This is a genomic window from Stenotrophomonas humi, from assembly GCF_001431415.1.
GTDB classification, from domain to species: domain Bacteria; phylum Pseudomonadota; class Gammaproteobacteria; order Xanthomonadales; family Xanthomonadaceae; genus Stenotrophomonas; species Stenotrophomonas humi.
Window position 1 is genome coordinate 1 of record NZ_LDJI01000045.1, and the last position, 57,671, is coordinate 57,671.

Annotated in this window: 42 protein-coding genes and 1 pseudogene; 21 read left to right on the top strand and 22 right to left on the bottom strand. The window is 64.7% G+C overall.

Going from position 1 to position 57,671, the window contains the following annotated elements; genetic code table 11:
• From ABB26_RS18775 to dnaA, 8 genes and pseudogenes are all read right to left on the bottom strand, one after another.
• Positions 1-207: pseudogene (locus tag ABB26_RS18775) on the bottom strand (energy transducer TonB); the annotation flags it as partial.
• 146 nt (positions 208-353) lie between these two features.
• Complete coding sequence (locus ABB26_RS17365; protein ID WP_057635972.1) at positions 354-1,544, bottom strand: tetratricopeptide repeat protein; 1,191 nt, start codon at positions 1,542-1,544, stop codon at positions 354-356.
• A 130-nt stretch (positions 1,545-1,674) separates the two neighbouring features.
• Positions 1,675-2,481 (bottom strand): M48 family metallopeptidase, encoded by an 807-nt coding sequence (locus tag ABB26_RS17370; protein WP_057635973.1) that lies wholly within the window; start codon positions 2,479-2,481, stop codon positions 1,675-1,677.
• Positions 2,482-2,551: 70 nt separating this feature from the next.
• Complete coding sequence (locus ABB26_RS17375) at positions 2,552-3,400, bottom strand: CPBP family intramembrane glutamic endopeptidase (RefSeq protein ID WP_057635974.1); 849 nt, start codon at positions 3,398-3,400, stop codon at positions 2,552-2,554.
• 83 nt (positions 3,401-3,483) lie between these two features.
• On the bottom strand, positions 3,484-5,943 hold the full coding sequence (gene gyrB, locus ABB26_RS17380) for a DNA topoisomerase (ATP-hydrolyzing) subunit B (protein ID WP_057636013.1): 2,460 nt from the start codon (positions 5,941-5,943) through the stop codon (positions 3,484-3,486).
• A gap of 112 nt (positions 5,944-6,055) precedes the next feature.
• On the bottom strand, positions 6,056-7,150 hold the full coding sequence (gene recF / locus ABB26_RS17385) for a DNA replication/repair protein RecF (protein WP_057635975.1): 1,095 nt from the start codon (positions 7,148-7,150) through the stop codon (positions 6,056-6,058).
• Positions 7,151-8,321: 1,171 nt separating this feature from the next.
• Positions 8,322-9,419: a DNA polymerase III subunit beta gene (gene dnaN, locus ABB26_RS17390; RefSeq protein WP_057635976.1), complete on the bottom strand. Its 1,098-nt coding sequence runs from the start codon at positions 9,417-9,419 to the stop codon at positions 8,322-8,324.
• A 369-nt stretch (positions 9,420-9,788) separates the two neighbouring features.
• Positions 9,789-11,120 (bottom strand): chromosomal replication initiator protein DnaA, encoded by a 1,332-nt coding sequence (gene dnaA / locus ABB26_RS17395; RefSeq protein ID WP_057635977.1) that lies wholly within the window; start codon positions 11,118-11,120, stop codon positions 9,789-9,791.
• 254 nt (positions 11,121-11,374) lie between these two features.
• Between dnaA and rpmH the strand changes: the two genes are divergently transcribed.
• The 7 genes from rpmH to ABB26_RS17430 all read left to right on the top strand — a co-directional run bounded on the left by rpmH (position 11,375) and on the right by ABB26_RS17430 (position 20,880).
• The gene (rpmH, locus tag ABB26_RS17400) at positions 11,375-11,515 is read left to right on the top strand and encodes a 50S ribosomal protein L34 (RefSeq protein ID WP_006404565.1); all 141 of its coding nucleotides are present in this window, start codon (positions 11,375-11,377) and stop codon (positions 11,513-11,515) included.
• 5 nt (positions 11,516-11,520) lie between these two features.
• Entirely contained in the window at positions 11,521-12,015 is a 495-nt protein-coding gene (rnpA, locus tag ABB26_RS17405) for a ribonuclease P protein component (protein WP_152982740.1), read from the top strand.
• On the top strand, positions 12,015-13,718 hold the full coding sequence (gene yidC, locus ABB26_RS17410; protein WP_057635979.1) for a membrane protein insertase YidC: 1,704 nt from the start codon (positions 12,015-12,017) through the stop codon (positions 13,716-13,718). The genes rnpA and yidC overlap by 1 nt, the downstream gene beginning before the upstream one ends.
• Before the next feature lie 87 nt (positions 13,719-13,805).
• Positions 13,806-16,487 (top strand): polysaccharide deacetylase family protein, encoded by a 2,682-nt coding sequence (locus tag ABB26_RS17415; protein ID WP_057635980.1) that lies wholly within the window; start codon positions 13,806-13,808, stop codon positions 16,485-16,487.
• 3 nt (positions 16,488-16,490) lie between these two features.
• On the top strand, positions 16,491-17,840 hold the full coding sequence (gene mnmE, locus ABB26_RS17420) for a tRNA uridine-5-carboxymethylaminomethyl(34) synthesis GTPase MnmE (protein ID WP_057635981.1): 1,350 nt from the start codon (positions 16,491-16,493) through the stop codon (positions 17,838-17,840).
• 237 nt (positions 17,841-18,077) lie between these two features.
• Positions 18,078-19,691 (top strand): ATP-binding cassette domain-containing protein, encoded by a 1,614-nt coding sequence (locus ABB26_RS17425; RefSeq protein WP_057635982.1) that lies wholly within the window; start codon positions 18,078-18,080, stop codon positions 19,689-19,691.
• 136 nt (positions 19,692-19,827) lie between these two features.
• Positions 19,828-20,880 (top strand): glycerophosphodiester phosphodiesterase, encoded by a 1,053-nt coding sequence (locus ABB26_RS17430; RefSeq protein WP_057635983.1) that lies wholly within the window; start codon positions 19,828-19,830, stop codon positions 20,878-20,880.
• A 63-nt stretch (positions 20,881-20,943) separates the two neighbouring features.
• Here ABB26_RS17430 and ABB26_RS17435 read toward each other — a convergent pair whose 3' ends face one another.
• Together ABB26_RS17435 and ABB26_RS17440 are read right to left on the bottom strand one after the other, a co-directional pair.
• A complete protein-coding gene (locus ABB26_RS17435) occupies positions 20,944-21,723 on the bottom strand; it encodes a rhomboid family intramembrane serine protease (protein ID WP_057635984.1) in 780 nt (259 codons plus the stop codon).
• A gap of 97 nt (positions 21,724-21,820) precedes the next feature.
• Entirely contained in the window at positions 21,821-22,777 is a 957-nt protein-coding gene (locus ABB26_RS17440; RefSeq protein WP_057636014.1) for a TerC family protein, read from the bottom strand.
• A gap of 282 nt (positions 22,778-23,059) precedes the next feature.
• On the opposite strand from ABB26_RS17440, the gene ABB26_RS17445 reads away from it, so the two are divergent.
• A complete protein-coding gene (locus ABB26_RS17445) occupies positions 23,060-24,229 on the top strand; it encodes a class I SAM-dependent rRNA methyltransferase (RefSeq protein ID WP_057635985.1) in 1,170 nt (389 codons plus the stop codon).
• A 162-nt stretch (positions 24,230-24,391) separates the two neighbouring features.
• Complete coding sequence (locus tag ABB26_RS17450; protein WP_057635986.1) at positions 24,392-25,633, top strand: dipeptidase; 1,242 nt, start codon at positions 24,392-24,394, stop codon at positions 25,631-25,633.
• Positions 25,634-25,726: 93 nt separating this feature from the next.
• Here ABB26_RS17450 and ABB26_RS17455 read toward each other — a convergent pair whose 3' ends face one another.
• The 6 genes from ABB26_RS17455 to ABB26_RS17480 all read right to left on the bottom strand — a co-directional run bounded on the left by ABB26_RS17455 (position 25,727) and on the right by ABB26_RS17480 (position 33,180).
• Complete coding sequence (locus tag ABB26_RS17455) at positions 25,727-27,202, bottom strand: esterase-like activity of phytase family protein (RefSeq protein ID WP_245626264.1); 1,476 nt, start codon at positions 27,200-27,202, stop codon at positions 25,727-25,729.
• 12 nt (positions 27,203-27,214) lie between these two features.
• Positions 27,215-29,524 carry a TonB-dependent receptor gene (locus ABB26_RS17460; protein WP_057635987.1) on the bottom strand — a complete coding sequence of 770 codons (2,310 nt, stop codon included), beginning with the start codon at positions 29,522-29,524 and terminating at the stop codon, positions 27,215-27,217.
• Positions 29,525-29,791: 267 nt separating this feature from the next.
• Complete coding sequence (locus ABB26_RS17465) at positions 29,792-31,228, bottom strand: amino acid permease (protein WP_057635988.1); 1,437 nt, start codon at positions 31,226-31,228, stop codon at positions 29,792-29,794.
• A 149-nt stretch (positions 31,229-31,377) separates the two neighbouring features.
• Positions 31,378-31,737 (bottom strand): DUF488 domain-containing protein, encoded by a 360-nt coding sequence (locus ABB26_RS17470; protein ID WP_057635989.1) that lies wholly within the window; start codon positions 31,735-31,737, stop codon positions 31,378-31,380.
• 258 nt (positions 31,738-31,995) lie between these two features.
• Complete coding sequence (gene leuE, locus ABB26_RS17475) at positions 31,996-32,619, bottom strand: leucine efflux protein LeuE (protein ID WP_057635990.1); 624 nt, start codon at positions 32,617-32,619, stop codon at positions 31,996-31,998.
• Between the two features lie 15 nt (positions 32,620-32,634).
• Entirely contained in the window at positions 32,635-33,180 is a 546-nt protein-coding gene (locus tag ABB26_RS17480) for a nucleoside 2-deoxyribosyltransferase domain-containing protein (RefSeq protein ID WP_057635991.1), read from the bottom strand.
• A 79-nt stretch (positions 33,181-33,259) separates the two neighbouring features.
• On the opposite strand from ABB26_RS17480, the gene ABB26_RS17485 reads away from it, so the two are divergent.
• The 3 genes from ABB26_RS17485 (at position 33,260) to ABB26_RS17495 (ending at position 36,028) form a co-directional block, all read left to right on the top strand.
• Positions 33,260-34,807, top strand: a complete 1,548-nt coding sequence (locus ABB26_RS17485; protein WP_057635992.1) for a DNA recombination protein RmuC — start codon at positions 33,260-33,262, stop codon at positions 34,805-34,807.
• Between the two features lie 53 nt (positions 34,808-34,860).
• A complete protein-coding gene (locus ABB26_RS17490; protein ID WP_057635993.1) occupies positions 34,861-35,406 on the top strand; it encodes a glutathione peroxidase in 546 nt (181 codons plus the stop codon).
• 157 nt (positions 35,407-35,563) lie between these two features.
• Positions 35,564-36,028 carry a GNAT family N-acetyltransferase gene (locus ABB26_RS17495; RefSeq protein WP_057635994.1) on the top strand — a complete coding sequence of 155 codons (465 nt, stop codon included), beginning with the start codon at positions 35,564-35,566 and terminating at the stop codon, positions 36,026-36,028.
• Positions 36,029-36,121: 93 nt separating this feature from the next.
• Here ABB26_RS17495 and ABB26_RS17500 read toward each other — a convergent pair whose 3' ends face one another.
• From ABB26_RS17500 to ABB26_RS17525, 6 genes are all read right to left on the bottom strand, one after another.
• Positions 36,122-37,129, bottom strand: coding sequence for an MlaA family lipoprotein (locus tag ABB26_RS17500; protein WP_057635995.1), 1,008 nt, complete (start codon positions 37,127-37,129; stop codon positions 36,122-36,124).
• A 1-nt stretch (position 37,130) separates the two neighbouring features.
• Positions 37,131-37,439, bottom strand: coding sequence for an STAS domain-containing protein (locus ABB26_RS17505; RefSeq protein ID WP_057635996.1), 309 nt, complete (start codon positions 37,437-37,439; stop codon positions 37,131-37,133).
• Entirely contained in the window at positions 37,429-38,097 is a 669-nt protein-coding gene (locus tag ABB26_RS17510) for an MlaC/ttg2D family ABC transporter substrate-binding protein (protein WP_057635997.1), read from the bottom strand. The genes ABB26_RS17505 and ABB26_RS17510 overlap by 11 nt, the downstream gene beginning before the upstream one ends.
• Positions 38,094-38,621, bottom strand: coding sequence for an outer membrane lipid asymmetry maintenance protein MlaD (gene mlaD, locus ABB26_RS17515; protein ID WP_057635998.1), 528 nt, complete (start codon positions 38,619-38,621; stop codon positions 38,094-38,096). Before mlaD ends, ABB26_RS17510 begins: the two co-directional genes overlap by 4 nt.
• Before the next feature lie 94 nt (positions 38,622-38,715).
• A complete protein-coding gene (locus tag ABB26_RS17520; RefSeq protein WP_057635999.1) occupies positions 38,716-39,465 on the bottom strand; it encodes an MlaE family lipid ABC transporter permease subunit in 750 nt (249 codons plus the stop codon).
• 181 nt (positions 39,466-39,646) lie between these two features.
• A complete protein-coding gene (locus ABB26_RS17525; protein ID WP_057636000.1) occupies positions 39,647-40,444 on the bottom strand; it encodes an ABC transporter ATP-binding protein in 798 nt (265 codons plus the stop codon).
• A 231-nt stretch (positions 40,445-40,675) separates the two neighbouring features.
• Between ABB26_RS17525 and recC the strand changes: the two genes are divergently transcribed.
• The 9 genes from recC to ABB26_RS17570 all read left to right on the top strand — a co-directional run bounded on the left by recC (position 40,676) and on the right by ABB26_RS17570 (position 57,417).
• A complete protein-coding gene (gene recC, locus ABB26_RS17530) occupies positions 40,676-44,026 on the top strand; it encodes an exodeoxyribonuclease V subunit gamma (protein ID WP_057636016.1) in 3,351 nt (1,116 codons plus the stop codon).
• A complete protein-coding gene (gene recB, locus ABB26_RS17535; RefSeq protein WP_057636001.1) occupies positions 44,023-47,640 on the top strand; it encodes an exodeoxyribonuclease V subunit beta in 3,618 nt (1,205 codons plus the stop codon). Before recC ends, recB begins: the two co-directional genes overlap by 4 nt.
• Positions 47,637-49,655, top strand: coding sequence for an exodeoxyribonuclease V subunit alpha (gene recD / locus ABB26_RS17540; protein WP_057636002.1), 2,019 nt, complete (start codon positions 47,637-47,639; stop codon positions 49,653-49,655). Before recB ends, recD begins: the two co-directional genes overlap by 4 nt.
• A gap of 100 nt (positions 49,656-49,755) precedes the next feature.
• Positions 49,756-50,310, top strand: a complete 555-nt coding sequence (locus ABB26_RS17545) for a DUF3828 domain-containing protein (protein WP_161809072.1) — start codon at positions 49,756-49,758, stop codon at positions 50,308-50,310.
• Between the two features lie 119 nt (positions 50,311-50,429).
• Complete coding sequence (gene folE / locus ABB26_RS17550; protein WP_057636004.1) at positions 50,430-51,029, top strand: GTP cyclohydrolase I FolE; 600 nt, start codon at positions 50,430-50,432, stop codon at positions 51,027-51,029.
• 22 nt (positions 51,030-51,051) lie between these two features.
• On the top strand, positions 51,052-52,521 hold the full coding sequence (locus ABB26_RS17555) for a DUF3375 domain-containing protein (RefSeq protein ID WP_057636005.1): 1,470 nt from the start codon (positions 51,052-51,054) through the stop codon (positions 52,519-52,521).
• Positions 52,508-53,218 (top strand): DUF4194 domain-containing protein, encoded by a 711-nt coding sequence (locus tag ABB26_RS17560; RefSeq protein WP_057636006.1) that lies wholly within the window; start codon positions 52,508-52,510, stop codon positions 53,216-53,218. Before ABB26_RS17555 ends, ABB26_RS17560 begins: the two co-directional genes overlap by 14 nt.
• Positions 53,219-53,372: 154 nt before the next feature.
• Positions 53,373-56,849 (top strand): ATP-binding protein, encoded by a 3,477-nt coding sequence (locus tag ABB26_RS17565; RefSeq protein WP_425477275.1) that lies wholly within the window; start codon positions 53,373-53,375, stop codon positions 56,847-56,849.
• Between the two features lie 190 nt (positions 56,850-57,039).
• Complete coding sequence (locus ABB26_RS17570; protein ID WP_057636007.1) at positions 57,040-57,417, top strand: MAPEG family protein; 378 nt, start codon at positions 57,040-57,042, stop codon at positions 57,415-57,417.
• Positions 57,418-57,671 lie beyond the last annotated feature (254 nt).

Sequence of the window (57,671 nt, forward strand, 5' to 3'; positions counted from 1 at the left end):
CGGCGGCGGCGGTGCGTCGACCAGCGTCACCATGACGTTGCGTTCCTTCTCCGCTGCGGCCTTCGGGGCCACGGCAGGAATCAGGAGCATCATCAGAGCTGCCAGATGAAGTGCGATTACAAAGGCAATGCCAGCGATCCGAGGCCAGCTGAGCCCCTTTTCTTTTTCGCTGTCATACCTGCTGTGGAAGACCAGTTGTTCCGTCATGCGCCAAGAACTCGTTAGTGGGGCCGGAACGACACTGTTTTGTCGCCCCTGATTCAGCGGTGCATGACACCGCAGGAACCTCCAAGCTTATACCAATCCTGACCAGCTGCGCATCACAAATACAGCTGTTCAGGCGTTATTCCTGCTTACTTCAGGTTGATGATTTTGTCAGCATCGCCAGGGTTCTTGACACCCTTTGCCTTCGCATCACGCGCGGCCTGCTTGGCTTCGGGAATACGCCCTTCCGCATGCAGGACACGTGCCAGATTCAGATACGTCTCGCCATCCTTGGACAACGGCGCGGCGTTACGCCATGCCTCGATCGCCTGCGGCACCTGTTCGGTGTAGTAGTACGACTGTGCCAGGGCCAGGTAGGTCTGGTAATCCGGCTTGAGGATGCCCTTGGACATACCCTCGTTGATCACCGCAATGACGTCCCGTTCCTTGTTCTCGGTGTTGGCATAGATCGAATACAGCTGCTTGTATTCGCGCTCTTCGGTGAGCTGTCCAGCCGCGCGCAGTTTGTCCATCACTGCAGCGGCCTTGTCCATCTGGTCGGCCTGCATGTACATGCTGGCCAGGTTGAGCTGGGCTTTCTTGTCCGCCGGGTTCCTGGCTGCCAGGGCTTCGGCTTCCTTGACCGCTTCACCGGTCTGGCCGGCTTCGGCGTAGGCAGCCATCAGCAGCTGGTTCCAGTTGTCCTTCGGCTCGGGCGAAGCGGCGATGGCCGCCTTCAGCACCGGGATGGCCTCGGCGTACTTTTCGCTCTGGTACAGCGCCTGGCCCTTGATGATCTGCTCTTCGGGCTTGTTCGACTTGGACTCGGCGAAGTACTTGTCCAGGTTGGCCAGGCCTTCGGCGTACTGGTCGTCCTGCAGCTGCAGCTGGGCCAGCATCAGCAGGGCCTGGTAGTGGCCGTTGTTGTCCAGGGCGTTGAGGGTGATGGCCTGCTGCAGGTACTGCTTGGCAGCGGCGTTGTCTTCCAGGTTGTAGGCGGCCTGCGAAGCCAGCTGGTTGGCAACGGCCTTGTCGTATTCGTTGGCGTCGGCAGCGGCGATGATTTCATCGGCCAGCGTGCGGGTTTCCGCGTACTCGTCCTTGTTGTAGGCGTCGAACAGCTTCTTCAGCTTGCCGCCCATCTTCGAGGAAGCCTTGACCTTGGGTTCTTCACGGGTGGCTTCCGGGAACAGCACTTCGGCCTTGGCCGAACCACGATTGCCACGTTCGCTGCGCTCACTGGAACGCGACTGCGCCGAAGCGTCAGCCACCACAACACCACCAAGCGCGGTCGCGATGAGAACGGAAAGCACGGCTTGTTTAGGGCTGCGGAAGATCATGGTTCACCTCATTGAAACCGCCGGGGCGGCAAGAATTCAGACAATCGGAATGAAACCGAGCTCGCAAACGTATCAGAAAATATTTGACGGAGAAATCACTTCCGTTGGTGTACTGCAACAATCTTCCGTGTCATCCGCATTTCGGCGTCACTCCGGATTGCCGCGCCTGCCGATAAACCGGCTCCAGCGCGGGCACATCACGCTGCAATTCACGGATGCGATTGGCCGGGTCCGGGTGGGTGGACAACCACTGCGGGGAGCGGTTTCCGCTGGCGGCCATCATGTTCTGCCACAGGTTGACCGCCTGCGCTGGATCAAAGCCGGCCTGGGCCATCAACCGCTGACCAACCTCGTCAGCCTCGTTTTCCTGGGTGCGTGAGCCGGGCAGCAGCACCAGAGCCTGAGCACTCATGCCACCGAGTTGACTGACGGTGCTGGCGGCCGCATTGCCGTAGGCAGCGCCAGCAAGTGCGCTTGCCACCTGCAGCAGACCCGAGGTACCGAGCTGCTTGGTGATGCGTTCTTCGTGATGGCGCGAAATCACATGGCCGATTTCATGGCCGATCACAGCAGCCAATTGATCCTGGTTGCGCGCCACGGTGAAGATGCCGGTGTTCACCCCGACCTTGCCGCCGGGCAGGGCGAAGGCATTGGGTTCCTTGTCGACAAAGACGGCGGTTTCCCAACGTACGCCACGGTACTGTGGTGGCAGCTGCGCGACGAGTGCATTGACCACGCATTGCACATAGGCGTTCTGCCTGCCGTCGCGGTTGACGGTCTGCTTGGCCTTGGTTTCGGCAAATGCCTGGGCACCCAGCTGATCCAACTGCTGTTGGGAAACACCACCTACCACCTGACGACGGCCGGTGGGGGACGTGGTGGTCGCACAGGCGCTGAGGACCAGTGCTGCGGTAATGGCGAGGATGACGGCTTTCATGGAAGAACCCCCACATTCATGACTGCAGTGTGCGAGCCCACGGCTTAATTTTTCGTCAATCGCGGAAGAATCATTGCGCGCCGAAAAACACCAGTGCCGCCAGGGCGATGGCGTTGTTGATCGCGTGTGCGCCAATCGCGGCCCAGAGCGTGCCGGTACGGCGATACAACCAGGCAAACGCGGCGCCCATTCCGCCGTAGATCAACCACAGCTGCAGCATCGCCGGCAGGGTATTGGGGCTGGTGCCGGGGATTTCGTGGACCAGGGCGAAGGCGGCGCTGCTCAGCAGCATGCCCAGCCACGGCCGGTCCGCCGCCCACAGGCGTCCAAAGAACACGCGCCGGAACAGCAGTTCTTCGTAGGCCGGTGCCAGAAACACCGCAAAGGCCACCAGGAAAGCGGGGTACTGGGCCAGCGCCTGTTCCATCAACGGCAGGTTGGTCGGCACTGGCTCGATGCCCATTTGCTTGGCAAGCATGCCGATCAGGCTGCTGCCGGCGAACACCCCGGCAGCCACCAGCACGGTCCAGCCCCAGGTCGACGCCCGCAACGCGGCCTGTCGCGACTGCATGCGTTCGCCTGGCGTGGCACGACGGCGCCAGAAGTACAGCAGCAACGCCGCACCGCCGGTGCCGATCAGGGCGATCAGCATCTGTGCCAAGGCGCCGGGTTGGCCCATCAAGGCAGCCATGTCCGCCGCTGCCGGAGCGCCGTTGCCGTTGCGGGCCGCCGCCATGCCGACCTCGATGCCGCGCCACACGCCCCAGGCCAGGCTGCAAGCCAGGCTCAAGCCCAACAACGCACCGATGGCTATCAGCAGATCAATGCCGAAGCCTGCCACCGGTGAACCCGGACGACGAGCGACGGGTGGCAACGAGGGCGTAGGGGAAGTAACCGGAACCGTGGGAGGGAGGGACATCGCAGACCTGTGGGTAGCAGCGGACGGGCAAAAAAAAACGGGCGCCGCGAGAAGCAGGCGCCCGCTGTTACGTCTGGATTGTGTCAGATATCCAGATTCATGACCTTCAACGCATTGTCCTCGATGAAGTCACGGCGCGGCTCGACCACATCACCCATCAGGGTGCTGAAGATCTGGTCGGCTTCCACCGCGTCCTCGATGCGGACCTGCAGCAGGCGGCGCGTATCCGGATTGACCGTGGTATCCCACAACTGCTCCGGATTCATTTCACCCAGACCCTTGAATCGCTGGATCTGGCGGCCCTTCTTGGCTTCTTCCATCAGCCAGGCCTGGGCCTGGGTGAAGCCGGTCACCTCAGCACTCTTGTTGCCACGGCTGATGGTGCCGCCCTCGCGGATCAGACCGTGCAGCAGCTGCGAAGCCTGGTGCAACGGACGCAGTTCGCCGGATTCAAATGCGGACAGCGGCAGCACCTGGATATGCTCTTCGCCCATGTGACGGCGGGTAACCAGCACGGCGGCGGGGCGCTGCTCGTTCGGCTCCTGCAGCTCCAGGGTGAAACGCGGCGTGCCCAGGCTGCCCTGGTTCAAGCGCTTGGCCAGTGCATCCAGGCCTTCGCCTTCGCCCGCGCTGCTCAGGTGCTGCAGGTCCATCGGGGTGAAATCGACCAGCGCTTCCAGCACCTGACGATCGTAGCGGTGCGAATTGCGATCAATGGCGTCCTGCGCGCTGGCGTAGGTCAGCAGCAGTTTTTCCAGTGCCACACCTTCGATCGGCGGCTCGCCGCTGGCCGGTGTCAGCGCTGCGTTTTCCACCGCACTGTTGGCCAGGTAGGCATCCAGCGCCGGGTCGTCCTTGAGGTACAGCTCGGTCTTGCCCTGCTTGATCTTGTACAGCGGCGGCAGGCCGATGTAGACATAACCACGCTCGATCAACTCCGGCATCTGACGGTAGAAGAACGTCAACAGCAGCGTACGGATGTGCGCGCCGTCGACGTCGGCGTCGGTCATGATGATGATCTTGTGGTAGCGCAGCTTGTCCGGGTTGTACTCGTCGCGGCCAATGCCGGTGCCCAATGCGGTGATCAGCGTACCCACCTGGTCCGAGGCCAGCATGCGGTCGAAACGGGCACGTTCCACGTTGAGGATCTTGCCGCGCAGCGGCAGCACCGCCTGGTTCTTGCGGTTGCGGCCCTGCTTGGCCGAGCCACCTGCCGAGTCACCCTCGACGATGAACAGTTCCGACAGCGCGGGATCCTTTTCCTGGCAGTCAGCCAGCTTGCCCGGCAGGCCTGCGATATCCAGCGCGCCCTTGCGGCGGGTCAGGTCGCGGGCCTTGCGCGCAGCTTCACGGGCGCGCGCGGCATCGACGATCTTGCCGGCGATGGCCTTGGCTTCGGTCGGGTTTTCCTGCAGGAATTCTTCCAGCTTCGCGCCGAAGGCGTTTTCCACCGCCGGGCGCACATCCGAGCTGACCAGCTTTTCCTTGGTCTGGCTGGAGAAGCTCGGGTCAGGCACCTTGACCGACAACACCGCGATCATGCCTTCGCGCATGTCATCGCCGGTCAGGTTGATCTTGGCCTGCTTGGCGATGCCGTTCTGCTCGATGTAGTTGTTCAGTACACGCGTCAGCGCACCACGGAAACCGGCCAGGTGGGTGCCGCCATCCTTCTGCGGGATGTTGTTGGTGAAGCAGTACATCGTTTCCTGGTAGGAATCGGTCCACTGCAGCGCCACTTCGACGACGATGCCGTTGTGCTCGCCGGTCACCGAGATCACGTTCGGATGCAGCGGCGTCTTCACCTGCGCCAGGTGCTCCACGAAACTCTTGATGCCGCCTTCGTAATGGAAATCGTCACGGCGACCTTCGCCACGCTCGTCGATCAGAACGATCTTGACGCCGGAGTTCAGGAACGAAAGCTCGCGCAGGCGGCGCGCCAGGATTTCGTAGTGGAATTCCACGTTGTCGTGGAACGCCGTCGTCGACGGCCAGAAGCGCAGGGTGGTACCGCGCTTGGTGCTGGTTTCCAGCTGCTTGAGCGGGGTGACTGCCGCGCCGTGGCTGTATTCCTGCTGGTAGTGAAAACCGCCCTGGTAGATGTCCAGCAACAGCTTTTCCGACAAGGCGTTGACCACGCTGACACCAACGCCGTGCAGGCCGCCGGAAACCTTGTAGCTGTTGTCGTCGAACTTGCCGCCGGCATGCAGGACGGTCATCACCACTTCGGCCGCGGAAACCTCGCGGTCGAGCTTCTTGCTCATCTGCTCGTGCTTGCCGGTGGGAATACCGCGGCCGTTGTCCGAGACCGAGACCGAGTTGTCGGCGTGGATCGTGACCACGACGCTGTCGGCATGACCGGCCAAGGCTTCGTCGATGGAGTTGTCGACAACCTCGAACACCATGTGGTGTAGACCGGTGCCGTCGTGGACGTCACCGATGTACATGCCGGGTCGCTTACGAACAGCTTCCAAGCCTTCCAAAGCGGTGATGCTGTTGGCGTCGTAGTTGCCGTTATTGGCCGGGATGTTCTGTTCTTCGGTCATTGCGCTGGCCATGGGCTCCGCAGGTCACGCACCGGCCCCGGAGGGCAGATGCATGAGAGATAGGGGATTGCGTACCGATTATACCCGCCGGGCAGATTTCCGCCCTGAAGGGTCAATTGACCGCCAGAACCGTGCCATGTTCCACGTGGAACACCGTTGCCGGGCGCAGTTCAGACGCCAGCGCCGGAGGGGTTTCCGTCGCAGTGATGAATACCTGTGCCGGGGTTGCAGCCAAACGCTGCAGCACCCGCTGTTGGTGATTCCGGTCCAGTTCCGAACCCAGATCATCCAGCGCAATGACCGGCCATTCGCCACGTTGCGCCGCATAGTCGTCCGCCTGCGCCAGCAGACACGCCAGCGCCGTGAGCTTGGCCTGGCCACGTGAAAGTGCATCGCGCCCAGGAATCTGCGTGAAACCCACGGTCCAATCCGCCCGATGCGGTCCAACCGACGTGTATCCCATCACCCGGTCACGGTCCCGCGCCAATAACAGTGCATCGGCCAGCGACATTTCATTGCGACGCCAACCCGGCTGAAGTTCCATGGTCTGCAATTGCAGACTCGGCGCCAATTCGGCCGCCAGGGTGACCGCGCGTTCCTGCAGACGATCCAGATACTGCTGCCGCCGCGATGTGAGCGGCGTTCCGGCCTGCGCCAGCTCCGAGTCCCAGGCATCCAGCTGCTTTCCCGGTGCTCCGGCTTTGAGCAGGGCGTTGCGCTGCTTCAAGGCTCGCGTGTAACGGCGCCAAAGCGGAAGGAAGTCTGGTTCCACGTGGAACAAACCCCAATCAACGAAGCGCCGACGCGGTTCACTGCCGCCACTGACCAGTGCATGGCTGCCCGGCTCGAACGTCACGACCGCCAATGCGGCGCATAACGTACCCAGCTGTGGAACATCCTCGCCATCCAGTCGGCCTTTCCAGGTTTGGCCGCTGTGGCGCAACCCGGCACGGCGCAATACGCCCCCTGCATCGGTGCCTTCCTGCCATTCCACGAAAACGTCCAGGTTTTCCGCGCCTTTCTGCACAAGACCATCGCGCACGCGCCCGCGAAAGCTTCGGCCATAAGCCATCAGATGCAGGGCTTCCAGCAAGCTGGTCTTGCCCGCGCCATTGGCACCGGTGATCAGGTTGATACCAGGACGGGGGACCAGTTCCACCGAATCGAACCGGCGTACGCGGTTCAAGGCAACACGGACGATATGCATTGACGCTCAAGGAAAGTCGCGATGCCGCTACGACGCTCGTGGCTGGCAGAGGCGCAGCTTAAAGCATCCGCCCCCCGAAGGTTCTGCTATCCCAATCTGCTTGAACGACTCCACGTGGAACAGGCGAGATTTCTTCAAATCTGGCAGACGGCGGCAGTACAACCTTTGCAGATTTCACAGAATCTTGCCCCAAAAGCAGGAAAGGACAGCTCTGGGGGCAAGCCCTGTGTATAAGTAGGTCAACCTGTGGATAAAAAGAGGCCTTGATACCCCGCACCAGCTTATCCACAGCTATCCACAGGCTGGAAGGGCAGTTTTACAGGGGGTTTCATACCCAATTATATTATTAATAACAACAACTTAGACTACTTCTACATAAAATCTGGCTCTACCATCACCACCATGCTTTAGATTTATTCTCAGATTTAAAGCATAGAGCTACGGGAAACCGTTCCCGGAAGCAGGGCAAAAGCAGGGCTTTGTTTCTTTGAATTCTGGGGTGTCCACTCCAGCTGCGTCGCTCGGAATTCACGAAATAGAGGGTCGGTTTGAAAACTGCTTCTTTCCTCCTTTTGCCGCGATAGCGAATCTCGTCCTTTCTGGCTCTCTCGCTGGCCACGGTGCTTCTGAAATTGAGCATTTCTTGGTTCTGAAGAGCCTGGAATAGGTCACTCCGGACCAGTGAGACCAACGTGGCTCCAGACGTGACCGTTTCAGGGAAGAAATCAGGGTCTGGATGCGAACCTTGCCGACAACCACAGCAAAAGGAACGTCAGCAGAGTTCTCCAGAACAAGCGTCTTTCTGGGCTGTCCATGAAACGCAGGTTTTCGGACACGGATGCTTCGATCGATTGGGTTGCGAATGCTCGCAGGGCACAGGGCAGGAGGGCCTACGGCTCTATTTACCGCTGGACGACTTCACCGTCGGCGGGTTGTTATCGGTACGGCGGCAACACCGGAAACCAGGGCTCCAATCGGAGACCAATAGATTCCAAGTGCGGATGAGCTCAGAACCATTGGTTCCACGTGGAACGTAGCTTCACTGGAAACCCATTGAACATTGCCTGCAGGTTGCCGCACAAAGCACGGCACCAAGCCGGCACTTCTCGGATTCGGGGCACAAAAAACCCGGCTTTCGCCGGGTTTCTCGATGTTCCACGTGGAACGTCAGTTAGAGACGCAACGGCATCACCACGTGACGTGACTTCTCGCTGCTGGCTTCACGTACCAGCGCCGAGGAGTTGGAATCGCGCAACTGGATCACAACGTGCTCGTCGCGCAATGCCGATAGGGCATCCAGCAGGTAGTTCACGTTGAAGCCGATGGCCAGGTCGCTAACCTCGGTGTCGGCTTCGATTTCTTCCTGCGCTTCTTCCTGTTCCGGATTGTGCGCACTGAGTTTCAGCTGCCCCGGGGTCACTTCGACGCGGACGCCGCGGTACTTTTCGTTCGACAGGATCGCGGCGCGCTGCAACGAGGCCCGCAACATCTCGCGATCAACCTTCACTTCGCGATCGGCACCGATCGGAATCACGGCTTCGTAATCCGGGAAACGGCCGTCGATCAGCTTGGAGGTGAAGGTCACATCGTCGCGCTTGACGCGGATGTGGCTGCGGCCAACTTCCAACTCCACTTCGCGATCGCCGCCTTCCAGCAGGCGTTGCAGCTCGGTCACGCCCTTGCGAGGCACGATGATCTGACGCTTGCCGGTGCTGGTTTCCAGCGATGTTTCGCACAACGCCAGGCGATGGCCATCGGTGGCCACACAACGCAGGGTCTTGTCGCGCAGATCAAACAACAGGCCGTTGAGGTAATACCGGACGTCCTGCTGGGCCATCGCAAATGCGGTGCGTTCGATCAGTTCTTTCAACGCCGCTTCCGGCACGGCAACGCGCTCGGTGGCTTCGACTTCGTCAACCGACGGGAAATCATTGGCCGGCAACGTCGCCAGAGTGAAGCGGCTGCGACCGGCCTGCACGGTGATCTTGTCGCCTGTCTGCGAAACCGTGATGCGGCTGCCGTCGGGCAGGGCACGGATGATTTCGAACAACTTGCGTGCCGGAATCGTGGTTTCACCGTCCTGGGCGTCTTCGACCGCGATGCGGGAGACCATCTCCACTTCCAGGTCAGTACCGGTCAACGACAACTGACCGCCCTGCACCTGAACCAGAAAATTGGCCAGAACCGGCAGAGTCTGGCGGCGTTCAACCACGTTGACGACCTGGGCCAACGGCTTGAGAAAGGCTTCGCGCTGCAGTGTGAAACGCATGTGGTTTCGTGCCCCTATGCTCTTAAAAGATGTGGGATAAATCTAAAGCTTGGTGGTGCTGGTAGAGCCAGATTTGGCCTAAAACCAACTTAAATATTTGTTTTTAAAGGGTTTATATGCATTGAAACCCTTGTACTACTGGCCCGGAACCGGAGGGTGAAGCTGTGGATAAATTTGGCGCTGAAAAGAAACCTGATTTTATCCACAGATTCTCCCGCGTTTACCCCCGAATCATGCACCGTTTTGTGCGATGACGCCTCTGCGTCGTCGGTGCATCATTCGTCCCGCTTCCCGCCCTTACCTCCGGTGACCTGATGACTGACTCACGCAACCTGGCCATGCGCCCGTCCCCCGGTCTTCCCGAAACCGCTACTCGCTGAGTTTGCGGATGAGTTTGTCCCAGTCCTCGCGAAGCTTGCCGTCGGCTTCCATCAGCGTTCTGATCTGGCGGCAGGCGTGCAGCACGGTGGTGTGGTCGCGGCCGGCAAAGGCATCGCCGATTTCAGGCAGGCTGTGTTCGGTCAGCTCCTTGGTCAGCGCCATCGCGACCTGGCGCGGCCGGGCCAGCGAACGGGTACGGCGCTTGGAGAGCAGATCCTTGATCTGCAGCCCGTAGTAATCGGCCACGATCTTCTGGATGTTGGGAATGCTGATCGCCTGCTGCTGGGCACGCAGCAGATCGCGCAGGGTTTCCTGGGCAAATTCGGTGGTGATGGCGCGGCCGGTGAAGTTGGCGCGTGCGGTCAGCGTGTTGAGCGCACCTTCCAGATCACGCACGTTGGAGCGCATCTTCTTGGCAATCAGGAATGCCACGTCATCCGGGATTTCAGCGCCACGTTCCAGTGCTTTTGCCAGCACGATGGCGGCACGGGTTTCAAAGTCCGGCGGTTCGATGGCCACCGACAAACCCCAGGCCAGGCGCGATTTCAGGCGCGCTTCCAGGCCTTCCACTTCGCGCGGATAGCGATCGCAGGTCAGGATGATCTGCTGCTTGCCATCGAACAAAGCGTTGAAGGTGTGGAAAAACTCTTCCTGGGTGCGGTCCTTGCCGGCGAAGAACTGGATATCGTCGATCAGCAGCGCGTCCACCTGCTGGAACTGGCGCTTGAACTGGTCCATGGTCTTTTCCTGCAGCGCCCGGATCATGGCGCTGAAGAACTGTTCCGAACGCAGATAGAGCACTTTCGCCGCCGGATTGGCCTGGCGCATCGCATTGCCGGCCGCCAGCATCAGGTGGGTTTTACCCAGGCCGGTGCCGCCGTACAGCAGCAACGGATTGTGCGCGCGGTCGCCCGGCTTCTGCGCCGCCTGGAACGCCGCCGCCAGACCCAGCTGGTTGCTGCGGCCTTCGACGAAGTTGGCGAAGGTGTAATGCGAATCAAGATTGCCGTTGAACGGCACCACCGGGGCAGCAGGCGCGGCCGGGAAACCGGCCGGGATCGCGATCGGCGCCGGTTCCGGCGCACGCGGGCGGGAACCAATCTCCAGGATCACCTCGCCGAAACCGGCGAAATGGGCTAGCAGTTCGGCAATACGCGGCAGGTAGCGCTCGCGCACCTGCTCGACAATGAAGGCATTGGGCGCGTACAGCACGAGGCTGTCGGCACGTTGGTCGGCCTGTAACGGCTTCAACCAGGTGTGGACATCTTCGGGCGGGAATTCCGCCTCCAGACGTTCAAGGCAAAGAGACCATGCATCCATCAGAAATAATCTTCAAAGGCCTTGTCAGCCGGGCGCAGAAAGCCGCCGGGCCACAGGCCGGAAAGGGGGAAAGTGGATGGCGCAGACTACCACCGCCGGCCGGATGCGGGAATGCTTGTCCCCGATTTATTCACAGGATCATCCACAAGCTATGCACCGGCCTGTGAACTCCATGCGCTGAGTAGGCTTGACGAGGCAGGGGGGAGGTCTATAGAATTTCCGGTTCTTTCCGTCTCATTCATACAGGTGCCCCCATGGCCACCAAGCGCACGTTCCAACCCAGCAACCTCAAGCGCAAGCGCGATCACGGCTTCCGCGCTCGTATGAAGACCGCTGACGGCCGCAAGATTCTGTCGCGTCGCCGCGCCAAGGGTCGCAAAGTCCTCAGCGCTTGATTGCGTTGCCGCTCCCGGCGGCAAATGCAAATCCGATCGTGAGCAGTGACTTCCCGCGCAAGCGATTCCCTCGCTCTGCGCGGGTTCGTACGCGTGCCGAATATTCAACGGTCTTCAACGGTGCCCGCCGTGTGTCCGACCCGCTGATGACACTCCACTGGCTGAAGAGGGAAACCCCCGCTCGGCTGGGTATGGCTGTGTCACGGAAGGTCGATACACGTGCGGTCGGCCGTAACCGTATCAAGCGTGTGTTGCGCGATGCAACACGCCATCTTTTGCCGTGTCTGGCGCCTGGCGATTTTGTCGTCGTCGCCCGTTCCGCGGCAAAGACCGCCGACAACCAGCAGATCCGCGAGGCGTTTGAACGCCTGTTGCGCCGTGCTGGTGCATTGCCCCCTGCGGGCATGGGCGGCACAATGCCGCCGCGCGAGGGCGTCAATCCTCTTCCTTCTTTGAACGCGCCGGAAACTTCCTCCGGCGGAGCCGAGCCTGCCTGCTGATGAACCAGACCCGTGTATTCCTGATTTTTGCCTGGCTGATGGTGGCGGTGCTGCTCTGGATGGAATGGGGTCGCGAGAAGAACGCGCCGGACCCGGCCACCGTCGCCGCAGCACAGCTGGCTGTCCCGGCCGCCACCGATGCGGACCTGGCACCGCCGACCGCCGGTAACGTGCCGCAGGCCACTGTGCCGGGCCAGGCACCTGCCGCTGCTGGTGTGGAAGCGACGACCGGCGCCGCCGCGCCGCGTGTGACCGTCACCACCGACGTGCTCAAGCTGGTGCTGGATGGCCGCAGCGTGCTCGATGCCGATCTGCTGCAGTTCCCGCAGACCAAGGCCGCCGGCAGCCCGCCGGTACAGCTGCTCACCGAAGACAAGGCGCATCCGTACAGCGCCACCGCCGGTTGGGCCAGCCAGGCCAACTCGCCGGTACCCGGTGCCACCGGCTTCCAGCCGGCACAGGGTGTGACCGACGTGGTGCTGGCCGATGGCCAGGCCGAAGTGCAGGTGCCGTTCGTATGGAATGGCCCCAACGGCGTCAGCATCCACCGTACCTACACCTTCAAGCGTGGCGATTACGCCATCAGCGTGAAGGATGAAGTGGTCAATACCGGCACCACGCCGTGGCAGGGCTACGTGTTCCGCAAGCTCGACCGCGTGCCGCCGGTGATCACCAAGGGCATGACCAACCCGGATTCCTTCAGTTTCAACGGCGCGACCTGGTACAGCCCGGAAGAGGGTTACGAGCGTCGCGCATTTGCGGATTTCCTGGACGACGGCAAGCTCAACCGCACCATCACCGGTGGTTGGGCTGCAATGCTGCAGCACCACTTCTTCACCGCGTGGATTCCGCAGGCTGACCAGTCGTCGTTGTACCTGCTGGAGCAGAACGGTCCGCGTCATGTGATCGAAGCGCGCGGCCCGGGTTTCACCGTGGCCCCGGGGCAGAAGGTCAGCACCCAGGCACGCCTGTGGGTGGGCCCGAAGCTGGTCAACCAGATCGCCAAGGAAGACGTGAAGGGCCTGGACCGCGTGGTCGACTACAGCCGTTTCTCGTTGATGGCGGTGATTGGCCAGGGCCTGTTCTGGGTGTTGAACCAGGTGCACAAGCTGGTCGGCAACTGGGGCTGGGCGATTGTCGGCCTGGTGATCCTGCTGAAGATGGTGCTGTTCCCGCTGGCCAATGCGCAGTTCAAGTCGCAGGCCAAGATGCGCAAGTTCCAGCCGCGCATCGCGCAGCTGAAGGAGCGCTACGGCGACGACAAGCAGAAGTTCCAGACAGCGATGATGGAGCTGTACAAGAAGGAAAAGATCAATCCGCTGGGCGGCTGTCTGCCGCTGCTGATCCAGATGCCGATCTTCTTCGCCCTGTACTGGGTGCTGGTGGAATCGGTGGAACTGCGTCAGGCACCGTGGATGGGCTGGATCCAGGACCTGACCGCGCGTGACCCGTACTTCATCCTGCCGCTGATCAACATCGCCGTGATGTGGTTCACCCAGAAGCTGACGCCGGCCGTGGGCATGGACCCGATGCAGCAGAAGATGATGCAGTTCATGCCGCTGGTATTCGGCGTGATGATGGCCTTCATGCCGGCCGGTCTGGTGTTGTACTGGGTCGTCAACGGCAGCCTGAGCCTGCTGCAGCAGTGGTTGATGATCAAGAAGCACGGCCAGGATGTCCCGGCCAAGGTCGAAGCCAAGTAATCGTGAAAGCCCGCCGCAAGGCGGGCTTTTCGCATGCGGCGTTAGAATCGCCGGCACCTGCTTTCGCTGAAACAACCCGAGCTCGCCATGCCCCGTGTGTCGTTGTCGCCCCGCCTGCTGTTGCCCTCACTGCTGCTGACCCTGGCCATTGCCGCCTGCAGCAGGAACGAAGCAGCGCCACCGGCCTCGGAGACGGTGACCCAACCCAGCGCGCAGGCCGCCGCTGCGGCGGACCCTGCGGCGGCACCGTTGCTGACATCACTGCAGAAGCTGCTCGACGGGCATCGCCGGATCATCGTGTTGCTGGCCGATGAAGCGCAGCAGTCGGCGGCTGACCGCACGACCTCCAGCCGCGTCGGCCAGCAGTTGTTCCATGATGGCCTGGAGCAACGCCTGGCCATCGCCGCGCAGTTCGACACGCTGCTGCGCAGCGCCAGTGCACAACGTTTCGCCACGCTGGGCACGGTGCTGGATTACATCGAATCCTCGCCGGAGTTGTACGACGCCGATCGTCTGGCGTTCCGTGAAATCCTGCGCGACCTGCATGCGCGCGTGGGTGCGGATTCGTCGTTGCCGGCGGTGAAGCTGCACCAGCGCATCGGCGAGGACCTGGAAGCGCTCGATGAGATCGAGCGCAACTACAACCAGGAAATCACCCGCATCTTCAGCCGCTTCGAGCGCACCCGCGCCATCGAGTTGAAGCGCGAGAAGTGGGACGACTACATCGCACACCTGCGCACGCAATACAGCCGCGAAGCGATCCTGCGCGACTACGGCGTGATCGAGCCGTACCCGATGTCGATGAAGGACAGCGAGCGCGAGATATTCGGCCGCGACCTGCCGGCCAAGACCGTGGTGCTGACCTTCGACGATGGCCCGCACAAGGCCTACACCGATGAAGTGGTGGCCATCCTCAAGCGCTACGACGTGCCCGGTGTGTTCTTTGAAGTAGGGCGCAACCTCGGCGCGGTGCAGGCCGATGGCCAGGTGAAACTGGGGCCGATGGCGGGCATCAGCCGCAACCTGATGGAGCAGGGTTACGCAGTGGGTAATCACAGCCTCACCCATGCGCAGTTGTCGCGAACCAGCGGCGATGCGCTGCGCGAGCAGGTGCTGGCCACCGATACGCTGCTCAAGGGGGTGGATAACCGCCGCGCGCCGTTGTTCCGCTTTCCGTATGGCGCGCGCAATGCCGAAGGCCTGCAGCTGCTGAACGAGGCCGGGTTGAAATCGATCATGTGGAACATCGATTCGATGGACTGGGCCGACCCGGTGCCGGAATCGATCGTGCAGCGCGTGGTCGACCAGGTACAGAAAGAGCAGAAGGGCATCATCCTGTTCCATGACATCCACGACCGCGCGGTGAAGGCGCTGCCGCAGATCCTGGACCAGCTGATTGCCGACGGTTACCAGTTCGCCGGTTGGAACGGCCGTGATTTCAGCGTCAGCCGTGCACGCAAGGGCGCTGGCAAGGATGCCACCGTCACCACCGGCTACGAAAAATCCTGGGCGATTGTGATTGGCATCGATGACTACGCCAAATGGCCGAAGCTCGAATACGCCGGACGTGATGCGCAGTCCATCGCCGATACGCTGACCGGACAGTTCGGTTTCCCGTCCTCGCAGGTGATCGTGCTGAAGAACCAGCAAGCCACGCGCAACAACATCCTGGCCGCGTTCCATGATCGCCTGGCCGATGACCGCACCGGCAAGAACGATCGTGTGTTCGTGTTCTTTGCCGGCCACGGCGCCACCCGCCAGCTCGCGTCCGGTCGCGACCTGGGTTACATCATTCCGGTGGATTCAGACCCCAACGAGTTCGCCACCGATGCCATTGCGATGACCGACATCCAGAACATCGCCGAGAGCATGCAGGCCAAGCACGTGATGTTCGTGATGGATGCCTGCTACAGCGGACTGGGTTTGACCCGTGGCGGAGCGACGTCTTCCTCGTTCCTGCGTGAGAACGCCCGTCGCAGTGCACGGCAGATGCTGACCGCTGGCGGTGCCGATCAACAGGTGGCCGACAGCGGCCCGAATGGCCATTCGGTATTCACCTGGGTGCTGCTGCAGGCGCTGGGCGGCAAGGGTGACCTCAACGGCGATGGCCTGATCACCGGTACCGAACTGGCGGCCTATGTGGCGCCTGCCGTTTCAGCAGTGTCGCGACAGACGCCGGCCTTCGGCAGCCTGCCGGGTTCGCAGGGCGGTGAGTTCGTGTTCCAGGTGCCGGACAGCCAGGAGTTCCTCAACGCGGATACGCGCCAGCTGTCGGCCGACGCCATCGCGCTCAACAACCGTGTCGATGCAGTGCAGGAAGCCAAGGCAGAAGGCGAAACGCCGGTGACCGTGGCCGACCTGCAGGGCGGCAGCAACACGCTGGTGGTGCCGGCGGCGGCGCCGACATCGGATCGCCAGCGCGCGCAGCAGGCCAATGACCGCGGCCTGCAGTTGTATCGGGAAAAGCGCTACGACGAAGCGGTCGCGCAGTTCACCGAAGCCCTGAAGCTGCGCCCGGATTTCGCCCTGGCGGCGAACAACCTGGGGTTCGTCTACTACCGCCAGCAACGTTATGCCGAAGCGGCGCGCTGGCTGGAGAACACCTTGAAGATCGATCCATCGCGCGCGGTGGCCTATCTCAACCTCGGCGATGCCTACTTCCATGTGGGTGACAAGGCCAGGGCGAAGCAGGCGTATACCACCTACCTGGAGCTGCAGCCGCAAGGCAGCGGCGCGACGCAGGCACGTTCGCAACTGCAGAAGCTGTAAACCATGAATCATCTGTCCAGCGGCGAAACCATCGTTGCCATTGCCAGCGGCGCAGCCGCGGGCGGCGTCGGCATGTTGCGGGTGTCCGGCCCCAGTTCGTTGCGTATCGCCGTTGCACTGGGATGCCCACCGCTGAAGCCGCGGCACGCGCATTACGCGAAATTCCGCGACGCGGCCGCAGAGGTGATCGATGACGGCATCGCGCTGTACTTCCCCGGCCCGCGCAGCTTCACCGGCGAGGACGTGGTGGAACTGCAGGGCCACGGCAGCCCGGTCGTACTGCGACAACTGCTTGCCCGGTGCATCGAACTGGGCGCACGCCAGGCGCGCGCCGGCGAGTTCAGCGAACGGGCCTTCCTCAACGGCAAGCTCGACCTGGCCCAGGCCGAAGCCATCGCCGACCTGATTGCCGCCGGTGACGTGCGCGCCGCGCGCGCTGCGCGGCGTTCCCTGGATGGCGTGTTCTCGCGCCGCGTGGAAGACGTCGGCGAGCAACTCGTGCGCCTGCGCATCCATGTTGAAGCCGCCATCGATTTCGCTGACGAACCGCTGGATACGTTGGGCGGTGCGCAGGTGCGGGCTGGCGTGGAGCAGGCCCGCGCGCTGTTGGAGCAGCTGCGCATCGATGCCGAGCGTGGCCGCAAGCTGCGCGATGGTCTGCACGCGGTGTTGATCGGCCCACCCAACGCGGGCAAGAGTTCGTTGCTCAATGCGCTGGCCGGCAGTGAGCGCGCCATCGTCACCGACATCGCCGGTACTACCCGCGACACGCTGCGCGAAACCATCCGCATCGACGGACTGGAGCTGGAACTGGTCGATACCGCAGGCCTGCGTGAAGGTGGCGATGCGATCGAACGCGAAGGCATGCGCCGTGCCCGCGCCGAGATGCAGCGCGCGGATCTGGCCATCGTGGTGCTGGATGCACGCGATCCCGAGGCGGGTCGGCAGGCGGTTGGCGATGCGGCGGCACAGGCGTCCCGCCAGCTGTGGATATTCAACAAGAGCGATCTGTTGCCACAGTGGCCGCAGGATCTGGACGAAAACAGCATCGCCTTGTCGGCAGCCAATGGCGAAGGACTGGAGCAACTGCACGCGCGGCTTCGCGAAATCGCCAGCGACGGTGCGGGCGAGGGTATGCAGGGTGAGTTCTCGGCACGGCTGCGCCATGTCGAAGCCATCCTCAGCGCTGCCGAGCATCTGGAAATGGCGGCCACCCAGCTTCAATACGACCATCTGGAACTGGCGGCCGAAGAACTGCGCCTGGCACATGACGCACTGGGCGAGATCACCGGGCGGATGACCGCCGATGACCTGCTGGGGAAGATTTTCTCGAGCTTCTGCATCGGCAAGTAAGGCTCACCGATCTTGCAGTACGGCGTTGAAGCGCTCGCAGTGGCGCAGCCCTTGGCATTGCAGATCCGCCGCAAGTGACACATTCAGCCTCACCGCAGTAGCCTATCCACCGTTACGGGATCCCCCCGCCTGCGGAGCCAGTCCAATGCGCCATTGATGCCACCGTCGCAATGACGGTCCCTTTCAGTCCCTGCTGCCGTTGGCGGCTGGGTGCTTCGGGCATCGATGGAACAACGCATGACGACAACCGTATCGGTGACGCTGGACAGCGTCGCCTGGCACACGCCTGATGGGCGCTGCCTTTTTTCCGACCTCAACGCTCGGTTCGACGCACGGCCCACGGGCCTGGTCGGGCGCAACGGCGTGGGCAAAAGTGTGCTGGCGCAGCTGCTGGCAGGCCTGCGCGAGCCCAGTGCCGGGCAATGCCGGCGTATCGGCCGGGTGCATTACCTGGCCCAGCAGGTGGCCGCCCCTGCGGGGCAGCGCGTGGCTGAACTTGCGGCTGTGGATAACGTGGTGGATGCATTGCGCCGGATCGAGGCCGGCAGCACGCAACAAGCCGATTTCGACACCGTGGGCGAGCAATGGGGCTTGCGCGACAACCTGCAGCAGGCGTTGGCCGATGCCGGCCTGCAAGGCGTGGATGTTGATACGCCTGTGGACAACTTGAGCGGCGGGCAACGCATGCGCGTCGCCTTGGTGGGCGCATTGCTGCAGCCGGCGGAGTTGTTGATCCTCGACGAGCCCAGCAACCATCTCGATCTGGCCGGCCGGCAATGGCTGCAGCAACAACTGGCACAACGTGGGCAGGGCTATCTGCTGGTCAGCCACGACCGGCTGTTGCTGGATCAGGTGCAGCGCATCATCGAACTGTCGCCGCAGGGGCTAAGCAGCCATGGCGGCAACCACGAAAGTTATACACAGGCGCGTGCTGCGGAGAAGGCGGCGGCGGAAACCCTGCTGCAGCAGCGCAGGCAGGAGCGCCGCAAAGGCGAGCAGGCACTGCAGGCGCAGCGGCAACGGTTGGAGCAGCGCAGCGCACGCGGCAATCGTGACGCCGCGAACGCCAATCAGGCACCGATCCTGCTGGGATTGCAGCGGCAACGGGCCCAGGCCAGCCTGGGCAAGGCCAAACAGCAACTGCAGCAGCGGCACGAAACCCTGCATGATGCGGTACGCCAGGCACAGGCGCTGATCGACGAACCGGCGCCGGTGCTTCTGCCTCCGGTGCTGGAAAAAACCGCGCCCGAATGGGTCGCACGGCTGCAGCAGGTGCAGTTGCCCTTTGTTGCGGAATCGCTGCAGTGCCTGGAGCTGGCCTTGCGTCGTGGCGAGCGCGTCGCTGTCAGCGGCATCAATGGCGCGGGCAAATCGACGCTGCTGAAAGTGCTCGCCGGACAACTGGCACCACGCTCAGGTGAAGCGCAGCTGCTTGTGCCGGCGGCGTTGCTGGATCAACAGTTGGAGCTGTTGCCCGCCCACCTCAGCGCGCTGCAGGGCGTGCGTGCATGCAACCCGCAGATGGAGGAGGGCGAGCTGCGCAGTCGCCTGTCTTTGCTGGGGCTGGATGCAACCCAGGCGCAGCTGCCATCGGCGCAGCTCAGTGGCGGGCAGCGATTGAAAGCGGCACTGGCCTGCGCACTGTATGCCGAGCCCCCGGCGCAGCTGTTGCTGCTGGACGAGCCGGGCAATCACCTCGACCTGGATGCGCTGGCGGCACTGGAATCACTGCTGCGCCAGTACCGCGGCACCCTGGTGGTGGTATCGCATGACGAAGCGTTTCTGCAGGCCATCGGCATCAGCGCGCGGTTGCGGGCCACGGAGGAAGGTTGGCGCTGGCAACCTTCCTGAAACCGCGTCGCGCAAGTACATCCTGACGTCACATGTCGAAGGCACAATGCCGCCTCTTTCTGCAGGTCGGCGCCGTTGTGCGCGATGGAGTGAACGGGTGTCCAAGTGGCGTGGGTGGTTGCTGGTGTGCGGGGTCATGGCATTCTGCGGGGTAATGGAAACCCAAGCCGCACCACGTTATCCACAGGTATCGGTGTACGCGCACCGGGGCGCCAGCGCCTTGTTGCCGGAACACACGCTGGCTGCGTATGCACAGGCCATCTCCGACGGCGCCGACTATATCGAGCCGGATCTGGTGATGACCAAGGACGGGGTGATGGTGGCCCGTCACGAAAACGAGATCGGTTCGACCACCGATGTCGCCACGCGCGCTGAATTTGCCGACCGCCGCACCCGCAAGGTGATCGACGGGCAGGCCGAGGAAGGCTGGTTCACCGAAGACTTCACCCTGGCCGAGCTGAAGACGTTGTACGCCCGCGAGCGCCTGCCGCAGGTGCGCGGCACGGCCTTCGATGGGCAATTCCGCATCGCCTCGCTGGACGAGATCATCAGCTTCCTGGTGCAGCAGGCCGGGCGCGCCAACCGTGGCATCGGCCTGGCACCGGAGATCAAGCACGGCAGCTATTTCCGTGGCATCGGCCTGCCGATGGAAGACAAGCTGCTGGCCACGCTACGAGGCAATCCCTATACCAACGTCGCGCCGATCCTGCTGCAGTCGTTCGAGACCGACAACCTGCGTGCGCTGCGCGGAAAACTGGGCAAGGATTCCAACATCCGCCTGCTGCAGTTGGTGGGTAACCCCGCAGACAAACCGGCCGATGTCACGCTGGCCGGCGGTTCACTGACTTATGCACAGATGATGACGCCCGCCGGGCTGCGTGACGTCGCCGCCTATGCCGATGCCATCGGCGCCGAGAAGCGCGCCGTGGTGCCGATGGATGTGCAGGGCCGGTTGGGTGCGCCGACGGCATTGACCGCCGATGCGCATGCCGCCGGCCTGCAGGTGGTGGTCTACACGTTCCGGCCTGAGAATCCCTTCCTGCCGCCGGCGTTGCGCCAAGGGGCGGAGACCGCGCGCAATCCCGATGCTTCCGTGGCCGAGATGCGTGTGTTCCTGCAGGCGGGAATTGATGCCTTGTTTACCGACGATCCGGCGCTGGGGCGTCGTGCGGTGGATGGCGCTCCCTGAGGATCGGGTGGTTGGGTTGAGGGGCAGCTCCCAAGCAGCCCCAACCAACAAGCAGAAACAAACCTACTGCGGGCTGTCCGGGTCGCGTCGCCGCAGCGGCACCACGACTTCGTAGTCCCGGCCTTCGCGGGGTTGCCACAGCACCGGCACCCGGCCTGGCGCGGGTGGCTCCAGTTCGTTGTCAGCCAGCGGCTGCACGTCTTCCTCTTCTTCGTCTTCCCAGCTGTAGCGCTTGCGCGCTGCCATCGGGTCGGCACGGCGGAACATCAATGCGGCGATCAGGCCAGCGGCAGCGCCGCCCATGTGCGATTGCCACGACACGCCCGGCTCGTGCGGCAGGATGGTGATCAACATGCTGCCGTAGAACAGGAAGCCGATCATGCTGGCGGCGATGGCCTGACGGTCACGGCGCAGCAGGCCCAGTACGAAGACCAGGAACATCAGGCCGTGGGTCACGCCACTGGCGCCCAGATGGTGGCTGCCGATATCGCCCAGCAACCAGGCACCCAGGCCGGAACCTATCCACAGCAAAGGCAACGCGCGCAGCGTGGCCTGTGGATAAACACTGCCGGCCAGCGTGCCCAGGATCAGCAGGGCGACTGCGTTGGCGCCCAGGTGTTCGATGGAACCGTGCAGCAGCGGCGCGCCCAGCAGGCCGAGCAGGCCGTGGCTTTCCAAGGGCGCAACCGACCACGCCCGCCAGTCCCAGCCACTGCTCTGAACGGCGAATATCGCCACCAGCAGCAGCACGAAACCCAGGCTCAGGTTGAAGGCGCGCAGCACGCGGCTGCGGTCATTGCGGGCCGGCGCGTTGCCGGTGTCAGGCGCGATCTGCGTATCCATGACATCAGAACTTGCGGCAGCCCCCGCGATTGCAAGGGGGCCGCGTTCGGGAACAGGCGTGCCACCAGCGGGACAATCCCGCCGGTGGCACGGGGTATCAGCCGTGGTTCTGCTTCGGCGGGATCTTCAGGCTCAGGATCATGGTGGCGATCAGGATCGCGGCCACCACGCCCAGCGACACCGGCACCGGGATCTTGAAGATGTCGATCAGCAGCATCTTGGTACCAATGAACGCCAGGATCACCGCCAGGCCATACGGCAGCAGGTGGAAGCGATCCGCCATACCGGCCAGCAGGAAGAACATCGCGCGCAGGCCCAGCACCGCGAACACGTTCGAGGTCAGCACGATGAACGGATCGGTGGTGATGGCGAAGATGGCCGGGATCGAATCCACCGCGAAGATCACGTCGGTGACCGCTATCAGGATCAGCACCACGAACATCGGGGTGAACCAGCGCACGCCGTTCTTCTCGGTGACCAGGCGGTTGCCGTTGTACTCATGGCTGATGCGCAGGTGCTTGCGCATGAACTTCAGCGCCGGGTTGTTGTCCAGGCTGGGCTCCTCGCCGGCGGCGGTCCACATCTTCCAACCGGTGAACAGCAGGAACGCGCCGAACACGTACAGCAGCCAATGGAACTGGCTGACCAGCACGGTGCCGGCGAAGATCATGACTGTGCGCAGCACGATGGCACCCAGGATGCCGATGATCAACACGCGTTGGCGCTGCGTCTCGGGCACCGCGAAGTAGCCCATGATCAGCAGGAACACGAAGATGTTGTCGACCGCCAGGGCCTTCTCGATCAGGTAACCGGTCAGGAACTGCAGGCCCACTTCGTTGGCCACGGCCACGCCGGCGGTTTCATTGAGGTAGTACCAGAGGCCTGCGTTGAAGGCCAGGGCCAGCGCCACCCAGCCCAGCGACCACCACAGCGCCTCCTTGAAGGTGACCTTGTGCGGGCCGCCGTGGCGCATGAGCACCAGGTCGATCAGCAGGGCGGCAATGACGACGGCAACGAAGCCGCCCCAAAGCCAGGGATTACCAATTGTCTGAATCATGGGGATTTCCGGTCATGTGAAAGGTTCTCGGGACCACACAGGCCAAGAGCTGGACACGGAATCAGGGGAGACCGGGGACAGAGCTTCGCCAATGCGGCGAAGGTCTTGCTCACAGTCCCGGCGGTCGGAACTGCCGTTGCACCGGAGCCTTGCGGCTCGAATTGACGGCGACAACGTCTGGGAGCTACTCCCCTTCTGGGGCTGAATACTGCGGCCTATGGTCGCCACAGTCAACGAGTGCCCCTCGGGGCCGAGGCCCGGCACGGCTACAATAGCGCCATGAATACCCCACTTCCCGTCGTACGCCTGAAGAACGCGTGGCGCTCCAGCCACCCGTGGATTTTCCAGAAGCTGGTCGAAAAGCCGACCGTCAAGCCCAAGTCGGGCACCATCGTCGACGTGGTCGGCGTGGATGAGGTGTGGATCGGCCGTGGTTTCTATAACGGTCATTCGCGTATCGCCGTGCGCATTCTGGAAACCGATCCGGATGTGGCGGTGGACCAGGCCTGGTTCTCCCGCAAGATCGCCGATGCGGTGTCGCTGCGTCGTGACGTGCTCAAGCTCGACGCGATCTCCGACGCCTGGCGCGTGGTCCACAGTGAGGGTGACGGCCTGTCCGGCCTGGTCGTGGACCGTTATGCCGACCTGATCGTGGTCGAGTTCTTCGCCGCCGGCATGTTCCGCCACCGCGAGTGGATCTATGAAGCGCTGCGCGAGCAGTTCCCGGGCTGCCGCTTCCACAGCTTCGCCGACGAACACGTGCAGAAGCAGGAAAGCTTCGATTTCCACGGCAACACCACCACCGAGCCGTCGGTGATCACCGAATACGGCATCAAGTTCCGTGCCGACCCGGCCGGCGCGCACAAGACCGGTTTCTTCGCCGACCAGCGTGAGAACCGTGAGTGGTTGAGCCAGCAGGTGGAAGGCAAGACCGTGCTGGACCTGTGCTGCAACACCGGTGGCTTTGCGGTGTACGCCGCCGCGCGCGGTGCCAGTGAGGTACTGGGCGTGGACATCGACCAGGACGTGATCCAGATCGCCAAGAGCAACGCGCGTCTGAACAACGCCAAGCCCAAGTTCGTGCAGGCCGACATCTTCCCGTGGCTGCGCGATGCGGCCAACCGCGGCGAGCAGTACGACGTGGTGATCCTGGATCCGGCCAAGATGACCCGCGACCGCGACCAGGTCATCACCGCACTGAAGAAGTACCTGGACATGAACAAGCTGGCACTGGGCGTGGTCAAGCCGGGTGGTCTGTTCGCCACGTTCTCCTGCACCGGCCTGGTGGCCGAGGATCAGTTCCTGGACATGCTGCGTCGTGCCGCGTTCTATTCCAACCGCACCATCCAGATCCTGAAGGTGGCCGGCGCCGGCCCGGATCACCCGTTCATGGCGCACGTGCAGGAATCGCGTTACCTCAAGGCCGTGTTCTGCCGCGTGGTGGATTGAACGCCGCGCGCTGAATCTGCCGGTTCGCGGGATTGGCTTCCTCCCTTGCGCCACAGGCGAAGGGGAGGAGGGCTCTTGTCGCCCCACGCCCATGCCGTCCGTCACTGGCCGGTGGCGCCATCACAGCGTTAAGGTCGGCCTTTCCATCCACGGTGAGGCCTCATGACGCTGCGTCCCCTGTCCCTGTTGGTATCCCTGTCGCTGTGCTGGCCGCTTGCCGCCTCGGCGGTGGAGTTCAGCCAGGCCGAACTGGCCAAGGCCAGTGCGTTGCAGCAGCGGCTGCTCACCCTGGATACGCATCTGGATACGCCGGCCAACTTCGCCCGGCCGGATTTCAACATCATGCAGCGGCATGACCACAATGCGTTGTCGCAGGTGGATTACCCGCGCATGGTGGAAGGCGCGCTGGATGGTGGCTTCTTTGCGATCTACACCGACCAGGGCGACCGCACGCAGGCCGCGCACCGCGCCGAGCGCGACCATGGTCTGCAGCGGATGATGCAGATCCACGAAATGCTGGCGGCCAACCCGGACAAGTTCCAGCTGGCACTGACGGCCGACGATGCGGCGCGGATCAAGGCCGCCGGCAAGCGCGTGGTCTACATCAGCATGGAGAACGGCAGCCCGCTGGTGGCCGACCCGTCGCTGCTGAGCTTCTACCACGCTGCTGGCCTGCGGCTGATGTCGACGGTGCACTTCGCCAACAACGAATTCGCTGATTCGGCCACCGACCCCAAGGGCGCCGAATGGAAAGGGCTGAGCCCGACGGGCAAGGCGCTGGTCAACGAGGCGGTGAAGCTGGGCATCGTGATCGACCAGTCGCACGCCTCCGATGCGGTGTTCGACAACCTCATCGACATGATGCCGGTGCCCTTCATCCTGTCGCACAGCTCGGCCAAGGCGATCTTCAACCACGCGCGCAACCTCGACGACGCGCGTCTGCGCCAGCTCGCGGCCAAGGGTGGGGTGATCCAGGCCAATGCCTACGGCGGTTACCTGATCGACGAAACCAAGAGCCCCGAGCGCAAGCAGGCCGAGGAAGCATTGGAGAAGCGACTGGGTGGCTGGGAAAACATGACCATGGCCAAGGGCGCGGAACTGGCCAGCGCCATGGCCGAGCTGGACAAGCAGTACCCCCGGCCCAAGGCCACGCTGGATGACTTCTTCCAGCATTTCGGCCACATGCTCGACGTGGTCGGCCCGGATCATGTCGGTATCGGCATGGACTGGGACGGCGGCGGCGGCGTGACCGGCATGCAGGACGCCAGCGACCTGCCCAAGATCACCGCGTGGATGCAGCGCCGTGGCTTGAGCGAGGCGCAGATCGCCAACATCTGGAGCGGCAACGTGCTGCGGGTGATGCGCCAGGCGCAGGATTACGCCGCCAGGCAGGCTGCCCCGTAAGCAGCGTGGTCCCGGATGCGCTGACGCGTGTCCGGGTTACCTCAAGGTGCGGTGTGCAACCCGGGGAGGCGCAGCGCACCCGGGTTCGCTCACTCAGCGCGCGGCCGGCAACGTCAGCCGGTAGACCAGCACGCGGTTGTCATTGTCGAACGCCGAATCGCAGCGCTCGCCCTGCATGACGCAGTGATGGGCGATGAAGTCGTTGTCGTTGCCGACCAACAGCAGCCAGTCATCCGGACGCGCCGGGTCCAGCGCCGGCTGCAGATCCATGGCCTCCCACTTTTCCGAGAACAGCTGCGGGTCGTTGTGGCGCGCGCTGTCCAGGTGCAGGCCGACACGTGCCAGTTGACTGGGGTCGAGCAGATTCAGCAGTTCGCTCCAGCGGGCCGGGATGATGCCGGGTTTGAGCATGCTGTGCGCCGGGTCGGCGAGCAGCGAGGTGGTGCCGGTTTCATAGGCGCTGCCGGCCAGATTGCTGGCACCGTCGGTATCCACCAGCAGGATGCTCTTGAACACCGCCGGCCAGGTTTTGTCGCTGCCCAGGCCGTTGCCGTCACGGGCCAGCAGCAGGAAGCGGTGTGTGTCCAGCGCACGCAGCTCGCTCTGCGCGGCGGTGCGGTTGGCCCCAGCGCCATCGCCCTTGGCGGTGTAGGCCGGCAACTGCACCACGAAGTGCTGCAGCGGCTGCTTCGGCAACGGGTCCAGCGACACGTCGTAGACCAGCACGCGGGTATTGATGCGGCCATCGGCCCCACCGCTGCTGCTGTCCTGCACCAGCGCACTCTGCAATGCCACGAACAGGCGCGTGCCGTCCGGTGACAAGGCCATGCCTTCCACGCCCTGGTTGTTGCGGCGGCCACTGCGCGGCGGTTGCAGCGAACCGAAATCGGGCTGGCCGTCGCGCATCGGCTGCACCGCCGGCGGCGGTACCAGCACGCCCTGCAGGTGGCCATCGGGGCTGAAGTAGTACACGTTGGCCGCGTATTCGTCGCCCACGTAGAAATGGCCGTCGGTGGTGAACTGCAACGACTCGGCATCCATCGAGATCTTGCCGCCCCCGGTGCCGCTGCGCGGGACCGGTAGACGGATGCCGTGGCGGACCTGGCTGGCATTGCCGGGGTCGGCGCCAGTGAACGGTTGCCCGTCGAAATCGCGCAGCTCCAGCCCGCCATCCACCTGAAGGCTCACAACACCAGCGGTGCCGTTCTTGCCCGGCGCGATGTGCAGCTGCAGTTTCTCCAGCCGCGCCGGGTAGTCGTAGAACAGGCCGGCACCGGGATCGTTGCGGCCGCGGTCGGGCAGTGTCCACAACACGCCGCGGTAGCCGCCATCGGCATCACGCGTCCAACTGCCCGGTGCGACGGCCAGTGACGAGAACGAGCCGAAGGTATCGCCGAGGAAATCCCGCGTCGCCGCCGGCAGACTGCCGGCGGCGACCAGGCCGTGGTCGATGTACTGCTGCCCGTTGATCTGCAGGCTGCGTGGTGGCGGCTGCGTGACCAGGTGCGGGGTGGTGAAGCTGGCACCGGCCAGGCCGGCGGCGAGCAGAGCAGTGGCGAACAGTGGCATCGAAGGCTCCGCTTAGAAACGCACATCCAGCGTGCCGAATACCTGGCGCGGGGCGGAGGCATGGAACACATACAGCTTGCCGTCCGGGTCGGTGGCGGCGAACACGCTCGAATCCAGGTTGCTGGCGTAGCGCTTGTCGGTGAGGTTGCTCACGTTGAGCGAGAGCTTCACCTTCTTCAGCAGGCCGACCTGGCCGAAGTCATAGGCGGCACCGGCATCGAAGGTGGTGTAGCCGCCGAAGCCCTGGTCGTTGGTGTAGGTGTAGAAGCGCTCGCCGGTGTACTTGCCGCGCAGCTGAGCCGACCACGGACCGGCGTTCCAGCGCAGTTCGCTGGACAGCAGCAGCTTGGGCGTATCGGCCTGCGTCTTGCCCTTGGTCGGCACCACGACGCCGTTCTGCGTGTAGTCCGAGTCATAGGTCGAATCGTTGTACGAGGCCGAGCTGTACCAACTCAGGCGTTCGCTGGCGGTCCACAGTGCAGTGAGCTCGGCACCGCGGCTGGTCACGCTGCCGACGTTGTAGAAGCGGTTGCCGCACAGCGGCCCCACCGGCTGGCGCGAATCGCAGGGGTTGTACTGCAGCAGGCGGTTGTCGAAGCGCACGTCATAGGCGGCCAGCGACAGCTGCAGGCTGTTACCGATCCAGCGGTAGCCCACTTCAAAGGTGCGCGACTTCTCCGGCTCCAGCGTCGCCTGGCTGTTCCAGGTGGCCTGGCTGACAGCCTGCGGGCCGAGCTTGAAGCCGCCCTGGAACATGGCGATGTTCTTGGCGAAGCTGGCGAACAGCTCCTGGTGCGGGTCGAGCTGGAAATAGACGCCAGCGCTGGGCAGGAAGCTGTCCTTGGCCCGCAGGCTGCCGGTGGCGAACTGGTTGTTGGAGCTGGGGGAGATCGGGGTCTTGGCCACGCCCGGCAGCGCGCGCGCATCGGAGCGGGCATCGATGGTCTTGAAACCGGCCTCCAGGCGCAGGCGGTCTTCCATCAGGCTGACCGTGTCCTGCAGGTACACCTGACGGGTTTGCCAACGGGTCTCCTGGGCGAACACGCCGGTATCCGGCTGGCCCTTGGCCAGGCCGCTGAAGTCGCGTGGGCCGTCCACCGCACTCTGGTAGCGCGAAGCACTGCTGGTGTTGCTCTCGTACCAGCCGCCGGCCTGCAGGCGGTGGATCCCCATCTGCCATTCCACACCGATGGTGCCGCCGCTGCGCTCGATCGAGTACAGCGTGTTGCGGAAGATGATCGGCAGTTCCTTGGCGGTGCCCTTGTTCGACCACGCACCGCTGTTCCAGTTGTGGCCTTCGCCCTGGTCTTCGTGGTGGTAGCCGAGCACGCGCAGGGTTACGTCATCGTTGGGGAAGAACTCGGCCGAGGCGTAGTACAGGTCATCGTTGCGCAGGATCTGGCCGGCGGTGAAGGCACCGTCGGCATCGGTGTCCGGGCCGCTGCTGTCGCAACGCGCGGCCACGTAGGTGTTCTTGTTGCAGTAGGCCTTGGCCACGGCCTTGTTCCAGTTCGGCGCATAGCCGCCCCAGTCCCAGCCCAACCCGCGCGCCATGGCGTCCTTGGACAGGTAGAAGTCGTTGGCCTGCGAGGTGCGCGAAGCGTCGGCGAAGCCGGTCAGGCGCATCCACTCGTTCTCGTATACCGCCTTGGTGTTGAACTGGCGGGTGGTGGAGGTGTTGTAGGCGGTCTGGTCGTTCCACAGGTCCGAGGTGGCGTACATGCCGGACACGTACATCGAGAAGCCGTTGTGCTGGCCGCTGTCGAAGCGGGCGAAGCTGCGGCGGTTGCCATCGCTGCCGAAGCTCTGCGACACGCGACCGCCCATCTGCTGCAGTGGTGCGTTGGAGAAATAAGCGATGGCGCCGCCGAGGTTGCTGGTGGACGGCGTGGACAGGTTGCCGATGCCCTGCGCCAGCTCGGCCATGCCGAGGTTTTCGGAGATCAGCGCGCGGTTGATGCTCAGACCGTTGTAGTTGTTGTAGGCGCCATCGCCCAGCGGCACGCCGTCCAGCGTGTAGCCGAGTTTGCTGCCGGTGAAGCCCCGCAGGCTCAGGGTCATCGACTGCTCGTTGGTGCCCAGTGCATCCACCGATTGCGCGTTCACGCCCGGCAGCAGGTTCAATATTTTCTGTGGACTCGTGCCTGGTGGCAGCACGTCCAGGTTCTCCGGCGTGATGCGCTGCACCTGGCGCAGTTCACCGCTGCCGATGACAGAGACGGCATCCAGTTCGGTGGCGGAATTCGGGCCGGCGGTTTCAGCGGCATGAGCAACGGGAGCCACGGCCAATGCAATGGCCAGGGCAAGCAGGTTTCGCGTCATCGGGAGAGTTGCCTGTCATGGAGGGACAGGCCATCCCCAAATGTCGGCCCGTCCTGGATCGTGGAAGAAACCGACGAGGCGAGCGGGGCCAGCAGAATGGCGGTGAGAGGCCCCGGCGTCATCGTCGCCGGGGCAGTCTTCCAGTATCGGATGACAGCAATATTTCGAATGTAATCCTGATTGCACGAACACACCGGAGCGGACGGCACCCACAAAAAAGGCGGGCATCGTGCCCGCCTTTCCGGTTATCCACAGAGTGCCTGTGGATTACTTGCGCTGTCCCAGCACCGCGTTGCGACGGCTGTACAGCACATAGACCACCAGGCCCAGCGCGTTCCATGCCAGGAACCACAGCTGCGTGCGGGTGGGCAGGCTGAAGAACAGGTAGATGCAGCCCAGGATCGCGATCGGCCCGATGATCCATGCCAGCGGCGCGCGGAACTTGCGCTCGCGGCCAGCCTCGCGCTTGCGCAGCACCAGCAGGCACAGACCCACGGCGGTGAACGCGGCCAGCGTGCCGGCATTGGCCAGCGCGGCGATTTCATCCAGACGCGCCACGCCGGCCATCGCCGCCACCAGCACGGCGGTGAACACGGTGATGGTCACTGGCGTGCCCGTGCGCTTGTTCACCTTGGACAGGCCGCGCGGCAGCAGGCCGTCGCGTGACATCACAAAGAAGATGCGGCTCTGGCCATAGAAGAACGCCAACAGCACCGTCGGCAGCGCGATGATCGCCACGATGCCGATCACCAGCGCAGCAGTGCCGTGACCGAGCTCCCGCATGATCAGCGCCAGCGGCTCGGCGCTCTTGCCGAACACGGTGTAGCTCATCGCACCGACCGCAGCGGTCGCCACCAGCAGGTAGATGATGGTGCAGCCGATCATCGAACCGACGATGCCGATGGACAGATCACGGCCCGGATTCTTGGTCTCTTCGGCCGCTGTGGAAATGGCATCAAAGCCATAGAACGCGAAGAAGATGATTGCTGCCGCCGCCATCACGCCGCGCTCCACGCCATCGGCGCTCAGCGATTTGGGGAAGCCATAGGGCATGAACGGCTGCAGGTTTTCCGGGTTGAACGCCGGCAGTGCGACCGCCACGAACACCGCCAGCGCGATCAGCTTCAGCACCACCAGCACCGCATTGAGCGTGGCGCTTTCCTTGGTGCCGACCATCAACATGCCGGCAACCAGGAAGGTGATGACGATGGCGGGCAGGTTGATGAAACCGCCTTCCACGTGCGGGCCGGCGGCCAGTGCCTGCGGCAGCATCACATTCCAGCCGAAAGCAGTGTGCAGCCACTCCAGGAAGCCGACGAAGTAGCCTGACCAGCCCACCGCGACGGTGCTGACCACCAGCGAGTACTCCAGGATCAGGCTCCAGCCCACCACCCAGGCGACGGTCTCGCCCAGTGCGCTGTAGCTGTAGGTATAGGCGCTGCCGGCGGCCGGCATCATCGTCGACAGCTCGGCATAGGCCAGCGCCGCACAGGCGCAGATCACGCCGGCGATGATGAAGGACAGCAGCACCGCAGGGCCGGCCTTGTCCGCACCCACGCCGATCAGCGTGTAGATGCCGGTACCGACGATGGCACCGATGCCCAGCGCAACCAGATGGGGCCAACTCAGCGTGGGGATCAGCCGGCGGCCTTCCTCATGTTCGGTGAGCTGGTCGATGGACTTGCGCCGGAGCCAGGATTGCATGCGGACCTCGCGGTTCGTAGTGATTCAGGAAGTCGGCGAGTGTCGCCGAATGCAGTGCAGCAAAGCCAGAAACATGCACGGTTTTACTGAGCCTTGGCGGCTGCCCCTGCCATCGGTGACGGAACCGGCACAAAAACCGATGGCAGCCGTCAATGTGAATGGCGGGGATGGGCGCGCAGGTAGTCGCGTAGCGCCACGGCCTGGTTGCAGTGGGTATCGCGCGCCCCGTAGACCAGCGTGATCGGCCCGGCGTCGAGCGCATCACGCAGTGGCTTGAGGTGCTGTGGATAAGTGGCCAGTTCCTGCCAATAGCGCTGCTGGAATTCGTCCCAGCGTTCGGCGCGGTGGTCGAACCACTGCCGCAGCTCGGTGCTGGGCGCGACATCCTTCAGCCAGATGGCATGCAACGCCTCACGGCTGACGCCACGCGGCCACAGCCGGTCGACCAGGAAGCGCTGCCCGTCGCTGGCGCTGGCGGTCTCGTAGGCGCGTTTGCAGTGGATATCCACAGTGGGCCTCCACGAAAGCGTGGGAATGACCGGATCGTACAGGGCAGCGGCGGTGTGAGGCCCGTGCTCTAGCCCTCTCCCGCAAGCGTCTTGCGGAGGAGGGCCGATCGAAATGGGAGTGCCTGTTCGACGCAGGCGCTTCAACAATCAGCTTGAACGCGCGCTGCGCGCTTCCCCTCATCCGCCCCCCGGGCACCTTCTCCCGTGAACGGGAGAAGGGAAGAGCCAAAAGCGGAGGCCGAGACCGAAGCCCCGTCCTTACTCCATCCCCAATCGCACCCCGAACACCACCAGGCACACACCCACCGCCCGGCGCAGCCACACGCCAACGCGCGGATAGCCAGCCAGGCGACGGGCGATGAACTGGCCACCGAAGATCAGCACCGAGCACCAACCCACGCTCAGCACCGCGATCAGGAACGCCATCGTCGCCATCGTCAGCGCACCGCGCTGCGTGGCCGGGTCGATGAACAGCGGAAAGAAGGCCATGTAGAACAGGATGGCCTTGGGGTTGAGCACCCCGACCAGCAACGCCTGGCGGAACCAGCGCCGGCCATGCTGCACGGCACCGCTGCCGTTGCTCCCCGCTGCCGGCTCACGCAGCAGCTGGTTGCCTACCCAGATCAGGTACGCCGCGCCGATGTAACGCAGCCCGGCGAACAGCATCGGATGCGCCTGCAGCAGCGCGGCCACGCCGGTGGCTGCAATGGCGATCAGGATCTGGTCGCCCAGCATCAAACCGGCCAGCGTTGCGTAACCGGCGCGTACCCCGCCGCGCGCGGTCGCGGTGAGCAGGGTGAAGGTGCCCGGGCCGGGCAACATCAGGAACAGAATCACGGCCACCACGAAGGTGCCCAGATCGTTGATGCCCATCCACGGCATGGTGTGGCTCCGGGCTCAGGGCGCGCGCTGTTCGGCCAAGCGCTGCTTCACGGCGGCGATCAATGCCGGCAGGTCGTCGTAGCGCGGTACGCCATAGCGGTCGCCGGTGATGTCCAGGTTGCCCTTGCGCCAGAAGCCGGCCGGTGCGGCCACCAGCAACTTGCCCGAGCGCGCATACAGGCCGAATTCCAGCAGCGTGATCGGGCTCTGCGTACCGGGGGTGAAATACATCAGCACGATGTCGGCCTGTTCCAGCGCCGCCAGCTCCCATTCCACCTGGCGGCGGAACTCGGGTTCGTCGGCTTCAGCCCGCCAGGCGGGATTCCAGTCGGCTCGGCGCGGGTTGAGCATCAGCACACCGTCGTCGGCCAGCGCCTGCTGCACCTGCTGCTGCCAGTCACCAGCCTTGCCCATCTCGATGCTGCCGGCCAGGAAGACCTTGGGCCGCGTGTCATGGGCGGGCAGCGCATCGGGCGAGGTGACAGTCTGCGAGCTGGCGGCCAGTGCCGACAGCGGCAGCAGGCAGCACAGGCCCAGCAACAGGGAAGGCAGCAACTTCATGGGAATGGACGGCGCGTGGGGGCGTACATGATCGCAGATGCGACGCAGCCGATGAGACGCAGGAGGCTAAACTTCCCTCATGCAAACTGAAACCCTGATCCTGGCCGGCCTGCTGGTCGCCGTCGTCGTGCTGCAGCTGGTGCTGCTGTTCCGTCGTGCCGACAACACCGCGTTGGAGAACGCATTGCGCGAAGAACAGCGCATCGGCCGCGGTGAACTGCGCGAACACCTGGAGGCGATGACCCGCCAGCAGGACACGCGCATGGATGGCTTTGGCCGCAACCTCACCGACTTGTCCACACGCACCGACCAGCGCCTGGACCTGCTGCGCGATAGTCTCACCGACGACGCCCGCAAGGGCCGCGATGAAAACAGCAACGTCCAGCAACAGCTGTCCCAGCTGCTGGGCGCGCGGCTGCAGGAAGTTCGCGACCAACTCGATGTCTTCGGCCAACAACAGCAGGTGCGGATGGAAGCCTTTGCACGTCAGCTGGCCAGCCTGCAGCAGGCCCTGCTGGAAGATACCCGCAAGGGCCGCGAGGAGGGCGCGCAGGCGCAGCAACGTTTCGGCGAAATGCTCGGCCAGCGCCTGCTTGAACTGACCCAGCGCAACGAAACCGGCATCACCGAAATGCGGCAGACGCTGGAAGCACGCCTGAAGGACCTGCAGGGCGACAACGCCGCCAAGCTCGAACTGATGCGGCAGACCGTCGATGAAAAGCTGCAGAGCACGCTCAACACGCGGCTGGATTCCTCGTTCAAGCTGGTTTCCGAACGGCTGGAGCAGGTGCAGCGTGGGCTGGGTGAAATGCAGCAGCTGGCGACCGGCGTGGGCGACCTCAAGCGCGTGCTGAGCAACGTCAAGAACCGAGGCGGTTGGGGTGAAGTGCAGCTGGACAACATCCTTGAACAGACCCTCACCGCCGAGCAGTACGCGCGCGGGGTGAAGGTGCGCCCGGACAGCGGCGAGATCGTCGACTTTGCCGTGCGCCTGCCGGGACGCGGCAACGATGAAACGCCGGTATGGCTGCCCATCGACTCCAAATTCCCGCGCGAGGACTACGAGCGCCTGCTGGATGCACAGGAAGCCGGTGACATTGAAGCCGTGCGTACCACCGGCAACCAGCTCGAACGCGCCATCCGCGTGCAGGCCAAATCGATCAGCGAGAAGTACATCGTGCCGCCGCACACCACCGATTTCGCGGTGATGTTCCTGCCTACCGAAGGCCTGTACGCCGAGACCATCCGCCGCCCCGGGCTGGTGGATGTGTTGCAGCGCGAGCACCGCGTGGTGATCGCCGGACCGACCACCTTCACCGCACTGCTCAACAGCCTGCAGATGGGCTTCCGCACGCTGGCCATCGAACAGCGCTCCTCCGAAGTGTGGAGCCTGCTCGGTGCGGTGAAGGGCGAGTTCGGCAAGTTCGCCGGCATCCTCGAACGGGCGGAAAAGCAGATCAACACCGTCGGCAAGAGCCTGGGCGACGCCAGCCGCAAGACCCGCACCATCGAACGCAAGCTGCGCGGTGTGGAATCACTGTCGGCCGATGCCTCACAGGCGCTGTTGGGCGATCTTGGTGGCGATGACGAAGGCGAAGAACAGAGCATTGATGCCAGTGACGCATAAGCGGCGGGCTGCCGGTTTATGCTTGCGCTCCATCACCCCACCAGGAACACGCTATGACTGCTTCCGTGTACGACACCGCGCTGACCACCATTGACGGCGCACCGGCTTCGCTGGGCGACTATCGTGGCAAGGTATTGCTGGTGGTCAACGTCGCCTCCAAGTGCGGCCTGACCCCGCAGTACGAAGGCCTGGAAAAGCTGTACCGCGAAAAGAAGGATGCCGGCCTTGAAGTGCTGGGCTTCCCGGCCAACAACTTCAACGGCCAGGAGCCGGGCAGCGAGGAAGAGATCAAGCAGTTCTGCTCGCTCAACTTCGATGTCAGCTTCCCGCTGTTCTCCAAGATCAGCGTTGCCGGCACCGATGTGCATCCGCTGTACCAGCAGCTGACCGCTGCGCAGCCGGTGGCCACCGGTGAGGGTCCGATGCGCGAGAAGCTGATCGGTTTCAACATCGAACCGAATCCGGCACCGGGCGTGCTGTGGAACTTCGAGAAGTTCCTGATCGGCAAGGACGGCAGCGTGATCGGCCGCTTCTCGCCGGACACCGCGGCCGATGACGCGGGCCTGCGCGCGGCAATCGACCAGGCGCTGGCGGCGTAAGCGACGCGAACTGGGTTGTCGGTATGAGCGGCTCCGGCCGCTCATACGAAAGCCGGGAACAAATGCCCAAACAAAAAGCCCGGATTCTTCCGGGCTTTTTCGTTGCCATCTCTGATCAATGCGATGATCGGCCCTGATCGGAGTGGAGTCGTTGCACATGTTGATTCGTCCCTATCGTGAACAGGATTGGCGCCGACTGTGTGTCATCCACGATCACGCACGCAGGGATGAACTGCGTGATGCGGGATTGGCCAACGCCTTCCTTCCGCTGGAAGTAGCGGCCGAACGCGAAGACCTGTTCGCTTACACCGTGCTGGTCGCCGAGGATGCAGGCGTGGTGCAGGGCTTCGTTGCCTTCAGTGACGATGAGCTGAGCTGGTTGTACGTGGATCCGGCCTGCTACCGTCGTGGCATTGGTGCGGCGCTGGTGGATGCGGCTTTGGCCCACGGACCGCTGTCGATCGAGGTGTTGGCCGGCAACAACGCAGCCCTGGCGTTCTATGAGGCGCGCGGTTTCAGGCAGGTGCGCATGGTCGAAGGCCGAATGCCGGGCAACGAATCCTTTGCGGTGCGCGTGCATGTTCTGGAATGGACTGCCCGGTCCAGCGCCGAGGCGGTATAACGCAATAATCCGGGCAGCTGCGTTGCGCACACCGGGCAGCAAAAAAAGCCCGGGGGAAACCCGGGCTTTTTTTGTCTCATGCGGCAAGGGCGATCAGTTGCCCCAGTCAGGCATCGGCATCGCGTCGACCGGAATCGGCGACTGGCTGTCATCGTCATGCTTGCCGTCGCGGCGCAGGTCCTTTTCGATCTGGTAGCTGCGGCGCTGCAGCCAGGCATCGCGGGTCAGCGAGTACTCGTCCACCGCGCTGTCACGCAGGGAATCAATCGACAGCAACTGCGCACGCACGTCCACCAGCTGCAGGCCCTGCAGACCGATGCGTACCTTGTCCATCTCGATCTTGCGGACCGGCGAGAGCGGTATGTCGCCGGCCAGGCCGAGCACGTCGCGCACGGTCCGCGGGCCGAAGAACGGCAGTTCCACATAACGCGACTGACGCCAGCCCCAGGTACCCAGCGTCTGGCCGAAGTCTTCGCTGCGCTTGGGCACCATCGCCTTGCTGGCCGGATCGAACAGGCCGCCGATACCGAAGGTGGAGTTCATCAGGAAGCGGCCCAGCGTGTCCCACGCATCATCGGCATGGCCCTGCAGCAGCTGGTTGACCATCGTCAGCGGCGAGCGCAGGTTGCTGAAGAAGTTGGTCACGCCGGTACGGGCGAACTGCGGTACGGCGCGGGTGTAGGCCGTTGCCAGAGGACGGGCGACGCTGCGATCCACCGCGTTGTTGAAGCGGTGCACGCCGCGGTTGTACTTCTCCCACGGATCGTAGGCCGGCGGTGCGCCGCTGTCGGTGTCACCGTTTGCGCTGGACACCGGGCCGCCATACAGCGCAGCGAAATCGTCTTCGGCGGCGGTAGGTGCGGCCTCATCGCTGGAGGTGCCGGCAACGTCGTTCTGCGCAACGGCATCGCTGCCGGCATCCGCTGCGACGGACTGCACATCGGCACCGGCAGCGGGCTGCGTTGCCTCGGCCGTGGCCGGCGCATCGGCCGGCGTCACCACGGTGGCTACGGGCGGCGCGGCATCACGTGCCGGCTTGCCGGCACAGGCGGCCAGCAGGGCAATGATGACAAGGAGGGGGAGGGTGCGGAGAAGACTCATGTCAGCTTCCTGCTGAGGATGCGTTGAAATCGAGGGTCGGTGACAGCCGGTAAGCAGCACACAGTTCCTGCAGGCCCGCAGGCGTGCCGGTGACGTTGCCGCCGCCTTGGGCCCGCAGGCGCGCGGCCAGTTCGCTCACCAGCGCCAGGCCGGCGCTGTCGATGCGCTCGACCGTCTGCAGGTCCAGCTGACGCAGCGGGCCCAGCCCACGCACCAGCTGCGGCCACAGTTCGGTCACCGCATCGCGGTCGAGCACGCCGGCAAGATGCAGCGTGTCGCCCTCGATGCGGAAAGTGACGTCACTTGCCACGGGGAGCCGGGCCTGCGGCGGCCTGCATGCTGCCGCTGCGCAGTTCGGTGGCCACCTGCTTGATCGACTTCTGTCGCAGCGGCGCATCGAACTGGTTCTTGAAGGTCTGCACGTAGGAGATGCCTTCGATCATCACGTCGAAGATCTTCCACTGGCCGTTGACGTTGCGCATCAGGTATTCGACCGGGGTCGGCTCGCTGCCTGCGCGGACCAGCTCGGTGGACACCTTGACGCCGCGGTTACCCGGCAGCGCGGTTTCCGCCTTGTAGCGGAAGCTGGGCTTGCCCTGGATGTCGAGCAGGGTGGAGCCGTAACGCGACATCAGGTTGTCGGCCATGGCGTCAGCGAACAACTTCACGTCCGCATCGGCAGCGCCACGGCCGTGTACGCCCAGCACCAGGCGGGCGGCGTAATCACGGTCGAAGGTGCGGCTCAGCTCGCTGTCGATGAAGCTGCGCAGCGCGGCCGGATTGGTGCGGAATTCGGCGCGACGGCTTTCCAGGGTGGTGAGGATGCGGCTGCTGGCATCGAGCACGGTGCGGCCGGCGGCCGAGGGCTGGGCAGCGGTGGCGGCCGGACGTGCCTGCGCCATGACCAGCGACGGCGTGGTGGCCAGCAGGGCCGAAGCGAGCACGGCGGTGAGCAGTTTCACTTTCATGGTTGCGGTTCCGTTGCGGGCGCGTCTGCGCCGGGGGTTTCGTTGCCGTTGGCACCGGCTGCATTGCCGCCGCCACTGAACATGTATTTGCCAACCAGCTGCAGCAGGTCCACCGCCGGCTGGGTGAAGGCGATTTCGTCACCGGACTTGAGCGGCTCCGGGTCACCGCCCGGCTGCAGTCCGATGTAGCTCTCGCCCAACAGGCCGCTGGTGAAGATGCCGGCCGAGGTATCGCCGGGCATGTCCTTGAACTTGCTGTCCAGGGACAGGGTGACGATGGAATCGTATTTAATCGGGTCCAGCTGAATATCAGCCACTTGGCCGATGGTCACCCCGCCGATCTTCACTGGTGCCTGCTTGCGCAGCTGGCCGATCTGGGAGAAGCGCGCGGTGAGCACGTAATCACCGCCGCCGGTACCGAAGCGCTGGTTGGTGGAAGCGACGGCCAACACCAGCAGCGAGGCCAGGGCCAGCAGCAGGAAGGCGCCGACGGAAAATTCGAGTCGTGGTCCACGAATGGCCATGTTGTTATCTCACTCCTGATCCATCTGGTGCTTCGCGGTGGGCGAAGCCGTTGTGTTTCTGTTCCCACGCGACGGGCGCGTGGCGTGGGGGTCATTACTGGAAGAGCAACGCCGACAGTACGAAGTTGAACATCAGCACCAGCAGCGATGCGTTGACCACCGCGCGGGTGGTCGCTACCGAGGTGCCTTCGATGGTCGGCTCGGCGTGGAAGCCGACATACGCGGCCACCAAAGCCGCGGTGCCGCCGAAGATCGCCGACTTGAGCAGGGCCACGGCAAAGTCGTCCCAGAAGTCGACGCTGCCGCGCAGGCCCGACCAGAACGTCCCGTTGTCCTGGCCCAACACGTGCACCGCTTCGAAATAGCCACCGGCGATGGCCAGCGAACAGAAGATGCCGGTCAGCAACGGCACGGTGAGCACCGCCGCCCAGAAGCGCGGTGCCACGGCCTTGGCGATCGGGTCGATGGCCATCAGTTCCAGCGCCTTGATCTGGTCGGTGGCACGCATCAGGCCCAGCTCGGCGGCAATCGAGCTGCCGGCGCGGCCGATGAACAGCAGCGCGGTCAGCACCGGGGCCAACTCGCGGTACAGCGACAGGCCCAGCAACGTGGACAACGCATCGGAAGCGCCGAACGTGGTCAGCGTGCGGTAGCCCTGCAGGGTCAGCACCAGGCCGACGAAGGCACCACCGACCGCGATGATCGGCAGTGAACGCGCGCCGATCTTGTAGATCTCGCGGGTCAGCTCGGCCAGGAAATCGCGGGTCGGCAGCGAACCACGCAGCACGGTCAGCGAGAACAGGCCGGCGCGGCCGAGTGAGCGGATCGAGGAGGCGAAGGGCATCAGAGAGCGACTCCTGAAGTGTTGGAGGTGCAGAAGCCGCTGTTGTCCTCCTCCCGCTTGCGGGGGGAGGTGCCCGAAGGGCGGAGGGGGGCAGCCTTGAGCGCAGAAGCGCCCTCACCCCAACCCTCTCCCGCCATGCGGGAGAGGGGGCAGGAATCACGCATTTCGTGCATCGGCACCATCACGCGTTCTCCAGCCCGTAGTTGCGCGTCGGCGCATCGAACGGGATCGGGCCGTCGGGCTCGCCGTGCAGGAACTGGCGCACCAGCGGGTCCTGGCTGGCCTGCAGCGCATCCGGGGTACCGGAGAAGACGATGCCGCCATTGGCGATCACCACCGCCTGATCACTGATCGGCAGGGTTTCATGCACGTGGTGGCTGACGATGATGCTGGTCAGGCCGAGGCTGTCGTTGAGGCGCTGGATCAGGCTCATGATCACGCCCGAGGCGATCGGGTCCAGCCCGGTCAGCGGCTCGTCGTAGATCATCAGCGGCGGATCCAGGGCCAGCGCACGTGCCAGCGCGACGCGACGCGCCATGCCGCCGGACAACTCGCGCGGCCAGGCATCGGCGGCAGCCAGCAGGCCGACCGCATGCAGCTTCATCTGCACCAGGCGGTGCAGCACCGCCTCGGGCAGGCGCGTATGCGCTCGCAGCGGCAGGGCCACGTTGTCGGCCACACTCAGATCGGTCAGCAGGCCATTGCCCTGCAGCAGCACACCGACGTTCTTGCGCATTTCCAACAGCGCGCGGTTGCCGTGCGGAATATCCTGACCAAACAGCTGCACGCTGCCGCTCACCGCACGCAGCTCGCCGGTCAACGCGGCCAGCAGCGTCGACTTGCCGCTGCCGGAAGGGCCAAGCACGGCGGTGATGCTGCCGCGTGGCACCTGCAGCGAAACGTCGCGCAGGATGGTGCGTCCGCCGCGGTCGATACGCACGTTGGACAACTGCACCAGCGGTGGCCGGGATGAGGTCATGGTGGCCTTTAACGGAAAACCAACGTTGTAGGATTGGCAGCAGCAGCTGAACATAAGCGTACTGGACCGTGCAGTATTGTCGCATCCCCTCACCGCAAGGGGATGTGGTCGGGTACACGACAGCCGAAACACACTGTCTGGCCGGTAACGAGGTCCAGTGCGCGCCGATGCCGTCTGGATAGACGCATTCATGTCTCGTCGGATGCGATGCGGCTACGGCAAGATGGTGCGATGACAGCCGTGCCCGACTTCCGCCTCTATCACTCCAATTCGCTCGACGTGCTGGCCTCGCTGCTGGCCCATGCATTGCGCGAGCCTGCGCCCGGGCAGCCGCTGCTGGCGGCCGATACGGTGCTGATCCCGCAGGTGGCGATGCGGCGTTGGCTGCAGTCCACGCTGGCGGCCGAATACGGCATTGCCGCCAACCTGGAGTTCCTCACCCCCGGTGAGTTCGTGGCGCGGGCGCTCAAGGCCAACATCAATGGCGAGCGGGATGACCTGGGCGCCATCGGCCTGCATTGGCGCTTGTATGCGGCATTGACCGACACGCAGTTGATGCGTCGCCCGGCGATGGCCGGGCTTAAGGCCTATCTGGACCGCGGTGATCCGCTGCGCCCGTGGGCGCTGGCGGCCGAGTTGGGTGGGGTGTTCGAGAAATACCAGGCGTGGCGCCGTGACTGGCTGCTGCGCTGGGAGGATGGCGCCGAGCCGGACGACCCGCAGGCGATCCTGTGGCGACATATTGCAGGTGGCCAGCAGTACCGTGCCCGCCGCATCAACGAATACCTGGCGCGCTTCGAAGGCGAACACCAGCCGCTGCCACAGGGTTTGCCAGGCCGGTTGTTTGCCTTCGCCACGCTCAATGTCTCGCCCGACGTGCTGCGGGTGATCGCCACCCAGGCGCGGGTCGGCACGCTGCACTTCTACATGCCCACGCCCACCCGCGCGTACTGGGGCGACCTGCAGACCCTGAGCGAGAAGCTGCGCAGCGGCGTTGACGATCCGTTCGGCATGGAAGCAGGCGAGAACCCGCTGCTGCAGGCCTGGGGCGCGGCCGGGCGTGATTTCATGGCGGTGCTGGGCAGCTACGAAGTGGTGCACCCGACCGGCGAAATCGCCGCCTACGTGGACCCGGAGGAGCATGCCGGCCCCGGCCTGGACCAGCACGGCCTGGGTGACAGCCTGTTGCACCGGTTGCAGGCCGACCTGTTCCATCGTCGCGCGCTGCCCTCGCCGTTGCGGCCGGCACTGCGGCTGGACGACCCCAGCATCCAGATCCACGCCTGCCACACGCGCCTGCGCGAAATGCAGGTGCTGCATGACCAACTGCGCGCGCTGCTGGAAGACCCGCGTTTCGATCCGCCGCTGCAGCCACGCGAGATCGCGGTGCTGGCGCCGGACATCGATCCCTACGTGCCTTATCTGGAATCGGTGTTCGGTGGCCGTGGTGGCAGTGACGAGCACATCCCGTGGGCGCTGGCCGACGCCAGCCCGCTGCAGGGCGAGCCGCTGGCAGAGGTCTTCGTGCAGCTGCTGGGCCTGCCGGTGTCACGGTTTGGCCTCAATGAAATCCTCGATCTGCTCGCCAGCGCGCCGTTGGCCAGCGCGGCCGGGCTGGACGCGGCCGCGTTCGAGCGTCTGCATGGCTGGTTGCAGGCGGCGGGTGTGCGCTGGGGCCTGGACGCAATGCACCGGGAGCAGCATCAAGCGCCGCTGGATGACGCCTATACCTGGCAGTTCGCACTGGATCGCCTGCTGCTCGGCCATGCCAGCGGCAGCGACGAGGACATTGGCGGCGTGGCGCCGTGGCCGGAACTGGAAGGCGGCGCCCTGGCCGCGCTGGATGCGCTGATCCGCCTGTTGCGCGTGCTGGCCAGGCACCAGAAGACGCTGGCCGACGCACTCACGCCCGCGCAATGGCGCGAGCGCCTGCTCGGTCTGCTGCTGGCGCTGCTGCCGGAAACGCCCACCGAGCCCTCCGCGCAGCGCGCGCTGGATCGCCTGCGCAAGCTCATCAACGAATTCGCCGACGAGGCTGGCAAGGCCGGCTTCGATGCCCCGGTGCCGGCCGAGGTGGTGCGTGCGCACTTCGCTTCGGTGCTGTCCGAGGCCGATACCCGTGCGCCGCTGCTGACCGGCGGCATCAGCTTCGGCCGGATGGTGCCGATGCGGCTGCTGCCGTTCCGGGTGATCTGCGTGCTGGGCTTGAATGACGGTGATTTCCCACGTCGCGACCCGGCTGCCGGCCTGAGCCGCCTCACCGCCGAACTCGGCACGCAACGCCGCCGCCACGGTGACCGCTCGCTGCGCGAGGACGACCGTTTCCTGTTCCTGCAGCTGTTCGCCTCGGCGCAGGAAGTGTTCTACCTGAGCTACCTCGGCGCCGATGCGCGCGATGGCAGCGTGCGAGAGCCCTCGGTGCTGGTCAGCGAACTGGTGGATGCGGCGTCGGCATATCACGACGAACCGGCCGCCGTACGCAAGCAACTGGTGGTGCGCCACCCGCTGCAGCCGTTCGCACCGGCGGCGTTTGGGGATGTCGCCGAGCCGCGTCGTTTCAGCTATCGCCGGCAGTGGTACCCGGCGGCGGGCGCGGTTGGCGGGGATCGCCGGCCGCTGGCACCGTGGTTCAGCGGCCCGTTGCAGGCATCGCTGCCGGAAGCCCTCAACGAAGAGCGGCTGTCGCTGGATGCACTGCGTCGCTTCCTGTCCGATCCGGCGGGCCAGTTCCTCGGCCAACGCCTGGGCCTGCGGCTGGCCGGTGATATCGACAGCAGTGACGACATCGAGCCGTTGGTGCTGCCCGGCGGGGGCCGTGAGCACTCGGCCCTGCAGCAGCATGTGCTGAGCGCGCTGCTGGAAGGCCGCGAGCAGGGCCTTTACGAACGGCTGCGCGCACGCGCGCTGCTGCCTTCCGGTGCGTTGGGCCGGCAGCAGTTCACGCGGCTGCTGGAGCGTGTCCGGCCCTGCGCCGAAGCGTATCTGCAGTGGGATGACGGGCAGTCACTGCAATCAGAACTGTACGAAGTTCAGCTCGATGGAATCCGCCTGCACGGGCGTGTCGATCAAATTCATCCACAGGGGCTGGTACGCCTGCACGCTGGTCCCGCAGGGGTGGCTTATGCGGTGCGCGGAGGGCTGGATTGGCTGCTGGTCAATGCCGCCGGTGCCGCATTGCCGCTGTTGCAGTTCCATGACGGCGGGCAGGCCGGGCATGGCCCACACACACTGCCGGCATTGCCGCAGGAACGGGCGAAAACTGCCTTGAAAGCATTGCTGCATCTACGTTCGGAAGGATTCCAGAAGCCGCTTCTGTTTGCGCCTTACACCGGCTGGGACATCTACAACAGTGATGCCGATGGCCGCGAAAAAGCCGCGCACGCGCGCTGGTACGGCGGCGATTACAGCTGGGGCGAGCGCAACGGCGAAGCGCTGCAATTGGCCTTGCGCGGGCTCGATCCGTTCGCCAGTGAAAACACTGCACACAGGTTTATCCACAACAGCCTGTTGATATTTTCAGCGCTGCGCGAGGGAAAAGTGCCGGTCGAATCCGATGGCCATGATGGCGGGGACGCGGCATGAACCACGCTTCGCACGATCCTTATCTGGACCTTCCGCTGGATGGCCTGCGGCTGATCGAAGCCAGTGCCGGTACCGGCAAGACCTTCACCCTGGCGACCTTGTTCACCCGCTTGGTGGTGGAGCAGGGGCTGCGCATGGGCCAGATCCTGGCGGTGACCTTCACCGACGCCGCTACCCAGGAGCTGCGCAAGCGCATCCGCGAGCGGCTGGATCTGGCGGCGCGACTGGTGGGCGTGGAAGCGGACGCTACCGACAGCCCGGAAACCGCACTTACCCACAGCATCCTGCAGCGCCACCTGCAGCAGGGCGGTGAAACCGAGGTCCAGTTGGGCCGGCGGCTGCGTGTGGCGGCCGAGGAAACCGACCTTGCCGCGATCTTCACCATCCACGGCTTCTGCACCCGGGTGCTGGGCGAATACGCACTGGAAAGCGGGCATACCTTCGCCGCGCCCGAGCTGCTGGCCAACACCCGCGAACTGCATGCCGAGCTGGCCGCGGACCTGTGGCGGCTGCATGCCGGGCAGGGTGGCAATCTCGAGGCGCTGCTGGGCCTGTGGAAAAGTCCCGATGCGCTGGCCAGGGATCTGCCGGCATTGACCGCCGAGCTGCCGTTGCTGCCGCAACCGCCAGTCACCTTGATCGAAGACCCCCGTCCGTTCCGTGACGCCGCTGCAAAACGTCTTGCTGCCGGCATTGCCGAACATGGTGAGGGCTATCTGCAGCAGCTGCGGGGTGCGCTGGAAGCGGGCGTGCTCAACAAGTCCAGCTACAAGAGCGAATGGATCGAAACGCTGTTCCAGCAACTGCTGCAGTGGAGCCGCCATCCCGATCCGACTGCCGAACTGGACGAACGGCTGGAGCGGCTCACGCTGGAGGCGCTCACCGCCAAGACCAACAAGGGCAAGACCACGCCGCAGTCACCGTTGCAGCCGCTGATCGCTGATTTCATGCAGGCCTGCGTGCAGGTGATGCTGTGGCAACGGCAGCAATCCATCCTGCTGTTGCACCAACTGCGTGGCGAAGTGCGGCAGCGCCTGGCCCAGCTCAAGCAGCAGCGCCGCGTGCAGACCTACGACGACCTGATCGACAACGTCGCCAACGCCCTGCAGGGCGAACACGGCGCGCTGCTGGCCGAGCGCCTGCGCGCGCAGTACCGCTTCGCGCTGGTGGACGAATTCCAGGACACCGACCCGCGCCAGTGGGACATCTTCCGCCGCGTGTTCGCAGCCGATGGTGGCGACGATGCCGCGCTGTTCCTGATCGGCGACCCCAAGCAGGCCATTTATGGCTTCCGTGGCGGCGACGTGCACACCTACCTGCAGGCCAAGGCCCTGGCCGAGGCGGCACCGCCGCTGGACCGCAACTTCCGTTCGCGCCCGGGCGTGCTGCGTGCCCTGCAGGCGTTGTACGACAACGCCGGCAGCAGCGCCTTCCTCGACGAACGCATCCGGTTCGAACCGGTGCTGCCGGGCAGCAAGCGTGGTGATGACGACTATCTGCTCGATGGCGCCGTCGCGCCCGCACTGACCGTGTGCCTGATTCAAGGCGATGCCGACGGCAGGCCGTTGAAGGCCGACGCATCGCGCGATGCGGCCACGCTGGCCTGCGTCACGGATATCCACAGGGTGCTGCTGGCATCGCGCGAAGGTCATGCGCGGGTCGATGGCAAGCCGGTGCAGCCCGGTGACATCGCGGTGCTGGTGCGTTCGCACAAGGAAGCGGCGCGCATCCAGCAGACCCTGGCTGCGGTTGGCATTCCGGCGGTGGCGGCGGGCAAGCAGAGCCTGTTCGCCAGCAGCGAGGCGCATGACGTGCGGTTGTTGTTGCTGGCATTGCTGCAACCGGCCGATGAAGGCCGCCTGCGTGCGGCGCTGTCCACGGTGTTGTTGGGCGAAAGCGCGGCGGCCATCGCGGCGATGGAACACGAAGGCGATCGCCAGCGCGCGCATCAGGAGCGTCTGCTGCAGTGGCGCGAGCGCTGGCAGCGCGGCGGCGTGTTCGCGCTGTTGTCGGACCTGTGCGCCGAACAGGCCGAGCGCCTGCTGGCGCTGGTCGATGGCGAGCGCCGCCTGACCAACTACCTGCAGCTGGCCGAACAACTGCAGGAGGCCAGCAACCGCAGCATCGGCCTGCATGGGCTGCTGGATTGGCTGCAGACCCAGATCGCCCACGCCGATGAAGGCGACGAAGCGCAGCTGCTGCGGCTGGAATCGGACGCGCGTCGGGTGCAGATCATCACCCTGCACAAGAGCAAGGGGCTGGAGTATCCGCTGGTGTACCTGCCGTTTGTCGGCATTGCCACCAACGCGCCGGATGCTTCCAACCACCGCACCGTGCATGACGGCGAGCAGCGCGTGCTGCATTGGAAGATCGACAAGGACGACGCGGACTGGAAGGCCATCGGCCAGCAGGTCAACGCCGAGGACGAGGCCGAAACCGCACGCCTGCTCTACGTCGGCCTGACCCGTGCCGAGCATGCGCTGTGGATAAGTGGCGGTGCACTGACCGGGCTCGCGTCGTCACGACTCGGGCCGATGCTGCGCGATCTGGATGCGCTGGCCGCGCATGCAGATATCCACATCGTTGACGGCGGCCCGGAAGCGCTGCCGCCGCGCCTGCCCGCCGAACGCGAGCAGGCATTGCCGGCCGTGCGTGCGGTGCGCCGCGTGGTGCCGCACGACTGGTGGGTGTACAGCTTCACCCAGCTGGCACATGCCGAAGGCGGGCACGACACCTCGGCGGCAGCCACCGAGGACAGCGGCGGTGCGGCCGATGAACCGGTGCAGGTGGACGTGGAAGCCGAACCGGCAGCGGACGTGCAGCCGGAGGTGTTCGATCCACGCTTTGCCGGCAGCCGCTTCGGCAATGTGCTGCATGCCGCGCTGGAGAACGTCGACTTCGGCGTGTGGCGCGATTGGCACGCCGGTGACGCCGCGCCCGAAGGGCAGGCCGAGATCATCGCCAGGACACTGCGCAGCGATGGCTATGTGGAAGAAGACATCGACGACGGCGTGATGCTGCTCACCGGCCTGATCGGCCAGACCCTCACCGTCACCCTGCCCGAAGGCGGCGCCCTGCATTCGCTGGACGCAGGTGAGCGCCGCGCGGAAATCGAATTCCATTTCGCCATGCAGCCGACCACGGTGCCGGCGCTGCTGCGGGTGCTGCACGCACATGGCGTGGTGCGCGGGCGCCACGGTTTCGGCCTGCGTCGTCAGCTGGAAGGGCTGATGACCGGCAAGATCGACCTTACCTACGTCCGCGACGGCCGCTGGTACGTGCTCGATTACAAATCCAACCGACTACCGGACTACGCGCCCGCTCAGTTGGAAGCGGCCATGCGCCACAGCGAATACGACCTGCAGGCGCTGATCTACACCGTGGCGCTGCACCGCTGGCTGCGCTTCCGCATCGGCGCCGGTTACGACTACGCGCGTGATTTCGGCGGCATCCGCTATCTGTTCTGCCGTGGCCTGGATGCCAGCCGGCCGGTGTCACCGGGCCTGTACGCGCACAGCTTCGCGCCGGAGCTGGTGCATGCGGTGGATGAACTATTTGCGGGCGGCCAGCAAGGCCATGCGGCCCTGTTGGCGCGTCTGGAGGGCAGGGCATGAGCCTGTTGGCTGCATTGAACAAGGCCGGTGCGCTGCGCGCGCTGGACCACGCATTCGCGCAGAGCCTGCGTCGGCTGGATGTGGCGACACCGGATGAGGTGCTGACCGCAGCTGCATTGGCCTCGTTGGCGGTATCGCAAGGGCATGCGGGCTTTGATCCGGCCCAACCGCAGCGACTGGTGGATGCAGGGCTGACCTGGCCGATACCAGAGGAATGGAAGGCACAGTTGGCCGCGTCGCGCTGGATATCCACGGCTGTGGATAACACGGTGGAATCGGAGCAGTCGCCGCTGGTCTGGGAGAACGGGCTGCTGTATCTGCGCCGCTACCGCGAGTACGAGCGTCGCCTGGCACTGGGCCTGCAGCGGATTGGGCAGGCGTCGGTTGAGGACGGTGATGTTGCCGGCTTGGCGGGGGTGTTTGCGCGCTTGTTTCCGGGGCAGGGGGCGTCCGTCGTCCAGCAGGCCGATCTGTTCGACGCACCCTCACCCCAGCCCTCTCCCGAGAGGGGAGGGGGCAGCCGCCGTGCAGCCAACCTCGATTCCTTCCTTGTCCCCCCGGGAGAAGGTGCCCGCAGGGCGGGTGAGGGTCGGGCGCTGGACCACCAGGCCCACGCCGCCGCCGTCGCCCTGCGCCACAACCTGCTGCTGGTCACCGGCGGCCCCGGCACCGGCAAAACCACCACCATCACCCGTCTGCTGGTGCTGCTCGCCGCGCAGGCCCAGGCCGAAGGCAGACCCGCGCCGCGCGTCGCCCTGGCCGCACCCACCGGTCGCGCCGCCGAGCGCATGGCCGAAAGTCTGCGCAACGCCGTGCAGCAACTGCCCGCCACCGGCATCGATGCCGCCTTGTGCGAACAGCTGCCGAGTACCGGCACCACGCTGCATCGCCTGTTGGGTGTGATTCCGGACTCGCCGCGTTTCCGTCATCACGCCGACAATCCGCTGCCCTACGACGTGGTGGTGGTGGACGAAGCCTCGATGATCGACCTGCCGCTGATGACCAAGCTGGTCGAAGCCATCGCCGAGGGTACTCGTCTGGTGCTGCTGGGTGATCCGGACCAGCTGCCGTCGGTGGAAGCCGGCGACGTGCTCAGCGCCATCCTGCGTGCCGCCGGTGACGGCCAACGCATTGCGGTCGACGATGCGCGCGTGCTGCAACCGCTGCTGGGCGCGCTGCCTGCTGCCGCCATCCAAACGCAGCCCAACCCGTTCGCCGGCGCCCGCGTGCAGCTGCAGCGCGGCTATCGCCAAAGCGAAGCCCTGCAACTGGCCCCGCTGGCCAATGCGATGCGCCAAGGGGATGCCGCCGAAACGCTGGCACTGCTACGCGAAGGCAATCTGTCCGGCGTGCAGTTCCATGAGGATGAAGTCGACCCGCTGCAGGCATGGCGCGAGCCGCTGCAGCAGTACTGGGAAGCACTGGCCACTGCGGCCAGCCCGGCAGAGGCCCTGGCCCTGGCGGGTCGTACCCGTCTGCTTACCGCCGTACGCGAAGGCCCGCAGGGTGCACGCGGGCTCAATGCCCGCATCGAAGAACTGCTCGCTGGCACCACACGGCGTGGCACCGGGCCGGGTTACTTCCACGGTCGGCTGCTGATCATCACCGAGAACAGCTATCGCCATCGCCTGTTCAACGGTGACATCGGCATCTGCCTGCGAAGCGAAGCGAGTCCCTTTTCGGGGAGTGAGGGTGGCAGTCGCGGTACCACCGCCTGGTTCCCCGGCGACGAACCAACCACCCCGCGCGCCTTCCATCCAGCCGCTTTGCCCGCGCACGAAAGCGCATTCGCCATGACCGTGCATAAAGCCCAGGGCTCGGAGTTCGACCAGGTGTGGCTGCAGTTGCCACGTCGCGACAACCGCGTGCTCAGTCGTGAGCTGCTGTACACCGGCATCACCCGCGCCCGCCACGGGCTGCATATCGCCGGTAGTGCCGAGGTCATTGGAGCGGCGCTGGCACGGCATGCCAGCCGCTGGTCGGGGTTGGCGCAACGGCTGTTGGTTGAGCGCTGAAGCGCACCCCTCCCGCCGGCAGAAGAAGGCCCTCAGGTTCCCTTCGTTCCGAACCCGGTCTACAAATGACAAACCGAACACCCTCACGGAAAGGAAGCGTATGAAAACCACAGGGATGATGATCCTGGTCTTGGCCCTTGCCGGCTGCCATCAGGAGCCTGCTGCCAGTTCCCCGACCGTTGCCTCGGCTTCCATGGCGGGCACCGCCGGCGCCGACGACATCACCTCGGCACGCGCCTTCCTCACCCACCTCTACGCCGGCTATCACCCCGACGCGGGGCTGGACGCGATCCTGCCCGACGAGGAGGTCTACGCACCGGCCCTGTTGGCGGCCCTGCAGGCCAACCGTGAGGCGTACAACGGCGAAGTCGGCTATCTCGATGGCGACCCGCTCTGCGACTGCCAGGACATCGCGCAGGACCTGCGCACCCTGGATGTCACTATCGATCCGCTGGTGGATGGCCGGCTGCGCGCCAGCCTGGCTTCGCCAGACCCACAGCATCCGCTGGACCTGCGCCTGACCCTGCAGCGCGACGGCGCCAGCTGGCGGGTCGCCGATATCGCCACGCTCACCGAACCCAGCCTGTTGCAGGCCCTGGAGCGTGACACCCGGACGGCCCTGCAGGAGTCCCCGGTGGCTGGGGAAACTCCTTGAAAAACATGAGGATGGGGTTCGATGGGAGCCGGCGCGACTTCCATGAATGCCGCTCTCCATGCCCCTGTACGCACCCGGCTGGTAGCATGTTCACCCCGTAATCCAAGCGCAGTTCTGTAATGGCCGATTCCAAGAACCCGTCCGTCACCCAAGCCCAGGCCGAAGACGCCGTGCGCACCCTGCTGCGCTGGGCCGGTGAAGATCCCACCCGCGAAGGCCTGCTCGACACCCCGCGCCGGGTAGCCGAGGCCTATGGCGATTGGTTCAAGGGCTATAACGACGACCCGCGCGAGTACCTGGCCCGCACCTTCGAGGAAGTGGCCGGCTACGACGAAATGATCGTGCTGCGCGACATCGAGTATGAAAGCCATTGCGAGCACCACATGGCGCCGATCATCGGCCGTGTGCATGTCGGCTATATCCCCAATGGCCGCGTGGTTGGCATCTCCAAGCTGGCCCGTGTGGTCGAAGCCTATGCACGTCGCTTCCAGGTGCAGGAAAAGATGACCGCGCAGATCGCCGATGTCATCCAGGACGTGCTGCAGCCACTGGGCGTTGGCATCGTGGTGGAAGGCGCGCACGAGTGCATGACCACCCGCGGCATCCACAAGCGTGGCGTCAGCATGGTCACTTCGCGCATGCGCGGCACCTTCCATGACGACGCACGCACTCGCGCCGAGTTCCTGCGTTTCATCGAAGTCGGCCAAGCCCGCCGTTAATCCAAGGAACTGCGCGCGCTCGATGAAGTACCCCCAACGCATTGCCGGCTATCAGCGCCTGCGCGAGCAGCCGCTGTGGAAGCTGCTGGCCTCCGATCGCGCGCCCGTCCTTATCGGCCTGTTGCAGGGCCTGTTGCTGGAGGCGGACCGGCGTGTGCCGGGCTCCATCCTGGCCGAACGCCTGCAGCAGCAGCTGGACGCGCTCAACGCCGAAGAGCTGGACGTGGAGCTGCCGCGTACCGCGCAGGCCTACATCGCCTACTGGCTGGCCCAGGGCTGGTTGGAGCGGCGTCTGCCGGAAGGCGCCAGCGAAGAGGAGTACGAGCTGTCGCGGCAGGCGGTGCAGGCCATCCGCTTCATTGCCGGTGTCGAGCACAACGCAAGCCTGGCCACTGAAAGCCGGCTGGCCATGGTCATGCACCAGCTTTCGCAGCTGGCGCAGCAGACCGAGGCCGATCCCGAAGCGCGTCTGGCAGCATTGCGCGCCGAACGCGAGCGCATCGACGCCGAGATCGCCCAGGCCGCCAGCGGCAAGGTGGCCACGCTCGACGGCAAGCGCGCGCTGGAACGCACCCGCGATGTGATCCGCCTGGCCGACGATCTGGCCGAAGACTTCCGCCGCGTGCGTGACGACTTCGAACAGCTCAACCGCCGCTTCCGCGAACGCATCATCGACGACGAAGGCGCGCGCGGTGACGTGCTCGACCGCCTGTTCAACGGCGTCGATGTGATTGGCGAATCCGACGCCGGCCGCAGTTTCCAGGGCTTCTGGGACCTGCTCAACGATCCGCAGCGCAGTGCCGAACTCGATGCCGCGCTGGACACCGTGCTCAACCGCGGCTTCACCCGCAAGCTGGACCGCAACGAGCGCAACTTCCTGCGCAACTTCACCAGCACGCTGCTCGAACGCGGCGGCCAGGTGCATGAAGTGATGCAGCATTTCGCACGCAGCCTGCGCGGTTTCGTGCAAAGCCGTGGCTACCTGGAACAGCGCCGCCTCAACCAGTTGCTCAAGCAGGCCCAGGGCCAGGCATTGCTGCTGCGCGATGAGGTGCGGCCCACGGCGGCCACCGGCTTCGTGCTGCCGCTGTCCTCGGCGCGGGTGCGTTCCATCGGCCAATGGCGTCTGCACGACCCGCGCAGCCATCAGGTGGAAACCTCCATCTTCATGGCCGAGGCGGCCGAGATTTCGCTCGACAGTGTCGGCGACCTGGTCGCGCAGTCGGAAATCGACGTGCGCACGCTCAAGGACAACCTGTTCATGCTGCTCGGCACGCGCCCGCAGCTGTCCATCGCGCAGGTACTGCGCGAGCGGCCAGCGCGGCAGGGCCTGGGCAGCGTGATCGGCTATCTCTCCATCGGCACCCGCCACGGCATGGTGGTGCGCGATCAATTGGAAACCGTGGAATGGACCGGCGGTGACGGCAACGTGCGTCGTGCACGCGTGCCGCTGGTGTGGTTCCTCAAGGAAAGACGCGATGAACTGGTCTGAGACCGAACTGGAAACCGAAACCGAAGCCAACGCGGCGCCGGTCGCAACGCCGCCGGCAACCAAGGCCAACGGCGCCTTGTTCCTGGGCGACACCGGTACCCTGCCGGCCGAAGCACGGCGCGCGCTGTGCCAGTTGCTGGCCGGCCCCAGCGTCGATGCGCAGCGCCAGCCCACGCAATGGGCGGCCCTGTTGCGGCATGAAGATGCCGTGCGCAGCCTGCTGAGCGAGCTGTTCCTGGAACTGGTACTGGACCGCGACGGCGGCATCGCCTTCACCCGCCAGGCCGATACCGCCGAGGTGGATTCGCCCACGCTGCTACGCAGCGCGCCGCTGACCTTCATCGAGTCGGTGTTGTTGCTGTTCCTGCGCCAGCAGCTGGCCGAGGCCGATACCCGCGGTGAACGCGCGGTGGTGGAAGAGTTGCAGCTGGTCGAAGCGATGAGTATCTACCAGAAGAACGTCTCCACCGACCAGGCCGGTTACGGCAAGCGCGTGAGCGCGGCCATCGCCAAGATGCGCGAGAACCAATTGCTGTCCAAGCTGCGTGGCAGCGAAGACCGCTATGAAATCTCGCCGGCATTGAAGCTGCTGTTCTCCGCCGAAGACGTGCAGGTGCTGGCCGATGCGTATCGCCAGCTGCGCGACGGTGGTGCTGTTGAAGCCATTGAAGCCGTCAGCGACGACGCCGACGAATGACGCGCCCGCGCGTCGCCCCAAATTTGTTTGCCACCGTCGCGCCCTGCGCGGCGGTTGAAGGATGAGCCGCATGGAAACGACCACCCAAACCCTGCTCCCGGCTGCCGCGTTGTTCAACGACCCGGCCAGCGATGCCCGCGCAAACCAGTTCCGCATGCGCCGCCTGCAGGTGCTCAACTGGGGGACGTTCTCCGGCCTGACCGAAGTGCCGATCGCCGAGCGTGGCTTCCTGTTCGTGGGTCGCTCCGGCTCGGGCAAGTCCACCCTGCTCGACGGCATGAGCGCGCTGCTGACGCCGCCGAGCATCGTCGACTTCAACGCCGCCGCGCGCGAAGCCGAGCGCTCCGGCCGCGACCGTTCGCTGGTCTCGTACGTGCGTGGTGCGTGGGCCGACCAGCAGGACAGCGAGTCCGGCGAAATCGCCACCCAGTACCTGCGCAAGGGCGCCACCTGGACCGCATTGGCGCTGGAATACCACAACGCCCGCGGCGACGCGGTGTCCATCGTGCGCATGTTCTGGGTCAACGGTTCCGGCACCTCGGCCAATGACGTGCGCAAGCACTACATGGTGGTGCCGCGTCGCTTCGACCTGACCGAGCTGGAAGGCTTCGATCTGGATCTGCGCAAGCTGCGTCTGCGTCTGAGCGAGGACGTTGCGCATTTCGACAGCTTCGCCGGTTACGCCGAGCGCTTCCGTCACCTGCTCGGCATCGGCAACGACATGGCGCTGCGCCTGCTGCACAAAACGCAGTCGGCCAAGAACCTGGGTGACCTCAACGCCTTCCTGCGTGGCTTCATGCTGGAAGAGCCGCGCACGTTTGAAGCGGCTGATCGTCTGGTCGAGGACTTCTCCGAACTCGATGGCGCCCACCACGCCGTGGTCACCGCACGCCGTCAGGTGGAAACGCTGACCCCGGCGCGCGAGTTCCATCACGATCTGACCGAGCTGCGCAAGGGCGTGGCCAACCTGCGCGACCTGCAGATCGGCATCGACGGCTACCGCGAGGAAACGCGGCTGGAGCTGGTCAACGAGCGCATGCGCGAAGTGGACGTGATCGACCGTGGCCTGATGGGTGAGGAGGGCCAACGCCGTCAGGCGCTGGACAACCACGAACAGAAGCTGGTCGAACTGGAACGCCTGCAGCGCGAGCAGGGCGGTGAGCGTATCGAGGAGCTGGAGCGCGAACGCACCCGCGTCGAACGTGAAGTCGAAGAGCGTGCGCGCCGCCGCAAACAGCTGGAAAGCGCCTGTCGTCAGTTGGGCATGGCGCTGGCCGATACCGCCTCCGCGTTCTCCGAGCAGGTGGAACAGGCACGCTCGCTGATCGATGGCAGCCGCGATGGCGCCGGCACCGTGGACGACGCCATCGCCGAGCGCATGGCCGAGCGTCGCGAAGACGAAAAGCGTTTCGCCGCATTGCGCGTGGAACTGGAATCGTTGAAGTCCACGCCCAGCTCCATCCCGGCGCCGCTGCAGCAGATGCGCGCCCGCCTGTGCGACGACACCGGTCTGCCGGAATCGGTGCTGCCGTTCGTCGGTGAACTGGTCCAGGTGCGCGAGGACCAGATCGGTTGGCGCGGTGCCATCGAGCGCGTGCTGCACGGTTTCGCGCAGTCGCTGCTGGTGGATGAAAAGCACCACAGCCAGGTTGCCGAATGGGCCAACCGCACGCACCTTGGCACCAAGCTGGTGTACTTCCGTGTGCGCGACAACGAGCTGCTGCATGCGCGCGAGCCGGAAAAGCGCTCGTTGATCCACAAACTGCAGCTGCGTGACCACGCCTTCGGTGATTGGGTCTACAACGAACTGCTGCGTCGCTTCGACTACACCTGTGTGGACAACGCCGGCCAGCTGCGCAGCGAAGACCGCGCGTTGACCCGCGAAGGCCAGATCAAACACCCCGGCGATCGCTACGAGAAGGATGACCGCCACGCGGTCAACGACCGCAAGCGTTGGATGCTGGGCCACGACAACCGCGACAAGCGTCGCGTGTTCGAGCGCGAAGGGCAGGAGCTGGCGCAGCGCATCGCGCGCAGCGAAGCCGACGTCGCCATGCTGCGCAAGCAGCGCGAAAGCGGCCAGGAGAAGCAGCTGGCCGCGCGCGTGCTGGTGGAGCGCGACTGGGACGAAATCGATCTTGGCCCGCGTCTGCAGCGCCTGACCGATATCGACGAGCAGCTCACTGACCTGCGTGAAGGCGACAACGCGCTGGCGCGTGTCGGCCAGCAGATTGAATTGACGCGCGGCCTGCGCGACCAGGCCAAGCGCACTTACGAGGACGTACGCCTGGAGCGCGCACAGCTGTCGCGCGAGCGTGTGCGCCTGGAGCAGCAACGTGACAACGGTGCTGCCCGTGTCGCCAGCACACCGCTGACCGAGGCGCAGCGCGAGGGTCTTGGTGAGCGCCTGCAGGTATTGCCGGGCTTCAACCTGGACACGCTGGAAAGTCATTTCCGTGTGATCGAACGGGGTCTGGGCGAAGAGCTGGGGCAAAGCCAGAGCCGCGATGCCAAGCTCACCCAGCACCTGCTCGATTGCTTCCGCAAATACTGCCAGCAATGGCCGGAGGACTCCGGCGATTTCACCGTGTCGCTGAGCAGTGCCGACGATTTCCTTGCGCGTCTGCAGCGCCTGGAAAGTGATGGACTGCCGCGTCACGAAGGCCGTTTCTTCGACCTGCTGCAGACGCAGAGCAAGAACAACCTGCTGGCCCTGCAGCGCCACACCGCTGAAGCGCACAAGGCGATCAAGCAGCGCATGGACGAGGTCAACGCCTCGCTGGAGCAGGTGGCGTTCAACCGCGGCACCGTGCTGGCCATCGACGTGACGGACCGGCGCCTGCCGGAAGTACAGGATTTCCAGCTGCAGCTGCGTGCGGTGCTGACCCATCAGCAGACCGAAGACCGTTCGCTGGCCGAGACCCAGTTCAACGTGTTGCGCGACCTGGTGCGGCGCCTGGGTGCACAGGAGCCGGAGCTGCGCCGCTGGCGCGAGCAGGTGCTGGACGTGCGTCTGCATGTGGAGTTCATCGGCGTCGAGCTGGATGGCGAAACCCGCGAGCAGGTCGAGATCTACCGCAGCGGCGCGGGCAAGTCCGGTGGTCAGCGGCAGAAGCTGGCGACCACCTGCCTCGCCGCCGCACTGCGCTACCAGTTGGGTGGCGAAGACGGTGAGCTGCCGCGCTACGCGGCCGTGGTGCTGGACGAAGCCTTCGACAAGGCCGACAACGAGTTCACCGCGCTGGCGATGAACATCTTCGAGAACTTCGGTTTCCAGATGGTGGTGGCCACCCCGTTGAAGTCGGTGATGACGCTGGAGCCGTTCATCGGTGGTGCCTGCTTCGTCGAGATCAGCGGTCGCCACGATTCGGGCGTGCTGTTGATCGAGTACGACGACGAAGCCAACCGCCTGAAGCTGCCGGCCCGTGCACGCGGTGCGGCTGCGCGCGCGCAGGATGATGCCGAGCAGGCGGCAAAGCAGGAGCCGCAGGTGGAAGCCATCGCACCGGAAGCCGAAGCGATCATCGAGGCGGCTGAGGCGGCAGTGGTTGACGCCGAAGTGATCGAGGCGCCGGTAAAGAAGGCACCGAAGAAGGCTGCTGCGAAGAAGCGTGCTGCTACCGAGAAGTGATTTCAAAGCGCTGCTTGCTTGAATGCCCCTCTCCCCTTGTGGGGTGAGAGGGGCCGCTTACGAGACACCGGTCGCTGCCCATCGAATGCCCCGGCGCAAGGGCCAGGGCACGGAGCGGCAACTGAGCCCATGCGCCGAGGCACACAACAGGCTTGCCGGGCTACGATTCACCCTTCAACAGGAGCCATCCATGCATTACGTAGAAATCGTCGCCATGCTGGTCGTGGTGCAGTACCTGTTCTTCATCTACCAGGTAGGTCGCGCACGCGGACGCTACGGCGTGAAGGCACCGGCGGTCACCGGCCACGAGAGATTCGAGCGCGCCTATCGCGTGCAGATGAACACGCTGGAGTTGATGGTCGCGTTGCTGCCGGCGCTGTTCGTCGCCGCGCGTTTCTGGCCGGCGACCTGGGTCGCGGCTATCGGCGTGGTCTACCTGATCGGCCGTTTCATTTACTGGCGCGCCTACATCAGTGCACCGTCCAGCCGTGGTCTGGGTTTCGGCCTGTCGATGCTGCCGGTGATGGCACTGCTGACGATGGCATTGGCAGGCGCGGTCCTGCGCTGATCATCGGGCCGCTGTACGAGCGGCGTCAGCCGCGAAGCCGGTGATGGCAACACCAGCAGCGCCCTCCATCATTGCAGTCAAACCGATCGGATCGGGCAGCTGCGATTGGTTGGCGGATCCTTCCGTTGTTGGATCGTCATCAGTTTCGCGGCTTATGCCGCCCCTGCACCCAAACGTTCACCGACAACGCAGAGAACAATCAGCACGCAGGATAAAGGGAGCCTCGCGGCTCCCTTTGTCGTTCCTGCATCCCT

Coding starts and splice junctions, on each gene's coding strand:
- ABB26_RS17365 (WP_057635972.1), bottom strand. CDS start 1,544: ATGATCTTCCGCAGCCCTAAACAAGCCGTGCTTTCCGTTCTCATCGCG.
- ABB26_RS17370 (WP_057635973.1), bottom strand. CDS start 2,481: ATGAAAGCCGTCATCCTCGCCATTACCGCAGCACTGGTCCTCAGCGCC.
- ABB26_RS17375 (WP_057635974.1), bottom strand. CDS start 3,400: ATGTCCCTCCCTCCCACGGTTCCGGTTACTTCCCCTACGCCCTCGTTG.
- gyrB (WP_057636013.1), bottom strand. CDS start 5,943: ATGACCGAAGAACAGAACATCCCGGCCAATAACGGCAACTACGACGCC.
- recF (WP_057635975.1), bottom strand. CDS start 7,150: ATGCATATCGTCCGTGTTGCCTTGAACCGCGTACGCCGGTTCGATTCG.
- dnaN (WP_057635976.1), bottom strand. CDS start 9,419: ATGCGTTTCACACTGCAGCGCGAAGCCTTTCTCAAGCCGTTGGCCCAG.
- dnaA (WP_057635977.1), bottom strand. CDS start 11,120: ATGGATGCATGGTCTCTTTGCCTTGAACGTCTGGAGGCGGAATTCCCG.
- rpmH (WP_006404565.1), top strand. CDS start 11,375: ATGGCCACCAAGCGCACGTTCCAACCCAGCAACCTCAAGCGCAAGCGC.
- yidC (WP_057635979.1), top strand. CDS start 12,015: ATGAACCAGACCCGTGTATTCCTGATTTTTGCCTGGCTGATGGTGGCG.
- ABB26_RS17415 (WP_057635980.1), top strand. CDS start 13,806: ATGCCCCGTGTGTCGTTGTCGCCCCGCCTGCTGTTGCCCTCACTGCTG.
- mnmE (WP_057635981.1), top strand. CDS start 16,491: ATGAATCATCTGTCCAGCGGCGAAACCATCGTTGCCATTGCCAGCGGC.
- ABB26_RS17425 (WP_057635982.1), top strand. CDS start 18,078: ATGACGACAACCGTATCGGTGACGCTGGACAGCGTCGCCTGGCACACG.
- ABB26_RS17430 (WP_057635983.1), top strand. CDS start 19,828: ATGGCATTCTGCGGGGTAATGGAAACCCAAGCCGCACCACGTTATCCA.
- ABB26_RS17435 (WP_057635984.1), bottom strand. CDS start 21,723: ATGGATACGCAGATCGCGCCTGACACCGGCAACGCGCCGGCCCGCAAT.
- ABB26_RS17445 (WP_057635985.1), top strand. CDS start 23,060: ATGAATACCCCACTTCCCGTCGTACGCCTGAAGAACGCGTGGCGCTCC.
- ABB26_RS17450 (WP_057635986.1), top strand. CDS start 24,392: ATGACGCTGCGTCCCCTGTCCCTGTTGGTATCCCTGTCGCTGTGCTGG.
- ABB26_RS17455 (WP_245626264.1), bottom strand. CDS start 27,202: ATGCCACTGTTCGCCACTGCTCTGCTCGCCGCCGGCCTGGCCGGTGCC.
- ABB26_RS17460 (WP_057635987.1), bottom strand. CDS start 29,524: ATGACGCGAAACCTGCTTGCCCTGGCCATTGCATTGGCCGTGGCTCCC.
- ABB26_RS17465 (WP_057635988.1), bottom strand. CDS start 31,228: ATGCAATCCTGGCTCCGGCGCAAGTCCATCGACCAGCTCACCGAACAT.
- leuE (WP_057635990.1), bottom strand. CDS start 32,619: ATGCCGTGGATGGGCATCAACGATCTGGGCACCTTCGTGGTGGCCGTG.
- ABB26_RS17480 (WP_057635991.1), bottom strand. CDS start 33,180: ATGAAGTTGCTGCCTTCCCTGTTGCTGGGCCTGTGCTGCCTGCTGCCG.
- ABB26_RS17485 (WP_057635992.1), top strand. CDS start 33,260: ATGCAAACTGAAACCCTGATCCTGGCCGGCCTGCTGGTCGCCGTCGTC.
- ABB26_RS17490 (WP_057635993.1), top strand. CDS start 34,861: ATGACTGCTTCCGTGTACGACACCGCGCTGACCACCATTGACGGCGCA.
- ABB26_RS17495 (WP_057635994.1), top strand. CDS start 35,564: ATGTTGATTCGTCCCTATCGTGAACAGGATTGGCGCCGACTGTGTGTC.
- ABB26_RS17500 (WP_057635995.1), bottom strand. CDS start 37,129: ATGAGTCTTCTCCGCACCCTCCCCCTCCTTGTCATCATTGCCCTGCTG.
- ABB26_RS17510 (WP_057635997.1), bottom strand. CDS start 38,097: ATGAAAGTGAAACTGCTCACCGCCGTGCTCGCTTCGGCCCTGCTGGCC.
- mlaD (WP_057635998.1), bottom strand. CDS start 38,621: ATGGCCATTCGTGGACCACGACTCGAATTTTCCGTCGGCGCCTTCCTG.
- ABB26_RS17520 (WP_057635999.1), bottom strand. CDS start 39,465: ATGCCCTTCGCCTCCTCGATCCGCTCACTCGGCCGCGCCGGCCTGTTC.
- ABB26_RS17525 (WP_057636000.1), bottom strand. CDS start 40,444: ATGACCTCATCCCGGCCACCGCTGGTGCAGTTGTCCAACGTGCGTATC.
- recC (WP_057636016.1), top strand. CDS start 40,676: ATGACAGCCGTGCCCGACTTCCGCCTCTATCACTCCAATTCGCTCGAC.
- recB (WP_057636001.1), top strand. CDS start 44,023: ATGAACCACGCTTCGCACGATCCTTATCTGGACCTTCCGCTGGATGGC.
- recD (WP_057636002.1), top strand. CDS start 47,637: ATGAGCCTGTTGGCTGCATTGAACAAGGCCGGTGCGCTGCGCGCGCTG.
- ABB26_RS17545 (WP_161809072.1), top strand. CDS start 49,756: ATGAAAACCACAGGGATGATGATCCTGGTCTTGGCCCTTGCCGGCTGC.
- folE (WP_057636004.1), top strand. CDS start 50,430: ATGGCCGATTCCAAGAACCCGTCCGTCACCCAAGCCCAGGCCGAAGAC.
- ABB26_RS17555 (WP_057636005.1), top strand. CDS start 51,052: ATGAAGTACCCCCAACGCATTGCCGGCTATCAGCGCCTGCGCGAGCAG.
- ABB26_RS17560 (WP_057636006.1), top strand. CDS start 52,508: ATGAACTGGTCTGAGACCGAACTGGAAACCGAAACCGAAGCCAACGCG.
- ABB26_RS17565 (WP_425477275.1), top strand. CDS start 53,373: ATGCGCCGCCTGCAGGTGCTCAACTGGGGGACGTTCTCCGGCCTGACC.
- ABB26_RS17570 (WP_057636007.1), top strand. CDS start 57,040: ATGCATTACGTAGAAATCGTCGCCATGCTGGTCGTGGTGCAGTACCTG.